56 protein-coding genes, 1 other RNA gene, 1 pseudogene and 2 riboswitches (1 of these 60 running past the window's edge) are annotated in these 57,671 nt (G+C 46.3%); of the genes and pseudogenes, 19 read left to right on the forward strand and 39 right to left on the reverse strand.

The genetic code is table 11. The features are described from left to right. Positions 1–346: 346 nt before the first annotated feature. From ASG85_RS18345 to rpoE, 16 genes are all read right to left on the reverse strand, one after another. Positions 347–568 carry a pro-sigmaK processing inhibitor BofA family protein gene (locus ASG85_RS18345; protein ID WP_057304511.1) on the reverse strand — a complete coding sequence of 74 codons (222 nt, stop codon included), beginning with the start codon at positions 566–568 and terminating at the stop codon, positions 347–349. 48 nt (positions 569–616) lie between these two features. Next, positions 617–904: a DUF2508 family protein gene (locus ASG85_RS18350; protein ID WP_235549288.1), complete on the reverse strand. Its 288-nt coding sequence runs from the start codon at positions 902–904 to the stop codon at positions 617–619. Between the two features lie 134 nt (positions 905–1,038). After that, positions 1,039–1,635, reverse strand: coding sequence for a recombination mediator RecR (gene recR / locus ASG85_RS18355; protein ID WP_057304457.1), 597 nt, complete (start codon positions 1,633–1,635; stop codon positions 1,039–1,041). 43 nt (positions 1,636–1,678) lie between these two features. Further along, the gene (locus tag ASG85_RS18360; RefSeq protein WP_057304513.1) at positions 1,679–1,990 is read right to left on the reverse strand and encodes a YbaB/EbfC family nucleoid-associated protein; all 312 of its coding nucleotides are present in this window, start codon (positions 1,988–1,990) and stop codon (positions 1,679–1,681) included. Between the two features lie 20 nt (positions 1,991–2,010). Further along, positions 2,011–3,762, reverse strand: coding sequence for a DNA polymerase III subunit gamma/tau (gene dnaX / locus ASG85_RS18365; protein ID WP_057304458.1), 1,752 nt, complete (start codon positions 3,760–3,762; stop codon positions 2,011–2,013). A 78-nt stretch (positions 3,763–3,840) separates the two neighbouring features. Next, positions 3,841–5,274, reverse strand: coding sequence for an ATP-binding protein (locus ASG85_RS18370; protein ID WP_082562266.1), 1,434 nt, complete (start codon positions 5,272–5,274; stop codon positions 3,841–3,843). A 184-nt stretch (positions 5,275–5,458) separates the two neighbouring features. Next, an RNA gene (ffs, locus tag ASG85_RS18375) (signal recognition particle sRNA large type) lies at positions 5,459–5,722 on the reverse strand. Between the two features lie 56 nt (positions 5,723–5,778). Continuing rightward, positions 5,779–6,192, reverse strand: coding sequence for a hypothetical protein (locus ASG85_RS18380; RefSeq protein ID WP_057304459.1), 414 nt, complete (start codon positions 6,190–6,192; stop codon positions 5,779–5,781). Between the two features lie 91 nt (positions 6,193–6,283). Next, positions 6,284–6,481 (reverse strand): 50S ribosomal protein L31, encoded by a 198-nt coding sequence (gene rpmE / locus ASG85_RS18385; protein WP_029197218.1) that lies wholly within the window; start codon positions 6,479–6,481, stop codon positions 6,284–6,286. Positions 6,482–6,601: 120 nt separating this feature from the next. After that, on the reverse strand, positions 6,602–7,876 hold the full coding sequence (locus ASG85_RS18390) for a radical SAM protein (RefSeq protein WP_057304460.1): 1,275 nt from the start codon (positions 7,874–7,876) through the stop codon (positions 6,602–6,604). A 101-nt stretch (positions 7,877–7,977) separates the two neighbouring features. Next, positions 7,978–9,273, reverse strand: a complete 1,296-nt coding sequence (rho, locus tag ASG85_RS18395; protein ID WP_060647390.1) for a transcription termination factor Rho — start codon at positions 9,271–9,273, stop codon at positions 7,978–7,980. Positions 9,274–9,335: 62 nt separating this feature from the next. Further along, on the reverse strand, positions 9,336–10,595 hold the full coding sequence (locus ASG85_RS18400; protein WP_057304515.1) for a UDP-N-acetylglucosamine 1-carboxyvinyltransferase: 1,260 nt from the start codon (positions 10,593–10,595) through the stop codon (positions 9,336–9,338). 351 nt (positions 10,596–10,946) lie between these two features. Next, positions 10,947–11,801, reverse strand: a complete 855-nt coding sequence (gene fba, locus ASG85_RS18405) for a class II fructose-1,6-bisphosphate aldolase (protein ID WP_056831204.1) — start codon at positions 11,799–11,801, stop codon at positions 10,947–10,949. 130 nt (positions 11,802–11,931) lie between these two features. Next, positions 11,932–12,324, reverse strand: coding sequence for a response regulator (locus tag ASG85_RS18410; RefSeq protein WP_057304461.1), 393 nt, complete (start codon positions 12,322–12,324; stop codon positions 11,932–11,934). A 156-nt stretch (positions 12,325–12,480) separates the two neighbouring features. Further along, entirely contained in the window at positions 12,481–14,082 is a 1,602-nt protein-coding gene (locus tag ASG85_RS18415; RefSeq protein WP_057304462.1) for a CTP synthase, read from the reverse strand. A gap of 285 nt (positions 14,083–14,367) precedes the next feature. Continuing rightward, a complete protein-coding gene (gene rpoE / locus ASG85_RS18420) occupies positions 14,368–14,949 on the reverse strand; it encodes a DNA-directed RNA polymerase subunit delta (RefSeq protein ID WP_057304463.1) in 582 nt (193 codons plus the stop codon). A 471-nt stretch (positions 14,950–15,420) separates the two neighbouring features. Here rpoE and ASG85_RS18425 point away from each other — a divergent pair, with 471 nt between their 5' ends. After that, positions 15,421–16,584, forward strand: a complete 1,164-nt coding sequence (locus tag ASG85_RS18425; protein WP_060647391.1) for a S8 family peptidase — start codon at positions 15,421–15,423, stop codon at positions 16,582–16,584. Between the two features lie 451 nt (positions 16,585–17,035). Here ASG85_RS18425 and argS read toward each other — a convergent pair whose 3' ends face one another. The 3 genes from argS to speE all read right to left on the reverse strand — a co-directional run bounded on the left by argS (position 17,036) and on the right by speE (position 20,254). Continuing rightward, positions 17,036–18,709, reverse strand: coding sequence for an arginine--tRNA ligase (gene argS, locus ASG85_RS18430; protein ID WP_060647392.1), 1,674 nt, complete (start codon positions 18,707–18,709; stop codon positions 17,036–17,038). Between the two features lie 5 nt (positions 18,710–18,714). Continuing rightward, entirely contained in the window at positions 18,715–19,125 is a 411-nt protein-coding gene (locus ASG85_RS18435) for a DUF1934 domain-containing protein (RefSeq protein WP_047682791.1), read from the reverse strand. 301 nt (positions 19,126–19,426) lie between these two features. Next, on the reverse strand, positions 19,427–20,254 hold the full coding sequence (speE, locus tag ASG85_RS18440) for a polyamine aminopropyltransferase (protein ID WP_029197206.1): 828 nt from the start codon (positions 20,252–20,254) through the stop codon (positions 19,427–19,429). A gap of 284 nt (positions 20,255–20,538) precedes the next feature. On the opposite strand from speE, the gene ASG85_RS18445 reads away from it, so the two are divergent. Further along, complete coding sequence (locus tag ASG85_RS18445) at positions 20,539–22,641, forward strand: transglycosylase domain-containing protein (protein WP_060647393.1); 2,103 nt, start codon at positions 20,539–20,541, stop codon at positions 22,639–22,641. Positions 22,642–22,813: 172 nt separating this feature from the next. On the opposite strand, the gene ASG85_RS18450 is transcribed toward ASG85_RS18445, so the two are convergent. Together ASG85_RS18450 and ASG85_RS18455 are read right to left on the reverse strand one after the other, a co-directional pair. Further along, complete coding sequence (locus tag ASG85_RS18450) at positions 22,814–23,305, reverse strand: YwhD family protein (RefSeq protein ID WP_060647394.1); 492 nt, start codon at positions 23,303–23,305, stop codon at positions 22,814–22,816. Positions 23,306–23,443: 138 nt separating this feature from the next. Continuing rightward, a complete protein-coding gene (locus tag ASG85_RS18455) occupies positions 23,444–23,971 on the reverse strand; it encodes a hypothetical protein (RefSeq protein WP_060647395.1) in 528 nt (175 codons plus the stop codon). A 146-nt stretch (positions 23,972–24,117) separates the two neighbouring features. Between ASG85_RS18455 and ASG85_RS18460 the strand changes: the two genes are divergently transcribed. The 4 genes and pseudogenes from ASG85_RS18460 (at position 24,118) to ASG85_RS18475 (ending at position 28,418) form a co-directional block, all read left to right on the forward strand. Next, positions 24,118–26,118, forward strand: a complete 2,001-nt coding sequence (locus tag ASG85_RS18460; protein ID WP_060647396.1) for a M1 family metallopeptidase — start codon at positions 24,118–24,120, stop codon at positions 26,116–26,118. A 66-nt stretch (positions 26,119–26,184) separates the two neighbouring features. Then, a complete protein-coding gene (locus tag ASG85_RS18465) occupies positions 26,185–27,003 on the forward strand; it encodes a hypothetical protein (protein ID WP_060647397.1) in 819 nt (272 codons plus the stop codon). Positions 27,004–27,168: 165 nt separating this feature from the next. After that, a riboswitch (cyclic di-AMP (ydaO/yuaA leader) is annotated at positions 27,169–27,307 on the forward strand. 3 nt (positions 27,308–27,310) lie between these two features. Beyond that, a complete protein-coding gene (locus ASG85_RS18470; protein WP_060647398.1) occupies positions 27,311–27,787 on the forward strand; it encodes a C40 family peptidase in 477 nt (158 codons plus the stop codon). Positions 27,788–27,910: 123 nt separating this feature from the next. After that, positions 27,911–28,013: riboswitch (guanidine-I (ykkC/yxkD leader) on the forward strand. Between the two features lie 89 nt (positions 28,014–28,102). Next, positions 28,103–28,418: pseudogene (locus ASG85_RS18475) on the forward strand (DMT family transporter). A gap of 29 nt (positions 28,419–28,447) precedes the next feature. Here the strand turns inward: ASG85_RS18475 and ASG85_RS18480 are convergent. Then, entirely contained in the window at positions 28,448–28,894 is a 447-nt protein-coding gene (locus tag ASG85_RS18480; protein ID WP_060647399.1) for a YdeI/OmpD-associated family protein, read from the reverse strand. Positions 28,895–29,118: 224 nt separating this feature from the next. Between ASG85_RS18480 and ASG85_RS18485 the strand changes: the two genes are divergently transcribed. After that, positions 29,119–29,352, forward strand: a complete 234-nt coding sequence (locus ASG85_RS18485; RefSeq protein ID WP_057304473.1) for a hypothetical protein — start codon at positions 29,119–29,121, stop codon at positions 29,350–29,352. 64 nt (positions 29,353–29,416) lie between these two features. Next, positions 29,417–29,602 carry a hypothetical protein gene (locus ASG85_RS18490; RefSeq protein WP_060647400.1) on the forward strand — a complete coding sequence of 62 codons (186 nt, stop codon included), beginning with the start codon at positions 29,417–29,419 and terminating at the stop codon, positions 29,600–29,602. A 129-nt stretch (positions 29,603–29,731) separates the two neighbouring features. On the opposite strand, the gene ASG85_RS18495 is transcribed toward ASG85_RS18490, so the two are convergent. Next, on the reverse strand, positions 29,732–30,625 hold the full coding sequence (locus tag ASG85_RS18495; protein WP_060647401.1) for a methyltransferase domain-containing protein: 894 nt from the start codon (positions 30,623–30,625) through the stop codon (positions 29,732–29,734). Positions 30,626–30,821: 196 nt separating this feature from the next. Between ASG85_RS18495 and ASG85_RS18500 the strand changes: the two genes are divergently transcribed. Next, entirely contained in the window at positions 30,822–31,400 is a 579-nt protein-coding gene (locus ASG85_RS18500; protein WP_060647402.1) for a hypothetical protein, read from the forward strand. 58 nt (positions 31,401–31,458) lie between these two features. On the opposite strand, the gene ASG85_RS18505 is transcribed toward ASG85_RS18500, so the two are convergent. The 3 genes from ASG85_RS18505 to ASG85_RS18515 form a co-directional block, all read right to left on the reverse strand. Further along, positions 31,459–32,415 carry a hypothetical protein gene (locus ASG85_RS18505; protein WP_060647403.1) on the reverse strand — a complete coding sequence of 319 codons (957 nt, stop codon included), beginning with the start codon at positions 32,413–32,415 and terminating at the stop codon, positions 31,459–31,461. Between the two features lie 2 nt (positions 32,416–32,417). Further along, positions 32,418–33,488, reverse strand: a complete 1,071-nt coding sequence (locus ASG85_RS18510; protein ID WP_060647404.1) for an ABC transporter permease subunit — start codon at positions 33,486–33,488, stop codon at positions 32,418–32,420. A 144-nt stretch (positions 33,489–33,632) separates the two neighbouring features. Next, positions 33,633–35,348, reverse strand: a complete 1,716-nt coding sequence (locus ASG85_RS18515) for an ABC transporter ATP-binding protein (protein ID WP_060647405.1) — start codon at positions 35,346–35,348, stop codon at positions 33,633–33,635. 149 nt (positions 35,349–35,497) lie between these two features. Between ASG85_RS18515 and ASG85_RS18520 the strand changes: the two genes are divergently transcribed. The 3 genes from ASG85_RS18520 to ASG85_RS18535 all read left to right on the forward strand — a co-directional run bounded on the left by ASG85_RS18520 (position 35,498) and on the right by ASG85_RS18535 (position 39,086). Further along, positions 35,498–36,280, forward strand: a complete 783-nt coding sequence (locus ASG85_RS18520; RefSeq protein WP_060647406.1) for a lipase family protein — start codon at positions 35,498–35,500, stop codon at positions 36,278–36,280. 646 nt (positions 36,281–36,926) lie between these two features. Next, on the forward strand, positions 36,927–37,433 hold the full coding sequence (locus tag ASG85_RS18530) for a hypothetical protein (protein WP_057304482.1): 507 nt from the start codon (positions 36,927–36,929) through the stop codon (positions 37,431–37,433). Positions 37,434–37,550: 117 nt separating this feature from the next. Continuing rightward, complete coding sequence (locus tag ASG85_RS18535; protein WP_060647408.1) at positions 37,551–39,086, forward strand: MDR family MFS transporter; 1,536 nt, start codon at positions 37,551–37,553, stop codon at positions 39,084–39,086. 77 nt (positions 39,087–39,163) lie between these two features. On the opposite strand, the gene cysK is transcribed toward ASG85_RS18535, so the two are convergent. Then, a complete protein-coding gene (gene cysK / locus ASG85_RS18540) occupies positions 39,164–40,096 on the reverse strand; it encodes a cysteine synthase A (RefSeq protein WP_060647409.1) in 933 nt (310 codons plus the stop codon). A gap of 221 nt (positions 40,097–40,317) precedes the next feature. Here cysK and ASG85_RS18545 point away from each other — a divergent pair, with 221 nt between their 5' ends. The 3 genes from ASG85_RS18545 (at position 40,318) to ASG85_RS18555 (ending at position 43,119) form a co-directional block, all read left to right on the forward strand. Next, a complete protein-coding gene (locus tag ASG85_RS18545) occupies positions 40,318–40,806 on the forward strand; it encodes a hypothetical protein (RefSeq protein ID WP_321166600.1) in 489 nt (162 codons plus the stop codon). Positions 40,807–41,982: 1,176 nt separating this feature from the next. Beyond that, on the forward strand, positions 41,983–42,741 hold the full coding sequence (locus ASG85_RS18550) for an exodeoxyribonuclease III (protein WP_060647410.1): 759 nt from the start codon (positions 41,983–41,985) through the stop codon (positions 42,739–42,741). 66 nt (positions 42,742–42,807) lie between these two features. Continuing rightward, positions 42,808–43,119, forward strand: coding sequence for a DUF3817 domain-containing protein (locus tag ASG85_RS18555; protein WP_060647411.1), 312 nt, complete (start codon positions 42,808–42,810; stop codon positions 43,117–43,119). Positions 43,120–43,554: 435 nt separating this feature from the next. Here the strand turns inward: ASG85_RS18555 and ASG85_RS37995 are convergent, their stop codons facing one another. From ASG85_RS37995 to ASG85_RS18565, 3 genes are all read right to left on the reverse strand, one after another. Then, on the reverse strand, positions 43,555–43,713 hold the full coding sequence (locus ASG85_RS37995) for a hypothetical protein (RefSeq protein ID WP_156396674.1): 159 nt from the start codon (positions 43,711–43,713) through the stop codon (positions 43,555–43,557). Positions 43,714–43,890: 177 nt separating this feature from the next. Further along, positions 43,891–44,400: a DUF4188 domain-containing protein gene (locus tag ASG85_RS18560; RefSeq protein WP_060647412.1), complete on the reverse strand. Its 510-nt coding sequence runs from the start codon at positions 44,398–44,400 to the stop codon at positions 43,891–43,893. A 16-nt stretch (positions 44,401–44,416) separates the two neighbouring features. Then, positions 44,417–45,052, reverse strand: coding sequence for a TetR/AcrR family transcriptional regulator (locus ASG85_RS18565; RefSeq protein ID WP_060647413.1), 636 nt, complete (start codon positions 45,050–45,052; stop codon positions 44,417–44,419). A gap of 228 nt (positions 45,053–45,280) precedes the next feature. Between ASG85_RS18565 and ASG85_RS18570 the strand changes: the two genes are divergently transcribed. Further along, positions 45,281–45,937 carry a DUF2306 domain-containing protein gene (locus ASG85_RS18570; protein ID WP_060647414.1) on the forward strand — a complete coding sequence of 219 codons (657 nt, stop codon included), beginning with the start codon at positions 45,281–45,283 and terminating at the stop codon, positions 45,935–45,937. Between the two features lie 842 nt (positions 45,938–46,779). Here ASG85_RS18570 and ASG85_RS18575 read toward each other — a convergent pair. The 6 genes from ASG85_RS18575 to ASG85_RS18600 all read right to left on the reverse strand — a co-directional run bounded on the left by ASG85_RS18575 (position 46,780) and on the right by ASG85_RS18600 (position 52,834). Beyond that, positions 46,780–48,351 (reverse strand): ABC-F family ATP-binding cassette domain-containing protein, encoded by a 1,572-nt coding sequence (locus ASG85_RS18575; protein WP_060647415.1) that lies wholly within the window; start codon positions 48,349–48,351, stop codon positions 46,780–46,782. A gap of 49 nt (positions 48,352–48,400) precedes the next feature. Continuing rightward, positions 48,401–49,708, reverse strand: a complete 1,308-nt coding sequence (locus ASG85_RS18580) for an MFS transporter (protein WP_060647416.1) — start codon at positions 49,706–49,708, stop codon at positions 48,401–48,403. Then, positions 49,684–50,358 (reverse strand): ArsR/SmtB family transcription factor, encoded by a 675-nt coding sequence (locus ASG85_RS18585; RefSeq protein WP_060647417.1) that lies wholly within the window; start codon positions 50,356–50,358, stop codon positions 49,684–49,686. The genes ASG85_RS18580 and ASG85_RS18585 overlap by 25 nt, the downstream gene beginning before the upstream one ends. 394 nt (positions 50,359–50,752) lie before the next feature. Beyond that, positions 50,753–51,589 (reverse strand): sulfurtransferase, encoded by an 837-nt coding sequence (locus ASG85_RS18590; protein WP_060647418.1) that lies wholly within the window; start codon positions 51,587–51,589, stop codon positions 50,753–50,755. Between the two features lie 30 nt (positions 51,590–51,619). Beyond that, complete coding sequence (locus ASG85_RS18595) at positions 51,620–52,093, reverse strand: GNAT family N-acetyltransferase (RefSeq protein ID WP_057304495.1); 474 nt, start codon at positions 52,091–52,093, stop codon at positions 51,620–51,622. Between the two features lie 81 nt (positions 52,094–52,174). Then, positions 52,175–52,834, reverse strand: a complete 660-nt coding sequence (locus ASG85_RS18600; protein ID WP_156390065.1) for a hypothetical protein — start codon at positions 52,832–52,834, stop codon at positions 52,175–52,177. A 45-nt stretch (positions 52,835–52,879) separates the two neighbouring features. Between ASG85_RS18600 and ASG85_RS18605 the strand changes: the two genes are divergently transcribed. After that, positions 52,880–53,386 carry a GNAT family N-acetyltransferase gene (locus ASG85_RS18605; protein WP_414858759.1) on the forward strand — a complete coding sequence of 169 codons (507 nt, stop codon included), beginning with the start codon at positions 52,880–52,882 and terminating at the stop codon, positions 53,384–53,386. Here the strand turns inward: ASG85_RS18605 and ASG85_RS18610 are convergent. Genes ASG85_RS18610 through ASG85_RS18620 form a run of 3 tightly spaced genes read right to left on the reverse strand, consistent with a single transcriptional unit; the run spans position 53,375 to position 55,848 of the window. Next, positions 53,375–53,686, reverse strand: a complete 312-nt coding sequence (locus ASG85_RS18610) for a 4a-hydroxytetrahydrobiopterin dehydratase (protein WP_060647419.1) — start codon at positions 53,684–53,686, stop codon at positions 53,375–53,377. The genes ASG85_RS18605 and ASG85_RS18610 overlap by 12 nt on opposite strands. Before the next feature lie 20 nt (positions 53,687–53,706). Next, on the reverse strand, positions 53,707–55,515 hold the full coding sequence (gene recQ / locus ASG85_RS18615; protein ID WP_060647420.1) for a DNA helicase RecQ: 1,809 nt from the start codon (positions 55,513–55,515) through the stop codon (positions 53,707–53,709). 39 nt (positions 55,516–55,554) lie between these two features. Further along, positions 55,555–55,848 carry a hypothetical protein gene (locus tag ASG85_RS18620; RefSeq protein ID WP_057304499.1) on the reverse strand — a complete coding sequence of 98 codons (294 nt, stop codon included), beginning with the start codon at positions 55,846–55,848 and terminating at the stop codon, positions 55,555–55,557. Positions 55,849–56,061: 213 nt separating this feature from the next. Between ASG85_RS18620 and ASG85_RS18625 the strand changes: the two genes are divergently transcribed. Then, positions 56,062–57,660, forward strand: coding sequence for an SWIM zinc finger family protein (locus ASG85_RS18625; protein WP_060647439.1), 1,599 nt, complete (start codon positions 56,062–56,064; stop codon positions 57,658–57,660). Next, positions 57,648–57,671, forward strand: the 5' portion of a protein-coding gene (locus ASG85_RS18630; protein WP_200961690.1) for a DEAD/DEAH box helicase. It continues 2,853 nt past the right edge of the window; only the first 24 of its 2,877 coding nucleotides appear in the window; the start codon lies at positions 57,648–57,650; the stop codon falls past the right edge of the window. Before ASG85_RS18625 ends, ASG85_RS18630 begins: the two co-directional genes overlap by 13 nt.

Consider the following 57,671-nt stretch of genomic DNA (forward strand, 5'->3'; position numbering starts at 1 on the left):
ACGCCGCCAGCGTTCGTCCTGAGCCAGGATCAAACTCTCCATAATAGTAAAACTATTTGAAAGCTTAATTGCTCATTTGCGTTGCTAGCGAGATTTTGCAATCTCTTCTTTGAACGATTTCTCGTTCGTGCTTACTCACTCGTTGTTCAGTTTTCAAAGATCAATGTACTGTTCGTCCTACTTTCTTTCGAAAGCCGGAAGATCAATATAACACACTAACAATTCATTTGCAACTTGTTTTTCTCAAGTTACTTCTTTATCCCCGCATGTCTCAGCGGCAACTTTTATAAGATACCACAGATGCTGCGACCGAGTCAACACATGATTTACTTGAATGATTTTCCATCTAGATCAAAGTCAGTTTTAAGCCTACTAGAAGTAAAACCCCGGGAATCCCTAGTATAGTAACCGTCCCTAGAGTGACTGTATTTATAGGAAGTTCAAATTGTGTATACGTACTTAATAAGTTCAACGTATATAAGAGAAATGCTGCAACAACAACATTCAACCCCAATGCGGATAATACCCTCCCTCCGCCGCGACTGCGAAATATCAGGAAGACTAGCATAAGAGATGAGAGTATGAGTACCCCCCATATGACATATTTAAGATACACCTACTTCACCTCCATTAACCGGTCGCTGTCAATTAGACTTACACCTAGCTTTTTCGCTTGTTTGATAAGCATTTCAAATCTCTTTTCTGCAGCTTCCATCGCATAGATGGCATAATCAATTTGATCCTTGTCCAAAGCAAACTCAAAGTGTGCTTGAGCAGCCACCCAAGTCTCATGAGCTGTACGTATCTCTTGGATCAGCATCTGCTTGTCCTTTTTCAGTTCTTCTTGAGCGCTTTTCGTATTTGGGCTCTTCATCCCGTACTTTCCTAATAAAGCTGGTCGCACAAGCAAACCTCCATTCCTCATCTAACCGGATTGATTTATCCATATGGGAGAAAAGGAGATTTTAGAACTTCAAGATGCTTTTTTGGGCAGCAAAAAAGAGAGCTTTGCAGCTCCCTGATTATGATGCAGCTTATTTATAATTCCCTGCGCCCTTCCATGGCTTTGGTCAGAGTTACCTCATCGGCATACTCCAAATCTCCGCCCACTGGCAGCCCATGCGCGATACGCGTAACTCGGAGACCGAATGGCTTGATTAATCTGGACAAGTACATAGCTGTAGCTTCTCCCTCAATATTGGGATTGGTGGCCAAAATCAATTCCTGCACCGTTTCATCACCCAAACGCTTGAGTAATTCAGCAATATGAATTTGATCCGGTCCAATCCCTTCCATCGGTGAAATCGCACCATGCAGCACGTGATAATACCCTTCGAATTCTTTGGTACGTTCTAAAGCGACCAAATCCTTAGGCTCTTGTACGACACAAATGATGGAACTGTCCCTACTCTTATCTTGACAGATGCGACAGGGATCAACGTCGGTAATGTTACAACAAACAGAGCAGTAGTGAAGGTTCCGCTTCACATTGACGAGTGCTTTCGCGAAGTCAATCACTTCTTCTTCTTTCATGCGTAGGACATGAAAAGCCAGGCGGCCTGCCGTTTTGGGACCTACCCCAGGCAGACGTGAGAAAGCATCGATTAACTTGGCTATCGGTTCGGGGTAATACAAAGGAAGACTCCTTTATTTTTCAGAATCGTTACACTTGGTTGTCTTAGAACAATCCAGGGATATTCATACCGCCTGTGAATTTGCCCATATCTTTGTTAGCAATTTCTTCTGCTTTGGACATTGCATCATTTACTGCCGTAAGCACGAGATCTTGCAGCATTTCAACATCTTCAGGATCAACAGCTTCAGGCTTAATTGTAATGCTTTGCACTTTTTTGTGTCCGTTAATAATAACAGTAACGACACCGCCGCCTGCTGTACCTTCGATCATTTTGGTACCTAGTTCTTCTTGGGCTTTCATCATTTGTTCTTGCATTTTCTTTACTTGTTTCATCATTTGGTTCATGTTATTCATCGTAGTTAGCTCCTTCATATTTAGTCTTCTTTAATTGTCACTAGCTCTTCGCCAAATAATTGGATCGCTTCCGAAATCCATTCTTCTTTGACAGCAGTTCCGTTGCCTTCGCCATCAGCGACAAGCTCCATTACTTCTGGAGCGCTGCTAGCCGCATCATTCTTAGCGTCGTCCCATTCTTTGCGCATAATCGTAAGTAAACGCATAGGTTTGCCAAGCACCGAAGTAAGCACTTGCTCGATAATGACTTTGTTTTCTGGCTTTTCCGTTGTATTGCGATGCATCTCATTCTTGAAAGCAACGAGTACAACATCATCAAGCATAGACACCAAATCACCATTAACGAACCAAGCATGTACGGTAATCTTCTTTTCTTTGACATCGCCTAGTACTTGACTCCACTTTAGGAGAGCAGCTTTGGTTTCTGGACTCTCCGCGGCTTTCAAGTAACCATCCAGCTTGATGCCCGACTTCTTCGAAGGAGCTGAGGCCACCGGCACTTTGGCCGAGGCGGCTTGCCTCGCATTGGGATCGGCTGCTGCACCCGTTACTCCCGATTTTACCAGTGAAGCTATCTGTTCTTCAAGTTGTTGAAGTTTCTGGGTCATTTGGGCAAAAAGATCACCTTGAGGCATACGCCCTCCAGCATCTGCCGCGATATTGACAGTCGAACTGCTCTCTGCTCCTCTGTGACCACCGCTAATTTTCATAATCGCTATTTCTAACAGAGTCTGAGGCTGTACAGAGTATTTCATTTCGCTTTGGTAATGATTCAACGTCTCAATCATAGCCATCATTTCACTCGGTGAGAAGTGATTCGCTACTTCCCTTAGTTCACCCATATCAAAAACACGTTCACTAATCACAGGTGAATTAGGTACCATGCGAACCATGAGTAAATCACGGAAGTAATTAATCAAATTCTCAATACATTTGTCAGCGCTCTTGCCTTCCTGCATGAAAGTATCGATGAGCTCGAGCGCGGCTCCAAGATTCTTTTCTTTGATGTAAAGAACGAGCTTCTTGAATTGATCGGAAGCTACGCCGCCGGTGATAGACAAAATGTCTGAGAGCTGAACTTCACCAGTCGAAAAGGAAGCGGCCTGATCCAGCAGGCTGAGCGCATCCCGCATCCCTCCATCCGATAGTCTCGCTATATAATGGAGAGCTTCCTCGCTAACCGAGATCTGCTCCTGATCACAAATATACTGCAGCCGCTGAACCTGATCTTCCATCGAAACTCTCCGAAAATCAAAGCGTTGACAGCGGGAAATAATCGTCGCCGGTATTTTATGCGGTTCCGTTGTTGCCAAAATAAACATGACATGCGCCGGAGGCTCCTCTAGTGTCTTCAAAAGGGCATTAAAAGCTTCGGTCGTGAGCATGTGCACTTCATCGATGATGTACACCTTCTGCCTTACTTCTGTAGGGGCATACTTCACTTTATCACGAATATCCCGAATTTCTTCTACACCGCGATTGGAGGCAGCATCGATTTCGACAACGTCCATGACAGCACCTTCGGTGATTCGTTCACATGCTGAACAAGCGTTACACGGCTCTTCTGACGGACCGTTTAAGCAGTTGATTGCCTTGGCTAATATTTTGGCCGTACTAGTCTTACCTGTTCCCCGAGGTCCGTTGAACAAATAAGCATGAGTAAGGCGATTTTCTCGCAAAGAATTCTGCAGCGTCTGCGTGATATGTTTCTGACCGACAACTTCACGAAACGTCTGAGACCTCCACGTTCGGTACAGAGCGATATGTGCCATAGTGTTCCTCTCCAATAATCCCTGCATGGAATGACTGAATCCATTATACTATAACGCACCTAGGGATGAAATAGATGATCAAGTATAAGGAATCGATATTGTAAACGTCGTTCCAAAGCCCTTTGAAGAAACACGTATCGTCCCCCCCATATCGTGAATGATTCGTTGGCACACCGAAAGACCTAATCCGGTACCCGTGTCCTTGGTTGTGAAGAATGGATCGAAAATTTTGTCAATCACGAACATCGGTATGCCAGAACCTGTATCATGAATGTCAATGCAGACATTTCGTTCCACCGTGTCTACTTTCTCTGAAATCGTTAAAACCCCTCCATCCGACATAGCTTCGATGCCATTTTTACAAACATTTAAGAATACCTGTTTGAGCAGCTCTTTATCAGCAATCACTTCCGGTAAATGATACGAGGCCTCATATTGGAGATTCACATCGTAAAGAATAGCTTCATTATTGATAATAGGCAAAATCCCTCGCAGCACTTCAGTCACATCGATCCTCTCATAAGAAACATGCTTTGGCTTACTCAGCAGCAAAAATTCATTTACCAACTCGTTGATTCGATTGATTTCCTCCAGCATGACTACCGTGAAACTCTGTTCTCTCTCCATCCCTTTCACTTCAAAAGTGCGCCGAAGCACCTGAAGAAATCCTTTGATTGAAGTTAGCGGATTCCGAATTTCATGAGCTGTGCCAGCAGCAATTTGCCCGATCATTGCGAGTCTGTCACTTCTTTGAACCATTTCTTCCAACGAGCGCATATTCGTGACATCTTTGAAGATGACATAAGCCCCAACAATATTACCTTGATTATCTTTGAGCACATTCGAATCCAACAGCAGCTCAAACCGCTCTTCATTGTTCGTCCATGAAACCGCATGATTGCGGACTACAGCACCATTCAAAATCGTTCGTTGGACAAGCTTATGCTGGCTGGGAATGGTAGCAAAAATCTCATCTAACGACTTATTAAGAATATGCTCCCGATCCATTCCTAGAATCTGACATGCTCGATCACTGACGTCAACAAGCGTAAAATTCACACTAATCAATAAAACACCCAAATTAATATCTTTCAAAAAAGCGTCCGAGAACCTCTGCAGCAAGCTTAACTGCGAGCTATCCTGATGCTTCATGGTCAAGAGATACATATACTTCTCGCCGCGCATAAGCTTCAGCATCGAGAACTGATAAAACATCGTTTCACCATTCTTGCCTACTAAGAATCCATGGGGCCACTCCCCTGGACTGGAATCGTTCTTAAAGTAAAATTCGTACAGCTCACGCAAAGATGCCCTCACTTTAAAAAGTTGAGGGAATGAGATATGCGTAACTTCCTCAGCTGAATAGCCCGAGTATTTCAAAACTTGATCTGTTGCTAAAATGATCTTGCCATCCTCATCCACAACGAGCATCCCCGTTTGTATGCTATGGTTGAATAGCTTCCTCATTTCATCGATGGATACCATGTAATCTTGAGGGTCATGAATGGACATTTCAGCAACACCTTCACTTTCTCTCTATTCAATCGCAAAATGCGCAAACGTTTACATGAATCTACATGTTATAACCATTCTCTCTAGAGTAAGATTTTTCCTTCCCTTGAAAAAAAGAAAAAACGCCATAGATACTGGCGTTTTGTTAGGTGTAATTATGAAAGTTCACATTTAATTATTAAAACCGTGCACCTGTTATTGATAAAGTGATACAAGCGAACTCTTACCGTTGGCTCAAATCAGGCAACCCCTCGGCACATGAAACATCTCACTTACGGCTGCTTCCTTCCAGACCTGACCGGGTTCATGAGCATTCATTGCGAAGGACCCGACTCTCAACACCACGTGTAAAAGCCAGACCTCACATCACAGTACCGCTAACAGGAATTCAACCTCGCTACAGCGGATTGCGAGTTACAGGGCACCGCTACCTCCCCATCTAGCACGGTAAAATTAGTATAGCTGATTCAATTACAAATAGCAACCGAGGGCAAAATCTACCTGTTAAGGAACCATTTTTACGATTACATTGTAGCGCGGCATGTTGGTGTTCAGCGCCATTTGAGCTTGTGAGCGAAGCTCCTCCACTTGCGCAGCCGTCAAAGATGGTCTTGGTTTTATTTTCACCTTGGCGGTCGGTCCGTTAATGGAGATATTGGTTTTCTCAATACCTTGCAGCTGTGAAAGCACGGCCTTCATTAAGTTCGAATCATCTTCGTAGTGATGATACGTAGGATTAAGCGGGTCGTTCGGATTGACACTCGTAATTCCCAAGTAACCGTCTTGCTTGTAATGCTGGGCTTTATAATTTGCATCATTGGTCTGAGGCGGGTTCTTATTACCAGAATTAATGCCACAGCCGATTAAACTCATGATGAGCATAATAGCTCCCGCAAACTTAAGCAGACCCCTAAACATAAAAACACCTCCCATTGGACTCTAAGCCTAAGCTTAGGATGACCAAGGGAGGTTGTCTTATGCTGATTGGCAGCAAAGTAATTGATGCCAATTAGATTCCGTATTTCTTTTTGAACTTGTCGACACGGCCGCCTACATCGATAAACTTTTGTTTACCTGTGTAGAAAGGATGGCAATTAGAGCAAATCTCAACGCGAAGATTTTGCTTAATAGAACCCGTTTCGAACACGTTACCACAAGCGCAAGTCACTGTGGTTGCATGATAAGTAGGATGAATACCTGCTTTCATGATGGTTCACCTCTTTCCGCCCTGAATCATTTGCTGAAACAGAGTTAATGGACGTACCTATGGATTATATCATATTCGGAAGTCTTGATGCAATGGAAAAAGACTGTGGATGACTTCCTTTTAGAGCACCGTAGTTACCGTTCGATCACTCGTATAGAACTTCGGTGTATGCGAGTAGGAACCCAGCACCACATCGGGAAGTTCTTGTTCGAAAATCTCAATCATTTGCTTCATCCCAAGCAGTTCACCTCTTGCTTTGGGGATTATGCCAAGGTAACTCTCGGGATCAATATTCAGGTTGCGCAATTGAATCAATTTTAGTCCTGTTCTTCGCACGAATTCGATCATCGCTTCGATCTCTTCTTCTCGATCGGTTACACCTGGAAATACGAGATAGTTGATCGAAGTTATAACTCCTTTATCCGTGGCGTAGCGGAGAGACTTCTCAACATTCTTGAGCGTGTAAGCTCTTGGCTTATAGTAGGCGTTGTAATGATCATCCAGTGCGCTAATCGTACTAACCCGCATGAGATCAAGCCCCGCATCAACAATGCCGCGGATATGATCCGTGAGCCCTGCATTGGTGTTGATGTTAATATAGCCCATCTTCGTTTGCTCACGTACTTGCTTGATGGCATCGATTATAATCACAGCCTGCGTGCTAGGTTCCCCTTCACAGCCCTGTCCGAAGGAGATAATACTCTCAGGCGTCCGCAGATGCTCAAGCATGATCTGAGTGATCTCTTCGACCTTAGGCTTGAAGTTCATACGAGTCTGAGGCGCTACGAAGCCACTCTCATCCGGTTGCTCCGAAATACAGCCGAAGCATCCTGCGTTGCAGGAATAGGAGACCGGAACGGCACCCTCCCAACGTTGAAGGAACGTATTCGAGGCTGTCAAACATTCATAACCCAGTGCACAGTTGGACAAATGCGCATATAACCGATTGTCCGGGTACTTAGCAACCAATCGTTTGACCTCTACCTCGAGCTCAGTTGGGTCACAATGAACCGGATTCCAATAATAAGGATTATCTGTCAATCGAGCGGCAACATAGAAACCGTCATCCTTCCACACGACAGCCGTATATCCGAACAAGGGCAGCGCCTTAGACTTGTCTGATTTCACATAGCCAGGGAGCAGAAGTCTAGTAAAGCCTTGCGGCAGTAAGGCTCCAACAGCGTGATAATCTCCCTCAACCAGCTTCATATCACCTGTTGCGGCATCAATGCCTACCGGACGTGTAAACGGAAGACTGACTAATGTTGATCCCTCAGGTAGAGGAATCAACTCTTCTTCCAAAATTTCTGTTATCATTTCAGCGTTTCGACCAAGTGCTAAGAAATCAGGATGATCAAAAACGTTTCCTTGTGAATCTGAATAAACCAAGTTCATAACGGTACTCCTCTTTGTTCGTCACGGATAAACGACATAAGTCGTCCTTAAGGACGACCGTGTTTGTCATGATTGATGCGAAGCAGATTATTATTTGAAGCTTAGGAAGCTGAATTTTTGACTTTACCTTTGTTAACACCTGTAGATCCCGCTGAAGGGGAAGCCAAAGAGTCCAAAAACTCTTGATTAGTCTTCGTATCGGCAAGCTTCTTAATGAAGGATTCTGTATATTCATGCGAATCATTCATCCCTCTGCGAAGCGCCCAAACCTTCTCGAGTTCATCTTTACCCAGAAGTGCTTCTTCGCGGCGAGTGCCTGACTTACGAATATCAATCGCAGGGAAGATACGGCGTTCAGCCATTTTACGATCTAGATGAAGCTCTAGATTACCTGTACCTTTAAACTCTTCATAAATGACGTCATCCATACGCGAGCCAGTTTCTACGAGTGCAGTAGCAAGAATTGTTAAGCTGCCGCCTTCTTCAATATTACGGGCAGCCCCGAAGAAACGTTTAGGCCGATGAAAGGCAGCAGGATCTATACCACCCGTTAACGTCCGGCCAGAAGCAGGAACCACAAGGTTATAGGCTCTAGCCAACCGGGTAATACTGTCCATGAGAATAACAACATCTTTCTTATGTTCAACTAGACGCATCGCACGCTCTAGAACTAGCTCAGCAACTTTAATATGATTTTCTGGAAGCTCATCGAAGGTAGAAGCAACTACTTCGCCTTTGACGGAACGCTGCATATCGGTAACTTCCTCCGGACGCTCATCGATAAGCAGAACGAAAAGTTCAATTTCTGGATAATTCGTGGAAATGCTGTTCGCAATTTCTTTCAGCAGCAATGTTTTCCCAGCTTTAGGAGGTGCTACAATCAGACCGCGTTGGCCTAATCCAACAGGAGCAAGTAAATCCATAATACGCATGGAAATCTTGTTAGGCTCTGTTTCGAGTGTAATCCGCGTGTCTGGATAAAGAGGCGTCAATGCAGGGAAATGAAGTCGTTCCGCTGCCGTTTCCGGCTTCTCTCCATTCACCGCTTCAACTTGAAGAAGCCCGAAATAGCGCTCATTCTCTTTAGGCGGGCGGCATTTGCCCGATACAATGTCCCCAGACCGCAAATCAAATTTGCGAATCTGGGAAGCGGAAATATAAATGTCCTCTGAGCTTGGAAGGTAATTAATTGGACGCAAGAATCCAAAGCCCTCCTGAAGGATCTCGAGAACACCCTGCATGAACATTAGACCACTCTCAGCAGCTTGTGCACGTAAAATGGCAAAGATGAGTTCTTTTTTCTTCAGCGTACCGTAGTATTGGATCTGATGTTTCTTAGCTAGTTTATATAATTCAGTAAGCTTGAGTACTTCAAGCTCAGCAAGCTGCATGCTCATGTTTCAACCACCAAACTATTAAATTTTCAATTGGATTCTAGCATTGCCTGTTACTTGGTACTTTATTCCTCACTCTCGCGCCAAACCTCGGCACCCAGTGAAGATAAGTTGAATACCAAGTTCTCATAACCACGATCAATAAACTCAACCCCGGATACTTCTGTGATGCCACCTGTTCTTACGCTTAGGCCCGCAAGCACAAGAGAAGCTCCTGCTCTCAAATCCGTTGCTCTCACTTTGGCAGAACTGAGCTGTGAGCCCTCAATAATGGCTGAGCGTCCTTCGACCTTCATCTTTGCTCCCATACGCACTAGCTCAGGAATATGCTTGAAACGATTACTATAAACGTGGTCCGTTAATATACTAACTCCTTTAGCTTGGCAAAGTAAGCTTGCCATTGGAGACTGTAGATCCGTCGCAAACCCTGGGTAAATTAAAGCTTTCACATCAACACTTTCGTATTCAGGCTGACCGACAACACGAATGGACTCATCCATTTCGTAGATATGTACGCCCATTTCCTGAAGCTTTGCCGTCAGAGCCTCCATATGTTTAGGAATGACATTGTCGACGGTTACATCGCCGCGTGTAGCCGCTGCAGCAATCATGTACGTACCTGCTTGAATACGGTCAGGAATAATGGAATGGCGGCAACCATGCATCTCAGTTACGCCCTCGATACGAATAGTCTCTGTTCCAGCGCCCTTAATTTTGGCACCCATTGAGTTTAAAAGTGTTGCCACATCTATGATTTCAGGCTCTTTGGCCGCATTTTCGATAATCGTAACGCCTTTAGCGCGAGAGGCAGCCAGCATGATGTTAATCGTCGCTCCAACACTCGCCATATCTAAGTATATTTTGGCACCGCGCAGTTCTTTGGCGCGTATCTTTAAGGCGCCATTCTCATTGCTAACCTCAGCACCTAAAGCTTCAAAACCTTTAATATGCAAATCAATCGGACGTGGTTCGAAGTTACAGCCACCCGGCAGACCAATCGTCGCCTCTCCAAATCTTCCGAGCAGAGCTCCCATTAAATAGTAGGATGCTCTAAGCTTCTTTACTTTGCCATTCGGCATAGGAAGTGATTTCATCCGACTTGGGTCGATCGTCATCCGATCTTCGTTCCAGTCAATGGTAGCCCCTAAATCCGTCAAAATTTCTGTATATATAGCCACATCACTCAGATGAGGCAGATTATCCAAAGTAACCGATGTTTCAGCAAGTACAGCGGCTGGAATGAGTGCAACCGCACTATTCTTAGCCCCACTAATTTGAACTGTTCCCCGTAGTGGACGTCCCCCGACCACCATTAATTTTTCCAACATGATTCTCCCCCTAAACCAGGTGCCTACTTACTAAGTAGTAAATCAAAGCAACCAAATACAACCTAAGACGCACACAAACTTTACCAAAGATATTCGACTCCACCTCGCCCTTTAAGACTAGCGATCGTCAAAAATCAAGTGAACGAGCGTATAAAATTAATAATTACTTATAAATCCATACAAAAAAGCGACCATTTACAAACTAAAACAGCCACGGTTCTCTCGGAGAACATAAGCACAAAAAAATAGAAGAAGGAAACGCTCGTAATGACACAGACGGACGACATTCTTTCGTCTATCCTCCGTCTGTGCCTTACTGCATTTCCTACCCTGTCTATACAATTGGAATTAAGCTTGGTTGCTGCTTCCGAACAATTGAATTTTGGATTTTACTACTTCGATCATTGCATTACGAGCCGGGGTGAGATATTTACGAGGATCATAAATTTTAGCATCTTTGTTCAGAGCCGCGCGGATGTTTTCTGTGCATGCCACTTGATTCTCTGTGTTAACGTTGATTTTACCAACGCCTGCCGCGATAGATTTACGAATCATTTCGTCAGGAACGCCGGATCCACCGTGTAGAACCACAGGGACTGGAATCGCTTTGGAAACTGCTTCGATAATATCAAAGTGAATGTTAGGCTCGCCTGCGTACATACCATGTGCAGTACCTACAGCGATAGCCAGACAGTCAACACCTGTTTCTTCGTAGAAACGGATAGCTTCTTCAGGTTTTGCAAGGTTAGCGTGCTCTTCATCAACAGAGATGTCGTCCTCAACGCCGCCAATTGTTCCAAGCTCACCCTCAACGGATACGCCCATTGCACGAGCTGCTTTTACGACTTCTTTCGTCAAACGAATGTTTTCTTCGAAAGAATAGTGGGAACCATCGAACATAACGGAGCTGAATCCCGCACGGATACATTTCATTGCTACTTCAAAGGAACTGCCATGATCTAAGTGTAGAGCAATCGGCAGACCGGATTTTTTAGCTGCAGCTTCAGCAATTGCCACTGTAAACTCAATACCCATATATTTTAGTGCGCCTTCGCTAACACCATAAATGAACGGGGATTTTAATTCGATTGCAGCTTCCACAATCGCTTGAGCGAATTCAAGGTTGTTCATATTAAATTGACCCACCGCGAATTTGTTCGCTTTTGCTTTAGGTAAAAATTCATTCATTGAAACCAATGCCATGTTTCTCTTCCTCCTAGAACCTATAGTAGATGCGTATACCGCTCTTTGTCATACCTGAGTTATTATAGCACATAACTTTTCAAATGATAACCAAGCCCTCGTTTTTTCAGAAACAAAAAAGACCCTATGACTAGGATCCCACTGCAAAACCGCTGCTTGATTCATTATTAAGCTGCATATTGACCGCCATACGCAATTCATCAATATCAAAAGGCTTCGTAAAGTGCATAATCGCACCCAAATCCGTTGCTTCTTTAATCATATCGAGCTCGCCATAAGCTGTCATCATAATGACTTTGATCGATACATCAATGGCTTTAACATGTTTTAAAATATCCAGACCGTCCATACCAGGAATTTTCATATCCAGTAGTATAAGATCAGGCGAAGAATTTTTCACGATTTCCAAGGCCAATTTGCCATTCGAAGCCTGATAGGTATCGTACCCTTCGTTACTGAATACCTCCATGAGTAGTACACGAATTCCATTTTGATCGTCGACAATCAATACCTTTTTCTTCATCAGCCTATTTCCCTCCCGAAAACGAATAACAAACTCCCTCTTTATGTTTATAAAGTTATTCGCTATTCATTTTCGATTTCCTTCTGAGGGAAAAAACTAATTGAAAAGTTTTACAGATAAGTTGGTTATCTGGAGGGACAACCGTTAAAGCAAGAATTAACGCGCGATGAACTGAGCGGCTTTCACGAATTCACGGAAAAGCGGCTGTGGACGATTCGGACGCGATGTAAATTCCGGATGGAATTGAACAGCAAGGAACCAAGGGTGACCTGGAAGCTCGACCATCTCAACCAACCGGCCGTCCGGTGACGTACCGGAAATGCGCAAACCAGCAGATTCAATCAATTCGCGGTATTCATTATTAAATTCATACCGGTGACGATGTCTCTCATAGATAAGCTCATCATTGTAACACTGCTCAGCAAGAGAGCCCGGAACAACCTTGCAAGGATATAAGCCCAGACGCATTGTACCGCCTAAATTCTCTATATCCTTCTGCTCTGGCAGTAGATCGATGACTGGATAAGCCGTTGTAGGATTAATCTCAGAGCTGTTCGCGCCATCCAAGCCTGTAACAGAACGCGCATACTCAATAACAGCAACCTGCATACCCAAGCAAATCCCAAAGAATGGAATCTCCTTTTCGCGGGCATATCGGATCGCTTCCACTTTACCTTCAATACCGCGATCACCGAATCCACCAGGTACAAGAATACCTTGAACACCGGAAAGAAGCTGATGGACGTTATGCTCAAAAATATCTTCTGCATTCACCCAACGGATATCAATTTCGGAGTCATTATCGATGCCGGCATGACCTAGTGCTTCAACAATACTTAGGTAAGCGTCATGCAGTGCAACGTATTTCCCCACGATCGCAATTTCGGTCTTCTTCGTCAATGATTTAACTTTACGAACAAGGCTTTCCCATTCCTTCATGTCTGGCTCGTTCGTACGTAGTTTCAGGTGATTAACAACATAATCGTCAAGCCCTTGCTCGCGAAGCATCATCGGAACTTCGTACAAGGTTTCCGCATCCTTACATTCGATGACAGCTGCAGGATCGATATCACAGAATAAAGCTAACTTACGCTTCATATCTTCGGTTAGAGAATGTTCCGTACGGCAAACGATAACGTGAGGTTGAATGCCCAGCCCGCGTAGTTCTTTTACACTGTGCTGTGTAGGTTTCGTCTTCACTTCACCAGCTGCTTTAATATAAGGAATCAGCGTAACGTGAATATACATGACATTCTCGCGGCCGATATCATTTTTCATTTGACGTATAGCTTCCAGGAACGGCAAGCTTTCGATATCTCCTACCGTACCACCAATTTCGGTAATTACGACATCGGACCCAGCTTCACGACCAGCGCGAATCACACGTTCTTTGATTTCATTCGTAATGTGCGGGATTACTTGTACCGTGCCGCCCAGATATTCGCCTCTGCGCTCTTTGGTAATGACGGAGGAGTATACTTTACCTGAGGTTACGTTTGAACTTTTGGAAAGGTTAATATCAATAAAACGCTCATAATGACCTAAGTCCAAATCCGTTTCTGCCCCATCGTCGGTTACGAACACTTCACCGTGCTGGTAAGGACTCATAGTTCCCGGATCCACGTTAATGTACGGGTCAAACTTTTGAATAGTAACTTTCAAACCTCTGTTTTTGAGCAATCTCCCTAAGGACGCTGCTGTAATTCCTTTGCCAAGGGATGAAACTACGCCTCCCGTAACGAAAATGTATTTTGTCACTATGTACGCCTCCTAGAGTTTAGTATGGTTTTGAAATATAAGAAACTTACGCCGTAAGGCATAAGCTTATCTTTTGCCAGAAGAATGACTTTGTAAGCATTAGCTTCTGCTAAATGGGGGTTTTCATGAAAATAAAGTGAAAAAACACAAAAAAAACACTAAAAAAACAAAAAAAGTGACACCCGTAGTGACGGGGCACTTTTTGAACGCTTGAGCGAAATGTTAAGATTCTTTTAAAGCCCATGCAATAGTTTACTCTGAACAGATAGGGGCTGTCAAGACAAGTTATTTGCCGTCTTCAGCCTCTTCATCCAAATCGTCTTCCTCGTCTTCCTCATCGGAATCCTCATCTAAATCATCTTCACTATCTTCGTCTGTTTCTTCAATACCCGCTTCGCCAAGATCCTCTTCGATCTCTTCATCTTCGAAGAATTCAGTATCCTCTTCCGCTTCTTCCTCTTCGGTTTCGGTACCAAATGTATCGTACTCATCTTCTTCTGCGTATGTATCTTCTTCTTCAGCGTAGATGTCTTCATCCAGATCGTCATCTTCGTCGTTAATGATTCTTGGACGCTTCGCGTTACCAACCGCATCGTCTGATTTCTCGACAGGATACCAGCGTTTCAAACCCCATAGGTTCGTACCCACGCAAGCAAAACGTCCATCGATGTTGATTTCCGTATATAGTTGGGCAATCACTTGCATAACATGCTGCTCAGACAGCCCTTTTATTTTAGCAATTTCAGCCATCAGGTCACGATAGTAAAACGGCGTATTCGCCGACTTCAGTAATTCAAACGCCAAATCCACCATGGGCATTTCGCGTGCTTGCTCTGTGGTGATTTTGAGTGTGTATTCGCTACTCATCTAAGGCACATCCTTTTCGATCGTGATCGTCATCTTCAGTTCTTCTATCTACCTTATCCAATATCTTCATTAAGTAAAACCTATTTTTTCTAAAAATGCAACTATCCCTAAAATAAACGGCTACGCCGTCCTGTAAGGACGAGTGAGTTTATCAAAAAATATAGCCGACTTATTGTGTGAAACATATAAATTCTTAAGAAAGCGTTCCCCCTAAAATGAATACAAGCGAAGGTCCCCCTCCGCTTGCGACTGTATCCTAAGGAAGCGGTGTGATTGAATCACGGCCGTTTCCACTACCTGAGAAAGAGACACTCCTGCCCGCGCCTCTCTATTTATCCTATGTAAAACCTACGCATCTGACACGGCTTCGCACCCATTTATTTCTATAAAGGCGAGAACACGGTCATACGGGGTGACCTGTACATAAGATAGGGGAGATTCGATTCTAAGCTGTCATGGGGGGATGGCACGATGGATATAGCCACCTTTCTTCATTTGCTTCATGAGGAAATCGGTCTCACCAAGCATTCTGGCAAGAAGCATATCATCCATTTCTCATCGGCTAAGGACTACTACGCATGCAAATCAGAATTGAAACGAATGAAGTCTCAGTTCGTAAACCTCTCCAAGGTCCGCGATCTAAGTATCATTCACGCCTTCTCCTGCACGCTTCGTCCCGATACTAAGCTCAGAGGTATCTCCGGTGTGCCGAACATCGTAGAGGATACCAAAATAACCGTTCACCACGCGATGGGCAACAAAATTACCTCCAAACGATCAAGCAATTTATCGGGCTCTCACACGATACCATGGGGCATCGATCAAGTAGGCGCGCCTGAGGTCTGGAACAAATCGGTAGGTCAGAATATTCGGATCGGGGTCATCGATACCGGAATCGACTACAATCATCCTGACTTACGCAATTCGATATCACGGGGCATCAATTTATTAAACCGCAGCATGCTGCCCTATGATGACAATGGACATGGCACGCATATCGCTGGAACCATCGCGGCAGCTGGCCGCCATTCAGGGATTGTCGGTGTAGCTCCTAGAGCCATTGTTCATCCGGTAAAAGCATTTGACCACGCTGGAAGCGCCTATGTCTCAGACATTATTGCAGGCATCGATTGGTGTGTTCATAACGACCTCGATATTATCAATATGAGCTTCGGTATGAAATCATACAACCGTTCTCTCGAGCAAGCTGTCATGAACGCGTTTTATAGAGGTAAAGTCATCGTGGCTTCATCCGGCAATGACGGCAAAAAGAAATCGGTCGATTACCCCGCCCGTTTCCCCCAGGTCGTCTCCGTTGGAGCCACAACTCGGTTAGGCAAAATCGCTCCCTTCAGCAACCGCGGGAAGCAAATTGATATCTACGCACCAGGCGAGCGGGTCTACTCGTCCTGGCTTAACGGCAAATACAACGAGCTAAGCGGCACTTCGATGGCCACTGCCCATGTCAGCGGCGTCATCGCCTTGATGTTATCGATCAAGCCGATGTCGCCGCCGCAGATTAAAACCGCGCTGCGGCGCTGCGCGATTGGTCTTAACAAGCGAGAAAGCACCACGCGATGGAAGCCCGGGCATTTGAACGCTCGGCGCGCGATCCGGGCGGCGCGGCAGGGCTGATGCAGATTGATGTAAAAGTTGTACAAAATACAACTTTAGTCATTTTAATCTGCTGTATTCACGCGAATATTGCACAAAATACAACATTTTCGTCCAAAAATGGCCACTTTGGATGAAATGCAGGCTATTTTGTTGCACGGAATACAACATTTGATAGCTTGGTGCGAAATACAAGGGAAATTGTTGTACGTTTTACAACAATGCCACTCGCATGCCAGGAATAAGGGTCCTAACAAATTAGAAAAAATGCACTAGGGTTGAATTCGCTATAAATTGCTCACACTTTAAAATGGCACGATAACCATCTTCGTGGTGCGAAACGTTTGTCAAAGTAGATGCACCACAAGTTAAATCCACCATGACTTATACTTCTGGTATTAACAAAAAAAAGGGACGATCACTCATGTCTGAGTAGACATGGGGATCGTCCCTTCGGTTTGTGGAGCAGATGCTACATCCGCTCTGGGGCGGATACGCCAACTACGCGAAGCGTGTTGGCTAAGGTAATGCGAAGCGCGCCGAGCAAGGCGAGGCGTGCCTGGGTCAAGGCCGCGTCATCCGTGATGACATAGTGGCCTCTGTAATAGCTATGGAACTGGCTTGCCAGTTCATAGACATAGCGGATGAGCCGATGCGGCGCATATTGATCAGCCGCAATGGCGATTTCCTCCGGAAGCTCGCCCATCTTGCGCAGCAAGTCGAACTCAGCTTCCGATGTAAGCTGGGAAAGGTCTACCTGCTCCAGCGGCAGCACCTGAATGTTCTGCTCTTCCGCCTGACGGAAGATGCTGCAAATCCGCGCATGTGCGTACTGCACATAGAATACAGGATTCTCATTAGACTGAGAAACCGCCAAGTCCATGTCAAAGTCCAAATGCGAGTCCATGCTGCGCATCGCGAAGAAATAACGAATCGGGTCTACGCCGACTTCGTCCATAAGATCCTCCATCGTGACTGCTTTGCCAGTCCGTTTGGACATTTTTACCTTTTCCCCATTTTGGAAAAGGCTCACCATTTGGGCAATCAGCACAACGAGGCGGTCCGATTCAAAACCAAGCGCCGTCATAGCCGCTTTCATCCGTGGAATGTAGCCATGATGATCCGCGCCCCAAATATTAATCAAACGCTCAAAGCCGCGCCCAAATTTATTGCGGTGGTAGGCAATATCCGGTGTAAGGTAAGTAAAGGAACCGTCATTCTTAATAAGTACGCGATTCTTGTCGTCACCCAGTGGTGTTGTGTTCAACCAAGTCGCGCCCTCTTCTTCATATATGTGTCCATTATCCCGCAGCTCTTGGAGAACGGGTGGAATGAGGTTATCTTCATAAATCGACGTCTCGGAGAACCAATTGTCGAAATGAACACCAAAGCGACCCAAATCGCGTTTGATTTTGTCGAGTTCTTTTTTGAGCCCATAGGTACGGAAATAAGCACGACGCTCCTCTTCTGGCAAGCCGAGAAGGCGATCCCCTTCTTCCGCAGCAAGATCCGCGGCAAAGCCTTTGATATCTTCACCGAAGTAACCGTCTTCCGGCATCTCCGCTTCTTGTCCGAGCGCCTGCAGATAGCGGGCTTCGATTGATTTGGCCAAATTGACCACTTGGTTGCCGGCATCATTGATGTAGTACTCTCGGGATACGTCGTATCCAGCCAGATCGAGTACGTTGCACAGTACGTCCCCGACTGCCGCTCCACGAGCATGTCCCAAATGCAGGGAACCTGTTGGATTGGCACTAACGAACTCCACTTGCACTTTAAGCCCTTGACCGACGTTCGTTGCACCGAAGCGATCACCCATTTTTTGAACATTTTCAATAACCGGGTAAAGATACACTTTGTTCATTTTAAAATTAATAAAACCCGGCCCCGCAATTTCCGCTTCTGCGATATTGGCTTTATCCTTTTGCAGGTTAGCGATAATTTGCTCGGCAATTTGTCTTGGGTTCTGCTTAGCAATTCGGGTCAACTGCATCGCGACATTTGTTGCGAAATCCCCGTGTGTCTTCTCTTTCGGGACCTCTAGAATAATCTCCGGTATTTGCCCCGCGTCCACGATACCTGCAGCTGTAACTGCTTCTATAATGGCTTGTTTAACTATGGCTTTAACTTCATTTATTACATCCATTCGTCTTACTCCTCCTGAATTAACAACTTGATCCTGTATGTTCCCGCATGAGTGCCTGATGCATATAAATCATAGCTCCACCTCGTGATACCGATGCCATGCACGGCCTCCGAAGTAAGCTCATGAGTCTCAATCTCGAGTTCCAATCTACCCTGAGGCGTTTGATAAAAGCCGATCCTCTTCTCGCCGGGCAGAAATGTTTGCTCTGCTTGCACGTCCCCTTGGCGGACGATTCGTATCTGATTGTCTTCCAGCTTAATGAGCGTCACTGTTCGTCCAAGCTCGTTCGGCTCTTCTTCATAGCGGATGTACGTGTGATTGCCTTTACGATAAAGATCCCCTCGCGCTTTCTGCACGGTAGTCTCGCTCCCGCTTCGACTTTCAATTCGGATCCGCACGCGCTGCTTAGCCGTCATGGTCCGTCATTCTCCTATTCTGCAGTACCTGTTTGCACCTTATGTCAGATAAGGCAAGTTAGCTATTAGTTTATATGAAAGGTTCGCTAAATTCAATGTATTACGGGAGATCAGCCTACATAGCTGGGTTATCGTCGAGTGGCAGGGGCGGAGAGCAGAGAGGGATCGTTGGGAATTCAGACAACGGGTTATCGACATTTGACAGTTGACAGTGAAGGAGGACGCGTCATTAAGAGTATCCAAAACAAAAACCGCCAGCGTCCCCGTGACAAGCACAGAAACAACCGGCGGTTCAGTTTCATTATTTAATCAAATCTTCAACAAATTTAGGCAGTACGAAAGCCGCTCTATGCAGGCGCGGTGTGTAGTACTTCGTTGGGAATTCTGGGATTGCAGCTTCCTCAACTTGCAGTGGATCATGCTTTTTACTGCCCATTGTGAAGGTCCAGAGACCGCTCGGGTACGTAGGAATGTTCGCGCTGTACACACGTACGATTGGGAAGATCTCTTTGACATCCCGGTTAACCGTTTGGATCAGGTCTGCTTTGAACCAAGGGTTATCTGTTTGTGCAACGAAGATCCCGTCTTCTTTTAGCGCATCAAAGATACCTTGGTAGAAGCCCTTGGAGAACAGCTCAACTGCTGGACCAACAGGTTCAGTGGAATCGACCATGATAACGTCGTATGTGTTTTTGTGATCGTGAATGTGCATGTAGCCATCGTTAACGATAACTTCTACTCGTGGGTTGTCCAGCTCGCCGGCAATGGTTGGCAGGTACTTTTTGGAGTATTCGATCACTTTACCGTCGATATCAACAAGAACAGCCTTTTTCACTTTCGGGTGCTTCATGATTTCTCGAATTACTCCGCCGTCGCCGCCGCCTACTACAAGCACGTACTCTGGGTTCGGGTGGGTAACAAGCGCAGGGTGCGCAACCATTTCATGATAGACGAATTCGTCTCTGACTGTTGTCATAACCATACCGTCCAGGGTAAGCATCGTTCCCCATTCTTCGGTTTCGATCATCGAAAGGTCTTGGAAGTCCGTTTGTTCTCTCACGTATGTCTCTTTTACTTTTGCTGTAATACCGAAGCTATCTGTTTGTTTCTCTGTGTACCACAGTTCCATGTTTATACCTTCTTTCGCTGCTATATTGGGATGAATAAATCCTGACATTCATTGTCTCTAACAGTGTTCCACCAGTTGGAAAAGTCATGCGAAGCGGTACTGTAATTTCCAATCCGTCCATACGCACAAATTGTATTATAGTTCATTACCCCCAAAATGCAATATTTTCCTAGGGTTTTTGGACATTTAATAAAAAATATTTACAATTCGTTGAATACGGACTGCCATGCTTTTCCATACTGGATAGTAATGCCTTAGAGCATGAAGAAAGGAGGTAAGAAGAGATGTCCGAGAACGAGAACCATCGTCAGCCATCCACAGGCTCACCACAAGCACCTAGGGATAAAGAGGTACCTGCGTCTATGCGCTGGATGCGTCGTATCAAGAAAATGTTCTCATTCCTTTTCACTTCCTGCGTTCTGCTCCTTATCGTGGCCGCTGGCTGTCTCGTCTATTTGCGTGCTCAAACATTGCCCGTCACCAAAATGCTGCAAACCTCCCAAATGTACGATACACATGGCGAACTGATCGACACCTTTTATTCCGGGCAAAATCGGCAGGTCGTCTCACTGAGCGAAATATCGCCTTATCTCATTAAAGCTACGCTCGCTGTGGAGGATCAGCATTTCTATGATCATTTCGGCGTAGATGTGAAGGCAGTAGCAAGAGCAGCTGTTGTCAATATACAAGCCATGGCTAAGGTGCAAGGCGCAGGAACGATCACTCAGCAATTAGCTCGGAATTTATATTTAAATCATGATCGGACTTGGTCGCGTAAAATCAAAGAAACTGTGTTCGCTGTGCAAATGGAAATGCAGCTGACGAAGGATGAAATTCTAGCGAATTATTTGAATCAGATTTATTACGGTCATTCAACGTATGGGATTGAAACGGCTTCTGAGCTTTTCTTCGGCAAGCATGCCAGTGAATTAACGTTGGCGGAAAGCGCGATGATCGCTGGGGTCCCTAAAGGGCCACGCTACTACTCACCGTATTATGATCTGAAGAATGCGATGGATCGGCAAAAAGTGGTGCTGCAGACGATGGTGCGCAGTGGCTTCATTACACAAAGTGCCGCTGACGCCGCAGGCAAAGAGCAGTTGACGATTCAACCGCTTACGAAGAAGAAGCCAGCAGCAGCCCCCTACTTCCGTGATTATGTGCGAGCACTGGCAACGGATAAGCTGGGCATACCGGAAGATCAATTCGATGAAGGCGGCATTCGCATTTACACGACGCTCGATAAAAATGCGCAGCAAATCGCTGAGAGTGTGATCACCAAGCAGCTCACGGGTAAAACAGACCTTCAAGCCGCTCTGGTGGCAATCGACCCTAGAACGGGAGAAATCAAAGCGATGGTCGGCGGTCGCGATTATTCCGAGAATCAGTTCAACCGTGCACTGTCGAATACACGACAGCCGGGGTCCTCTTTTAAACCCATTGTTTATATGGTCGCTCTGCAAAATGGCTATACACCTGTAACGCAGGTAAAAAGCGAACCGACGGTGTTCACCTACGATGAAGGCCGTCAACGATACACACCCAGAAACTTCAACGATCAGTATGCCAATGCAAATATTGATATGCGGCAGGCGATCTCGAAGTCGGATAACATTTATGCGGTGCATACGATTCTGGATGTCGGTCCTGCGAAGGTAATCGATCTGGCCCGCAAGCTGGGCATTGCATCTCCGATGAAGCCGCTGCCGTCGCTGGCACTGGGGTCCTTCCCAGTAAGCCCTCTCGAAATGGCGTCAGCGTTCGGTACGATTGCGAATCAAGGCGTTCATCAGGAGACGACAGCGATCGTGCGTATAGAGGATGCGAACGGTCAAATTTTATATGAAGCGGCACCGAAAGCGGAGCCCGTGCTTGATCCGGCTGTCGCTTATGTGATGACGAATCTGATGGAGAGCGTGTTCGAAGAGGGCGGCACCGGCAACCGCGTAGCCAGTACGATTAAGCGACCGATAGCCGGCAAAACCGGTACAACCGACACCGATGCATGGCTGGTCGGCTTCACACCAGAGCTCGCAACCGCCGTATGGGTTGGCTATGACAAGAGTAGGGACATTTCCACGGTAGAGTCTCATTTGGCTTCTCCCATTTTTGCGGAATTCACGGAACAAACCTTAGAGGCGATACCGCCGAAGCTGTTCCCGATTCCCGAAGGGGTAACCAGTGTCTATATTGATCCGGTGAGCGGCAAGCTGTCCAATGAGGACTGTCCGAACTCACACATGGAGGCTTTCCTGGTTGGCACGGAGCCGACAACATTCTGCACAGGCAAACCCGCGAAGCCAGCTTCGAATGATGATCCAAAGAGCACCCCTAAAGGTCAAAACGGCTCTTGGTGGAATGATATTAAACGCTGGTGGAACGACTGATCCGCCTGTTTTCGGGGAACACAAAAAGGCAGAACTAAGCGCGTCTTAGTCTGCCTTTTTGCTGTCCTAGTATATGAGGTAACATACACTAGGGTCTAGTATACTCGGTTCACCCAAACGTAACAATGGATGACACATAATGTTCATAATCTCGATTTGCACGTTTGATCGCTTAGGAAAGCGCATCTTTCAATGATTGATCCGAGCGATTCCACCATTCCTCATTGTGCGCGATCAGCTGATTTTTGAGCAGCGCCCGCTCCTTGTCATCCAAGCCGTCGAAGATGAATTTACGCTTCATTGCAGCATCCATCTTGTTCACGTGCTCGGCTAGAATTTTCCACCCTCTGCGAGCTTCTGTGTCAATCAACATTTCACAAGCTGTCATTCCAGCGTAGTAGGCTCCTTCTTCGGTACGGTCTACTGCCACCCAAATAATCCAAGCTTTACGGCCGTTCGGCACATCTTCTTTGTTCGTTGAGAATTTGATACCTTTTTCGATCTTGCTTTTGGCATGAAGTGTACCTTCGTCCAGGTAGGCTTCATCCCCGTCAATAATGACACCAGAAACGTTGCTTAGGTCGATTGCTCCGGCACCGAATCCTTTATGGTTCACTTTGGAACTTACTATATTTAAGGCCAGCTTCTTTTTATCCGCTTCCATGAGGGCACCTTCCAGTCTTCTTAATGTTAAAATGACGCTTTGCTTTCATTGTAGCTAAAGTCATCCTCCAGAACAAGGGCTGGTTGCATCCGGTGTCACCGTTGGTGTGGAAGGGTGCTTACTCGTTGCCGTCTTTTACTACTTCACTTCCACCGTGATACTGCCGACAGCTCTTTCATCTATAAAAGCATTCAAACGCCAAACCCCCGCGTCATCGAACCTCATCAGTGCGGGGAACCCCGCATCCGCTCCATTTATCGGTACCGTTCCCGGCCAATTCATTTCCCTGACTAGAGCATTATCCTGCAGTAGAACCTGCCGTTTCTCTCCAGTCTCGACACTTACTGCTTCAACGCGGAATTTCTTCCCTTGCAAAGGCTCGCCTTGCTTCCATATGTGCCACATATACTTGTTAGGCGTATTGACCTTATAACCGCCTGGGCTCAGGAGGCCGATCTTTCCTTTCTCACCTTGCAAATGATAGCTGCCACTTTGAAAAAGCGGGCTTACCTTGGCCTTATCAAGCTCCGCTACCGACGTAAGCTGTTCCGGAGACTGTACCTTAACCGCTTTAGGAAACCAGGAAAATTGAGAAAGCACAGTCATGAGAACAATCAACCCGACGAAACAGCCCAAAACAACGATCACTTTTCTGAATTTAATCATCGATTCCACACCCCTTATACCTATAGACTCATTGATGAGCCGCTTCGTTCCCCCTCTTTCTAACAATTCTTTTCCAAGCTCAGAAATATTCCCTAGGTTGTCTACATATACATGCTGTAGATGCTTGTTTAGGCGGGGTGGATATCATGAGTGTTCTATTCAAAAACCGCAAGGTTCAATGGTTCGTTGTCATGCTCCTTGCAGCAGGCGCTGTCCTGCTGTCTGAAAATTTGCTCCCATCTGCAAGTAAATTAGCCGTTCCAGTCGTCTCTAAGGATGAAAAGTCTGCTCCGGCGCCGGACATGCAGCCTGCAGATAGCGGTAAGTCATCAGAGAAGCAAGCGCCAACAGCGCTTAGCTATCGTATTGCGGAGTATCACATGAGCGTTGCTTACACGCCCGAAACGAGGCAGCTCAATGGGCAGCAAACGTTGACTTGGGAAAATCCAGGAACCGTTCCTGTGCAAGAGCTTTACCTCCATCTGTATCCCAATGCCTTTGACTCAAAGAAATCGACGTTTATGCGTGAATCAGGCGGTAAGCTGCGAGAAGATGAAGCCAAGGCAGACAGCAGCGGCAGCATGAAGTTGCTTTCTGTGAAAACGGTTGACGGAGAGGATCTCAGTATGCGTATGGCGTTCGTGCAGCCCGATGACGGCAATAAGGACGATCATACGCTGCTCAAAATTCCGCTGCCAAAACCAGTTGGGGCCGGGGAGCAAGTCACAATCAAGACGGAATTTCTCGTCAAGCTGCCTGCCGCCTTCGCAAGAATGGGCTATGTGGATGACTTCGTCATGGCGGGTCAATGGTTCCCTAAAGTTGCTGCCTATGAGCGAGTTGGTACAAGAGGACGTACAGAGCCGGGGTGGAATCTCCACCAGTACCATGGAAATTCAGAATTTTATGCCGATTTCGGGATGTATGACGTGAAAATTCAGGTGCCGGCGAACTACACCGTAGCAGCTACCGGTTTCCCGGTTAAGCCCGCTGTGACAGACAACGGGATGAAGACGTACCAATTTTATGCGGATGATGTGCATGACTTCGCTTGGTCGGCATCGCCTCACTTCGTTTATGTGGAAGAACCTTACTCAACCGCACAAATACCCGGGGTCAAGATTAAGCTCTACCTCGATCCCAATCATCAGGACTTGAAGGACCGCTATATGTATGCCGCCAAAAAGGCACTTTCCCGCTACAGCCAATGGTACGGACCGTACCCTTACTCGACCCTTTCGATTGTCGTACCTCCCCCAGGAGGCAACGGTGTGGGCGGTATGGAATATCCGACTTTGGTAACCTCGTGGGATGCCAGCGACAAGAAACCTGATCTTGAGCTAGAACGTGTCGTTGTTCATGAGATTGGACATCAGTTCTTCTATGGAATGGTAGCTAGCAATGAATTCGAAGAAGCTTGGCTAGATGAGGGCTTTACCTCCTATGCGGAGGATAAGGTCATGGAAGCGGAGTATGGGGTGTCCCCTAATTTACCTGTCGAATCAAGCTTTATTACATCTCCACATACCCTGAATCAGAACTCGTGGGCTTATGCGGGACATGATCAATATGCAGAGAATGTGTACACACGAGGCAAGCTCGTGCTTAAAGCCATTGAGAAGCAAGTTGGCACCAAAACGATGGACCGCATTATGCGCACTTATTTCCTACGTTGGGAATTTAAACACCCTTCTACGAAGGACTTCCAGAACGTTGTCGAAGAAGTGACCAAAACGAAGTGGGATGAATTCTTCAACCAGTATGTATACGGCGCCATGATGATGGATTACACCGTGGAGAGCATTCGCGTCAAATCCGTGGGCAGCAAAGGGGCAGAGTCCTACGAAAGTGCCGTTCTCATCTCCAAACGAGGCGGCAATTCACCCGAAGTGCCCATCCAATTCCATTTCTCTGACGGCACAGTGCTGGATAAAACATGGGATGGTAAAGAAAGCAGTATCGAATTCAAATTAACCCACAAGACTCCTGTAGACTGGGTTCGAATTGATCCTAATTACTCGCTCGTGCTGGAAAATAAACACATTAATAATTTTATGCAAACGCAAGTGGATACGAAGTGGAAAATCCGTTGGAATCTCGGTCTCATTCAATTCCTGCAAGCCATTTTCGGTTGGGTCGCCTGGTAAGCGGCTAGGCTTATCCAATGCTTTCAAAGTAAGTTTTCCTACGGAAAACTCTTAGGAGGGACAACTGTGGCAACTTATATCAAGTCTGGCTTCAGGGCGGCTTTACGGCAACCTTTCGCCACGATCGTCTTGTTCCTGTATCAGATGGGCTGGGGCATCCTGCTGTATAAGCTTGTACAGGGTGTTCTCGTCCCTCTCATGCACCGCTATCCAGGTGGCGAGCAGCCGAAGCAAGCGCTGCAGCTATTTCTAGCTGAAGGACAGTTCCAACTGGTCAAAACCGATCTTAGCCATTCCTACCTTTGGTGGCTGGCTGCTCTACTTGTTATTCGTATGCTGCTCACCCCAATGATGAATAGCGGCGTCTACTATTCGCTGACCCATTCGCAGCAAAATGCCGGCTATCGCTTCTTCCGAGGCATCAAGGAGCTCATGCTCCCATTCCTAATTGCATATGTCGTTCGAATCTCGCTCTCCTTGCTGCCGCTCATATGGCTGTTTCCAAAAGTGCAGAGGCAATTCGCACATACCACTTCGTATGAGCAAGCAGCTCTCCAATTGCTGCCTTGGTTGCTGGGCATGCTCGTCTATGGCTTTCTCATACATCTTCTTTTTATGTACGTGCAATTCGCGATTGCTGCCAAACTTGGCATTTTGTCCACTGTCATCACATTCGTTCGCAGTTTGCTTCCTATTATCGGGCTTGCGCTTATCCTCCTGCTCGCCTCGGGACTATTGGCAGGGGTCACTGTCACAGCAACTTACATATGGGCAGGTCTGGTAGCGCTAATCATTTATCAGCTCTTTCCGCTTTTCCACATTTTCTTTCAAATGTGGGCCATAACTTCCCAATATCAGCTTCTATCTGCCAAAATGGACGGTTAAAAACAATAAAATAAGCTGAAATTAGCTCATCTTGTTTCATCCCCTTGCAAAAGGGGCTTTTTTTTGCGTTTTCCGAAATATTTTACATATTTTTAAGGCAAATCGCATAGAAAAGGAGGAATTTCGATGTTTATGACGAATTACAAGGACTAGCATCAAAAAACCAAATATTTCATGCCGAATTCCTCATTTCTTGGGGAAACGGGGGAACCACACCGGGTGAATTGATCTTGCCAGACAGGGATCATAGGGAACCTTCAACCGAACCCTCCAGCTAACCTCGTAGGCACCGGAAGGAGACAAGCAGTTGAGAAAGATTGTTGCTCTTGTTTTTAGTCTTGTTTTATTTTTGAGTATCGGTTTAGGAAGCGTGTCAGCGGCACAATCCACTTTGGATGAAACGGTTGACGGATTGCTAGGAATTCCGTACAGAACGGCGGGAACGACCACAAAGGGCTTTGATTGCTCTGGTTTCACCGCATACGTTTTCGACAAATTCGGCATTGATCTTCCTCATAGCTCATCATCTCAAAATAACGAAGGCTACTGGATTGACAAAAAAGATCTTCGTAAAGGTGATCTTGTGTTCTTTGACACAAGCGGCGGCAAAGGTATTTCTCACGTGGGTATCTACCTTGGAGACGGTGAATTCATTCACTCTGCATCCGATGAAGGTATAGTGAAAAGCAAACTTAGCCAATCTTATTATGCGAAGCGGTATGTATCAGCCCGACGTGTTCTGTGGGATGATATCTATAACCAATTAACTGCTGAATCCAAGTAAATTCTTGCACGATTCATGAATAAAGCCCGGACAAGCCCCGCTCGAAAGAGCAGCTTTCAGGGCTTTTATTCATTTACTAATCCTGTAACTTGACATCGTATGTTAGCCGTTCTATAATAGCGGCATATTGTTTTCTAGGGTTCCGTGGCGTTCATCGCCAGACTGGTCCGAGGGGAAACACGCAGCGAATACGCTGTGGTCACGGAGGGGAAAAAGCCCGGGAGTCATATCGCTTAAGCGATATAACTTCCAGGCTTTTTCCTTTTTTTGCGACTAAATAGGAACGTAGAACAAATTCAAGAGGAGTGATTCATCATGGCATGGTTATATCTCGTTATTGCAGGTGTATTTGAGGTAGTATGGGCGATCTCATTAAAATTTTCTAATGGTTTTACACGGTTAGTTCCTTCCAGCGTCACGATCGCAGGGATGATTGTAAGTTTCTATTTTCTAGCGGCAGCAACGAAAACTCTCCCCATCGGCACAGCATACGCGGCTTGGACTGGAATTGGCGCTGTTGGTGCAATTATAATCGGCACCCTTTTTCTTGATGAACCCATTACTAAGGATCTTATTCATGATTCTGATCTTAGTTGGCGTTCTCGGCCTTAAATTTACTTCTGGGCATTAAGGGGTCCGAAAAACTACGTCATGTCATGCTCAATTGCTCAATTTGGTGACGATTCCTGAGATTCGACGATGCCTGGTATCTTGCGTTTTGGCATCGTCCACCTGCCGGACAAATTCTTTCCGCTTCGAGAATGCCAACGCTTCAAAGGCCTCGATTGCACCGTCCTGAGAAGACAATACCTCCCTAAGGTCATCAGGAATCTCAACGGTTCGAGGCTCAAGATCAAGGTTGAGTATAACTTCCACCTGGTCGCCAGCCTTCAAACCAGACGCTTCCCGGTGGGCTGCACTCAATGGAAGGAGGAACTCATTCCCCATAACTGCTACAGTGCTGCGATAGGTGTAACCGTTAAGGCTCACGGTGACACTCGGCTTCTTATGTCCACCCAACTCAGCTATAACCTCGGCTGGAATGGAAATTCCAGTGGCGTTTTTTCCCTGTGCTTGCATAACGGAAGCGGTGAATGTTACCCCCATTTTGCTTGTTCCCCCTTTGAACAAATAAGGTTCCATCGTTCTCACTCTTTTAGATGACAATTCACGGGAAATTATACCATACTTTTCTGAATAAATCGGACCCTATCAATGCAGATTAATCCATACAAGGATGGAGAGGCGGTATGATGTAAGGTTCAGATTTGATCTAACGTAACTGCTGAGTCAGATCAACAGGATAAGAATGTTTAGGAGGGAAATTCAACATGAATACATCGGATGATATCAATCGGAAACAGAATCGTAATAACGGGCTTCTCGGAGAGGAGCTAGAAGTTGACTCCGATGTTAACGAGGATCGTAACCGAGAGCAGCAATTGGACGATTCGTTTCAGTACTGGTACCGTAACGTCGGTTACTGGGTGCAGCAAAAGGAAGATATAACTCAGGTGCCGAAGGCGAACGTCTTCGATGCCGCCGCTGATATGGACGCTGAGTAGAAGTTAAACGGGATTATGGAAAACGACGAGATCAATAGGTAATCTATCATTGGAGGTATGAACGATGTCTGACAATACAAATAACGTTGATCAAAACAAAACGAGTATCTTTAAAAACGGGGTACAATCCGCAACGAATTATGTACAGAACGCCATTGAAAACGTAACTGCATCCACGCAAGATGCAACTCAAAATTTAGTGAATAACGTAATGAAAAGACGACAAAATGAAACCGAAAGTAATAAATAATTAGATTGGCGATGTTGAATTTCAAATGGAAAAAACTTAGTCAGAAAGCAGCCGCGGGCCATGACTAAGCTTTTTTTGTTGGTCTAATGGATATCGTGATTAATTGCTGCCGATAAACTATCTACACTCTTAAGCAACTGTGTAGCTGACATACCAGAAGCTGCTTCCCACAAATATTCGCAAATGCTGAGATAAAGGCTTAAAAATGTCATTCAGTTCATCATACGAGTAGTAGTTTTTGATAATTTCATGCATGGATCCGTCAGCCAGCTCGCGTCTTTTGTAGGTATCCTCGCTATGTTCATTCGTTATCAGCTCTCCGCCTCTTCCGGGTACGTAAACATTATCAGCGATAAAGATGCGGGCCCCTGTGCCAAGACGTTGGTGGAAACTCTGCAGAAATGACTCGATCCGATTCTTCGGAATATGCGAAAACCAGAAGTTGGCAAGACCAAAATCGAAAACCCCTGTCACTTCGGAGAGCTGGTACGCATCTCCCTGAACAAATGCTGCATTGGAAGCTGGCCAAGGCTTTGACTTAGCAATTTGCAGCACTTCAGGACGAATATCCACACCTACGATGTGATTAGCTTTACTCGCAGCAATTTCGGTCCAATACCCCGTACCACAGGCTACCTCAAGAACGTTGCAACCCTCCACTTGCTTCTTCACCATTTCGCTCAAAAGACTAAGCTCTTGTTGGAACTGCGCGTCCTCTCGGTGATAAATCCGTTCATACTCCTCTGCTCGGGCGCCGTAGTATTCTTGCATTTTTACTTTATCTTCGTTTAAAAGCTGATGCTTATCCTTCACTTCGTGGAGAATTCGTTGTCTGGCTGCCAATAAATCAGCGAAAATAGCGCCACCCTGTGCGGAGTAGTTAGCTAGCAAGCCATGCGTGGCCATCACAATTAGCTGTGTCATCGACAAACCTGTTTCATCGGCCATTTTCTCCAGATCCGACTTTACTTTCTCCGGTAAGTAAACAGAGAGTCTTTTAGTTTTATCATTTTTGTCATCCACGGTAGGTATCCCCCTGAAGATTTTTCATAATTTTAACACATATTATATGTTATAGTAACATTTAATTTACGTTTTACGGCAAGTGGAAATTAGGGCTACTTTTTTAGGACTCTATCAGCTAGCAACCCACGCAAATCTCTCTATCAAACATAGAATACTTCGTAAGTATATTCATAACTTGATAGGAGATGGTTAAATGATTAAGAAACAACGTATCGCAGGCAGACCAACCAAAATTGTTAGACTACCTAGATGTTCAGGCTTACCAAAAACGAAAGCCCTGCTGATGTACCATGCTCAATTGAAGAAACACAACAGATTGGGGGCAGGCCGCTTCCTCAGCCAGCGTACAATCTCGATCGGAACCGATAACTCCTGGTTCAACGCCCAGATCATTCCTCGTAATCCAGCATGGATACCGGTGACTAACGCCAACTATGTGTGGTACTCCGGCAATCTTAGTGCTGAGAATGCCGTCATTTCGACACGATTCTCGCTCTCGCAGCGGAGATCCATTCTCGCCGCATCCCTCTTCCTATCGGTCGACAATTACGCTGTTGTGATCATTAATGGTGTGCCAGTGGTCTATGATGCACCACAGAATACCCCTTCATTCTACAACACTGGTCGCACCTTCAACGTACGTCGCTTCTTGAGACAGGGTCGTAATGACATCGTCATCATCGCTTTTAACTTCGGTGGACCTCGTAGTGATGCTGCGCCTGCAGGCGTAGCAGCTAGATTGGACATCCAACTCAGCTCATTAAGACGATAATTCAATGGAAAAAGGTCGGATCCCATCCTCAGGATGGAACCTCGACCTTTTTTTTACTTCACATAAATTGACGTTCACTGCCGTAGCGGCGTTTGAGCTGATTCAAGAAAAACTGCAGTGCCAGGAATAGCCCTGCGAAGCTGGTTCCTGCACTCAGAATAATCCATGGATGCAGTCTAATGTACCTTGAGCCGTAGGCGATTAGCGATAACCATTCACCTGATGTTGTGATGGCGATGGAATACCCAGCATCACTATCACCAATTGACTCAATACCGCCAAGTACAATGTTAAAAACAGCCAACTGCCCTAACAAGAAGAGCACCTGCATGAATTCGCTAAGGAAGATGAACAACATTTCATTTCTCATACAGGGAACCAAATGTCGCATCGTTCGATGGTAGACAGAACCGCCCATTAAACGTGATGCTTCAATAAATAGTCGTTCATTATAATAACGTGCCCGATCTGCCACCTGATGGGCTAATGGAAATATCCCAATGAATGTGACTAGACTAATAAAAGTAACCGTGAACAGCAGCTGGTAATGCGGGTCCGCCTTCAGCCCCTGATCAAGCCGCAGCCCAAAGTACATGCCGGCTAAAGGCGGGAACAAGAATACAAACGCAGGCATTGAGGAAACAACCCACTGCATAGAGCGAAGAATGCCCCATCCTTTGCCCGTGGTCCCGCTCCACAATCCCCATGGGAGGGCAAAAACAAAGCGAAACAAGGTTAACGCTAGCGCCGTGCCCAGTGTATATTTCAACCCATTCAGCAATAAACTCAGCACATCAAAGCCCCTATGATCAGTGCCCAGCAGGAAGGTACTGTTAGGTGCGTATGGCGGAATACTGTATCTCGTTTTACCGTCCTCTTGATATTGGAGCATATTAATCTTGTCATCCGGTGAAATCCCATGGGGCATCAGCCAAGTGCCGAATATCATCACAAGCAGGATGAGCACGATGAGTGCAATCGAACAGTAGTAAGCCGTTGATGAGCGTTTCAACATCGTCAAACCACCTCCCCTGTCCGAACGATAAACTTTTTGCGCAGCAATGCATAGAACACATGAAAAGCCATAGCAACTAGCGCAAGTGCCATACAGATAGCCGACATGGAGGAGACACTCTGTAAAGCTGGGGAGACGATAAAGCCTCCCAAACCGGAGATTCCGCAGATGGCCTCCGCAACAGCCATACTGGCGAGTGCCAGTGTGGTCGCTTTGGGTAAGATCGCCAGCAAATCAGCCATTACATTTCGCATTACATGAGAGACGAGCACCTCTCTGCGAGTTAACCCTTTGGCTAGCGCGGTGACGACATAATCCTGTCCAAGCTCACGCGCGATCGCGATGCGAAGGGTGCCGTAGATGGTGACTGAGGGAATCAGTGCGATCGTGAGAAACGGGATGAGGAACGGCGTCTTATCACCGACTTGAACAATAAGCAGCACAAAGTGCCCCAAATATTTCGTCGCATAGACCGCCCCCAATTGTATGAGAACGATTAAGAAAAAATCAGGTAAGCCAACAAGCAAAGCATGTGTACCATCCATCAAGGCACCTAATCGGCGGAACATGGATGCTGTCATCGCAAATAGCACACTAAGCGCAATCGCGAGCAGTAAACCAGGAATGAAATAAGTACATGTGCGAAGAAGCATGTTGGGGAGCTCCCCAAGAACAGCCACCTCTTTCCTATTGAAAGGACTGCGGAATTTACCAAAATCACCTTGAGCGAAACCTTTGACTTGCTCTTTTAACGAATAGCCGTAATAACGCCAGGAAATAATGGGATGCTCTAGAGGCACAGTGTTCGCACGAAATATGCCTTTGATCGATAAAGTCTTTCCGATATAGTCCCATGACTTCCCATAAGGAACAGACAATAAGCCTGTCTTTTCATTTAGAACTTGACTGCCAGGCAGCTGCTCACTTATTTTCTGGATGCTCGTATCTGGACCTATGGCGACCCGAATCTGATCCGGCTGCGTAGATAAAAAAGCGTTCCGGATATTGCTTAGAAAGAAGATGCACACGAGTGTAAATAACCCAAGCAATATCCACCGAAATATCGAACTCAACTATCATCACCTCGTTCTATTATTCACCGTTGGTAGATAACTATTTTCATAGTTTATCACGATTCATTTGGAAGTTCTATCCTATCTTTGGGAATAAAAAGAGGCTGCAGCAAGCTATCTTAAGCTAGCTTGCTGCAACCCTGTTTAAGAACTATACTGCGCTTGGTGCAGGCGACTATACACACCGCCTACAGCGATGAGTTCCTCGTGTCCGCCCTGCTCGGTAATGCCTTGCTCCGTCACGACGACAATGCGGTCAGCATTCTTAATCGTCGCCAGCCGGTGGGCAATGACTAGCGTCGTGCGGCCACGCGACAACTCAGCCAGCGACTGCTGAATCGCCGCCTCTGTCTCCGTGTCGAGTGCCGACGTCGCCTCATCGAGGATAAGAATCGGCGGATTCTTCAAGAACATCCGCGCGATCGCGAGGCGCTGCTTCTGACCGCCAGAGAGCTTGACGCCGCGCTCACCTACTACCGTATCCAGCCCCTTCGGCTGCGACTGGATATAACCCGTCAGCTGCGCGCGCCGCGCAGCTTCCCAGATCTCGTCGTCCGTCGCGCCTAGCTTGCCGTACGCGATGTTCTCCCGCAAGGTGCCGGAGAACAGGAACACATCCTGCTGCACGATGCCGATCTGACGGCGCAGCGACTCCAGCTGGATGCTGCGAATATCGTGGCCATCAATGGAAATGCTGCCCGCGCTCACATCGTAGAATCGAGGCAGCAAGCTGCAGATCGTGGTCTTCCCGGCACCGGATGGACCTACGAAAGCAACGGTTTCCCCAGCTCGAATAGATAAGCTGATATCATTCAATACTCGGGCTTCATCCCCGTAGCCGAATGACACCGAGTCGAAGGTAATTTGACCATCTAGATGACTAACCTTCACTGCATTCGGCAGATCAGCTACCTCAGGCTCCGTATCAATGACTTCAACATACCGTTTAAAGCCGGCAATTCCCTTCGGATAGCTTTCAATGACATTATTAATTTTCTGAATGGGACCCAGAAAAACGTTCGTTAAGAGAACGAAAGCAATAAACTCCCCATAGGAAATCTGCTTGTCTATCACGAACCATGTGCCGCAAATAAGGACAAAAACCGTTACCAGACGCATTAAAATGTAACTCAGCGAAACGTTCCACGCCATAATTTTATAGGAAAGCAGCTTCGTCAACCGGAACCGTCCATTGTTATCCTCAAACAGCTTCTTCTCGTAGGACTCATTCGCAAAAGCTTGAACGACACGAATCCCACCGATATTGTCTTCGACTCTTGCATTAATATCGGCAAGGTCGCCCATCATTCGACGGAACGTCTTCGTCATTTTTTGATTAAAATACACCGCAATCCATAGCAAGAATGGGACGATAACGAAGGTTAAGAGCGCTAACTTCATATTAATATGAAGCATAAGCAGGAGTGCACCGATCAGCGTCATTACCGCAATGAACAAGTCCTCTGGACCATGATGCGCAACTTCACCAATCTCAAGCAGATCGTTTGCCATACGGGACATTAATTGGCCCGTTTTGTTATTGTCATAGAACCGAAATGAGAGCTTCTGCAGATGATCGAACATCTTTTTCCGCATATCTGTCTCGATATTAATCCCCAACTTATGCCCCCAATACGTGACTATGAAATTTAGCACTGTGTTGAGTCCATAGACAGCAAGCAAACCCGCGCAAGCCCAAAGAATCCATTTCCAATTCCCGGCAGGAAGCAATTTATCGACGACCTGATTAACAGCAAGCGGGAAACCCAATTCTAGGAGCCCAGCCACGACCGCACAGGTAAAATCCAAAATAAATAAGTGCTTATAGGGCCGATAATACGAAAAAAAGCGTTTTAACACGTGTATCCCCACCTTCCTTCGCCTATTATACCTGATAGGATCAGCCTGCTGAAAGCCTCCTAGAAAATAGGCGATTGTCGGAGGACAGATGTCCACTATTTTCATATATATAGGAGAACGGCATCCTGTGTGTACGGAGGAATGGACTTATGCTCAGCAATTCATTAGATACACGGACGGCTATCTTTCTAGCAGCTATGTGCAGCCAAAGCTATATCCAATTTGAAAATGGTTCCGAAAGCGTTATTATGCCGCACAACTACCGGATGGTTTCTTCCTTCAAGGCGACTTCGATCCTGAGTGAAAAAGAGTTGTTCGGCTTTATTGCCGAATCCGACGGACAAATTGTCATCGTATTTCGAGGAACGCATACGACATCCGATTGGATTTCAGATGCTATTGCCAGGCAAATCCAGTTTCCTTACACAAAAGAGCAGTGCCTCGTACACCAAGGATTTCTCGACATCTACCGTTCAGCCCGCAAATCGATTGTGACTGCTCTAAACAAACTTTCCACGGAGAAAACGCTGTACATTACAGGGCATAGTTTGGGAGGAGCCCTCGCTGCTTTATGCGCCGCCGATATTTCCACAAACACGAAATTTAAAAATCCCTCCGTGTATACTTATGCTTCACCGCGTGTTGGAAATCAGGCATTCGCTAGTCTTTTCAATCGCCGGACCGGGCCTCACTACCGTATTTATAATACCAATGACCTCGTCCCGTTGCTTCCGCCCTTCATCTATAAATCTCCTCGAACGGATAAGGTTTACCACTATATCCATGTGAAAAAGGGGGTTGAATTAACTTATCAAGGAGGCTCCGTCTCCGCTAACCACACGATTAGCAATTATTTTGCTGAACTTGCCAAGCTGGATCCCCGCTTCACACAGCAGTTATACGAGCAGACTCCGGGATTTTGTCCGAACTGAACAAGATTGCCAACCACCTGACCAGAAAGGCCGGGTAGGAGGCAATCTTTATTTTGCTTAGATCAGCTGCCCTTCTAAAGAGGAAGGTTTAAACAACTCAATAAAGGTAAAAATAGGAGTCGATACTTATTTGCATCTACTTACGCTATTCGATTATTTTGTAGCAAAGGAGCCTTGCCTTGATTCTAGTCATTTGCTTGTTTTTTGTTTGGTTTAGTATCTTTATATTTGCCTTTCTGCCCACTAAGTTGTCTGTCATTACGAACGTGCTGCTTTACATGTTCTTAGCTGTCGTGGACATTAACAAATTAACGATCTTAAGTGACACTATAGGCGTTTTCCAACTCAGCAAAAAGGTTCCTGAATTCCTTTCGATGATTATACATAGGGATTTCACCTTTTCATTAACACTCATTACTTTTGCTAATGTCTACCTGACCACATTGAAACGCAGTACAAAAATAGGCATTTCTTTGTATACATTTTCTTTTCTCTTGGGCACAAGTCAATTCCTAAGATTCCATGGCGTATTAACCTATAAGAGATGGAATATCTTCTATGAATGTCTACTACTCATCTCACTAATGATTATAACTTATTGGTTCGGCCGCTTATTAATTCATCTAATGCAAAGGGAGAGGACTCTATGAACGACATAACCATTTACGATAATCGATTTAACGGAAATGAATGGTTCGTCATTGCGATGATTGTCGTAGGGACCCTTGCGATTTGGATATTGCCAAAAAAGTTCAACTTAACTCAGAGCTTGTTTAATTTATTGATTGGGGTCGTTTTTGGTCTCATGTTTGATCACACCATCGCTGTCCCGCCCTTTGATTTGTACGATGTAGGTGACGAATCCCGTTATCAGCTGTTTGATATTTTCTCCTATACGATGTATGCACCATTTGGATATATATTTATTTATTTTTACAAAAAATGGGGTGTACGTGGTTTTTACACGATACCCTACATCTTACTCTGGACATCAATGGGCATAGGTGTCGAGTGGCTTAGTGTACTTGTTGGTATTTTTCATTACAAACATGGGTATCAACTCGTTTATTCGATACCGATTTATTTATTTTTGCAATCTATTCACTTATTACTTTATCAAACGTTTTTTCCGGAGCGTAAGACGATTTCATAAACAGCTTCTAGAGAACATTCTTTTCCTCACACGTTTCAACCCTGACAGACTCTTGTCAGGGTTGTTTGTTTATAATCGGTTTATACAAATCAATGATTGAAGAAGGGAAATGATCACATGACGAAATCAACGAATCAAACTGGCATTGTTTTAGCCGGATTACTACTAGCCATTCTAATGGCCTCGATGGACAATACCATCGTTGCGACCGCTATGGGCTCCATTATCGCAGACCTCGGAGGACTCGATAAATTCGTTTGGGTCACTTCGGCTTACATGGTCGCTGAAATGGCAGGGATGCCGATTTTCGGTAAATTATCGGATATGTATGGGCGCAAACGCTTTTTCATCTTTGGTATCTTGGTGTTTATGCTTGGATCCGCTCTTTGTGGAACAGCCACCTCAATCGTCCAGTTAAGCTTGTACCGGGCCATACAAGGTATTGGCGGCGGTGCTTTGGTACCCATCGCTTTCACAATCATGTTCGATGCGGTTAAGCCGGAAAGCAGAGGCAAGCTAATGGGATTGTTTGGAGCCGTGTTCGGTATGTCCAGCATCTTCGGGCCGCTCCTTGGCGCTTATATGACCGACTATATTAAATGGGAATGGATTTTCTATATTAACTTACCACTTGGACTGATCGCCTTCCTGATGATTGCAATCTTCTACAAGGAATCCCTCCAGCATGCTAAACAACGTATCGACTGGGCTGGCGCATTCTCGCTTGTAGGTGCCATCGTCTGCCTAATGTTCGCCATGGAGCTTGGCGGCAAACAATTTGCGTGGAACTCCGCTCAGATCATTGGCTTATTTACCGGATTTGCTGTTCTTACGGTTAGTTTCCTCTATGTGGAGACGCGGGCAGAGGAACCGATTATCTCCTTTCGGATGTTCCGGGATCGCCTCTATTCGGCAAGTAATGCGATCGCGATGTTAAGCGGAGCCGCCTTCATTACGGCATCTGTCTATATTCCGATCTTCATTCAAGGTGTTCTCGGAGGAAGTGCAACGAACTCAGGCCTCGTACTTCTGCCTATGATGCTCGGCACTGTAGTTACAGCTACGGCTGGGGGCTTCCTCATTAGTAAATTTTCATATCGAGCCATCCTGATCTCCACCCTCATTCTGCTTGTGGCAGGTATGGCACTGTTAATTACGTTGACACCAGATTCATCGCGTTTGCTTATCACTATCTACATGATATTAGTAGGCTTGGGGATTGGCGCTTCATTTTCTGTGCTAAGTAACGCTGCTATACATTCCGTACCTGTCAGTCAACGCGGGGCAGCGAGCTCTACACTGAATTTCCTTCGCTCACTCGGCATGACGATCGGAATCACCATTTTCGGCATTATTCAAAGCCATTCGTTAACCCGGCATTTATCGGATGCCTTTACAGGGAGTGGTCAATCCGCGATGCCGCAGGGTCTAGACTTTAAGGACCCGCATGCCCTGCTTGACCCAGCGACTCGCACTCAAATTCCGGAGCAAGTGCTTGGGAAAATATCTGAAGGACTCTCCTCCTCCATCGTGGCTACATTTGCGTGGGGACTTATCCCTGCAGTACTAGCTTTAGCTGCCGCTTTTGCTATGAGTAAAGAGAAACTCGTGATAGAAACAGATAAAGAAACGTTCGTTGCCGCAACGCATTAAGAGCAGTTTCCGAGTGTAGCACAGAAAGACCAGAGATCCGTCGCGGATTTCTGGTCTTTCTGTTTGAGTTTTAAATATCACTCATCAAATAGATTCGTAGACAAGTACCGCTCACCGGTATCTGGTAGGATAATAACGATGGTCTTCCCTTTATTCTCAGGTCGTTTAGCAATTTCTCTTGCTGCGTAAGCTGCCGCTCCGGAAGAGATGCCGACCAGCAGACCTTCCGTTTTGGCCAATTCACGGGCCGTCGTTACAGCGTCCTCATTGGTCACTGTAAATATTTCATTTACAACTGAACTTTTAAAATTATCTGGAACAAACCCAGCACCGATTCCCTGAATATGATGCACACCACGACTGCCACCTGACAAGACGGGTGAATCGGCTGGCTCGACGGCTATCACTTGGACGGATGGATTTCTCTGTTTCAGTACCTCACCAACACCTGTGATCGTCCCTCCCGTACCAACTCCCGCGATGAAGATATCGACTTTACCGTCTGTATCATTCCATATTTCTTCGGCAGTGGTATTTCTATGAATTTCCGGATTGGCCGGATTGCTAAATTGCTGCGGTATAAATGAGTTTGGCATCTTTGCAGCTAATTCCTCTGCTTTTTTAATTGCGCCTAACATGCCTTCAGAGGCTGGCGTGAGAACGAGTTCTGCACCCAGGGCCTTTAATAATTTCCTACGTTCAATACTAAAAGAATCCGGCAATATTATGATTAACCGATACCCTAGTGCAGCTGCCGCAAAAGCAAGAGCGATTCCTGTATTTCCGCTGGTAGGCTCAATAATGACAGTTTCTTTATTGATCTTACCGGATTTTTCAGCCTCTTTAATCATAGCGAATCCGATACGATCTTTTACACTGCCAGCCGGATTAAAATACTCCAACTTCGCGACAACTTTGGCATCAAGTCCATGCCGATTATTATAATTCCATAGCTCGAGCAGCGGCGTATTACCGATTAACTCTGTCAAATTGCTATAAATTTTCGTCATAAGAAAACCTCGCCTTCCATTTATATATTAAACCTATGAACTTAATCGGATAAATACAGTATATCACGCAGGCGAGTGAAAAAATAAATCAATAATGCTGATAGATAGGTACGCTATTTTCTTATATTAAGCTTATTTGGTATAATAACCGTAGACGAAGAACGTCCTTTAGCCTTTTGGCGAAGGGCGTTTTTTATTTTTTTCAGGGGAGGTACTCGCTATTGAATTTTGAATTTATGCATCAAACGTTCGTTGACTATCATGCTGCTCTCCGTAGCGGAGAAAGAAAGGGACGTTTAATAAGGGGACATTTATACGCCGAAAAGCTTTTTCTCCAGAATGTCTGGTTTCCTCTGTTTGGTCATCTCGACCACTTGCATCCGGAGTATGAAATTTATGATTGGAATCGCAAATCCCAATTTATCGATTTCGCCTATATAACGCCCTTTGGTCGTTTCGGTATTGAATGTGACGGTTTCCAGAGTCATGTCAAAGATATGGATCGCGAGAAGTTTGGCTACTCGCTAAATCGAGAAACGTTTCTAACCGCTATGGGGTGGAAAATGATGCATTTCTCCTTCGATAAAATACAGAATCGTCCCGAAGTATGCCGGATGCTCCTGCAAATGGTTATCGGACCTTGCATGATCCGAAATGGAACAACGAATTCGGCTGCTAGTATGGAGAAAGAAGTGCTGCGGTTAGCTTAGAGGCTAAACAGGTGGATTCGCCCTAAGGATGTCATCGACCATATGGACGTCGACTTTCGAACAGCGCGCAAGTGGTTGCGCTCCCTGGTGGAGAAGGGATGTCTATCTCCTATCGCTAGAGGGAAGGACATTCGTTTTTATGAATTGCAAGAGGGCTCGTTGGAGCACATATAGGAAGGGTGACTTGGAAATGCATGGCCCTCCTTCTCTCCCGTTCCTTGACCTTCATTCCTCAACTCCTCATTCTTCATCATAAACCTCATTCCCGTTGGATTAAATACAGTGTTTTTCCAAAATTGAGAGTGGGATAGGCTGTTGCATTGGATGATTTCCAATGGAAACGTCTGAATTTGACTTAAATCCTCGATATCTGAGCATTTGAGTGGATTTCGTCCAATCAAATGACTATTTCCGTGTAGAGACCAGATATCTGTTGTATTTAATCCAATGGCGGATGTGGAGGAGCGAATGAAGGGAGATGCGGGAGATGAATTGACTTAGCAAGAGTTGTAAGTCATTCCTCACTTACATACATAGCTTCATTCCAGTCCTCACTTCCACATGCATAACTTCATTCCAGGCCTCACTCCTCAACTTCCTCAACTCCTCATTCTTCATCACAAACCTCTTTCCCATTGGATTAAATACAGTGTTTCTTGAAGATTGAGAGTGGGATGGGCTGTTGCATTGGATGATTTCCAATGGAAACATCTGCACTTGGCTTAAATCCTCGATTTCTGAACATTTGAGTGGATTTCGTCCAATCAAATGACTATTTCCGTGTTAAGACCAGATATCTGTTGTATTTAATCCAATGGTGGATGTGGAGGAGCGAATGAAAGGAAATGTAGGAGATGAATTGAGATAATAAGGGTTGTAAGTAAAAATAGTAAGTAAGAGTGAGTAGGTATGGGTATGGGTATGGGTATGGTTATGGGTATGCGAATGGGTATGAATTGTGAGCATGAGTAGTCAGTATGAGTTGTGAGTAAGAGTTGTGAGTAAGAGTTGTGAGTAAGAGTAATGAGTATCGGTAGCGAGTAAGAGTTGTGAGTAAGAGTTGTGAGTAAGAGTAGTGAGAGTAAGTTCCCCTGAACTTCATACTTCGCAGACAAGGATGAACTTATGGTACACTGAACTATATATGACTGTAAGCAGCAAGGGGAAATGATGAACATGAAACTAGTATCCTGGAACGTTAATGGGTTGAGAGCATGTGTTAATAAAGGGTTTATTGATTATTTCGGGCAAAAAGAGGCAGATATATTCTGTCTTCAAGAGACGAAGCTGCAGGAAGGGCAAATTAATCTAGAACTGGGCGAAGCCTATACACAATATTGGAATTATGCGGTTAAAAAAGGGTATTCCGGCACCGCCGTTTTCACAAGAATGCAACCGCTCTCGGTGAGATATGGTATGGAGGAGAACGAAGAGCCGGAAGGTCGGATACTTACGTTGGAATTCGACAATTTCTACCTCGTGACCGTCTATACACCTAATGCAAAACGTGATCTCTCTAGGCTTGATTATCGTGTGGAGTGGGAAGATCGCTTTCGCAGCTACCTCTTGCAATTAGACGCCCAAAAGCCTGTTGTCGTTTGCGGCGATTTGAATGTTGCCCATCATGAAATTGACATCAAGAATGCGAAAGGGAATCTCAATAATTCAGGCTTTACCCCCCAGGAACGCGGCAAAATGACGGAATTGTTGGATGCAGGGTTTATTGATACGTTCCGCCATCTCTACCCAGATCGGGCTGATGTCTATTCGTGGTGGTCTAATATGCCTGGCGTAAGAGCACGGAATGTGGGATGGAGAATCGACTATTTCCTTGCTTCTACGAGACTTGGTCCTAAAATCATTGATGCACAAATTGACTGCGATATATTGGGCAGCGATCATTGTCCTGTCGTATTGGAGCTCGATTTGACCTGATAAATTAATTCAAACGTTGAAAACGAGATTGGAGCGATTATTATACTAACCTCTTCCTTAGGGCGTTTGCGTCTAACAAGCTATATTGAAGGTATTTCTTATCTTTTTCTACTGTTTATAGCCATGCCGTTTAAATACTTCTTGGACCAGCCTCAACTCGTTTCTGTCGGCGGTATGTTTCACGGCGTAATGTTCGTGCTTTACATCTTTACGGCGATGCACGCTTTTGTGCAAAGACGTTGGAACTTGAACCGAGCCCTCCTAATTATTGGCTGTATCTTCATCCCGTTCCTCTTCATCAAGCAAGATCGAATGATCCATAATGAGGAGTTAGAGCTAAAGAAGGGCCATCCAATTGGCCCGAAAAAGAAAGCTTAGACGATGCTCAAGCTGCTTAATAGCACTTCTTCGAACCCCTCTTATGGGGTTCTTTTGCTATTCAGCAAGTCTTGAAATTCAAGACTTTTATAAAACAAAAAGGCTGCAGCAGCCTACCCAAAGGCAAACTGTCACAGCCCGTAAACCCGTGCGCCATAAAGGCTAGCGGTCTTTTCTCATCACGATTCGCAACCGATTATCCTTGTACGAAAGCCACTTATACATATAGATGTAAACTAATAATCATATGTTCTACGATGTGAATTTCGACTTCGAATATAAGATCTGACGGATTTATAGCCATATATACTTAGCAGGAGAAGCTCGAGAACCCAAATAATGATGGTCGAAATATTGCTTAGCTCGTATTGCAAATAATTAAATTCCGCGAATTGCTTGCGCTCGAACTTATCAGCCACCATTTGAGCGACATGATCACATGGTGCGGAAATAGTAATCTATGCCGATCACACCACCGAATAAGATCACAGCGATAATTGTGACACCTACAAACCGTCCCCACCTTCGGCCCATCAAAAGCTCTATAGCGAATCCGAGAATCAGAACAAGAAAGAACGCTGCCCAATAAACCATTTGCTACCTCAACTTCACTTCATTATCTTTGCCTGTTTAATAAGCATCGGTCGTTCGATCGGACGTAATGATGAACTTTTCTGCATCCATCGTTCGAAAATGGAAAATAGCATTCATAACGATATTTTCCAACCTATTTGGAGAGATCGCGGCCTCCACTTATCCAACTGCAATCACTTATGCCGGATTAGAAGGCGTTGGAACGGCAGGCTCTCCATCCCTCCCAAGCCTTCTGCTTGCCGTTTCTCGCTTACCGACAGCGGGGACGTGACGTCCAGCCTTTGCAAGTCCAGATATAGGCATGTTGTTATACACACATTCGTAATTTCCTTCAGGAATCAGATAGGTTTCATGGTAGATCCCGACAGCGCCGTCCGTTCCAACCTTTTTATTAAAATTACGCCACGCTTCTAAATGGGTTGCACCATGTCTAGCATAGTGTTCTAATTGCTCAAACGATTTCCAATACTGGATAAGGGTCACGCCTCGCCAAGAGAGATGAAAACTGGCATCTACAAAACCTAATTCAGGGTTGCGATACAATTCTTGAAGCATCGGATTCATTGCCTTAGCCACAGGGAGCCACTTATGTAGAGCCCATAATTTGTTCACTCTCATCCCAATGATAAAAACAACGAAAGAACCATCCATCTGCGCCGTAAATCTGCCTGGAATCACTTTACTCATGAATTCATCGCTCCTTTTACCTATTTTCAAGCAATTGTAGATGGGTGTTATAAAAGCCCTTAATATCCTTGGAACCATATAGTTGAGCGGTCAAAAATGCCCCGTAAAACACCGTAAACAAAACCTTAACCGCTGTTTCTACCGTAAAATCTTTTCTTAACTTTCCTTCAGCCTCCGCCTCATTCATGCAACGATGAAATAGTTTATACATATCAGGTGTCTGAGCACCAACTTCCTCATGACCAGGGAACAGCAAATGAACCTCCGCTTCACTCAATTCCGGCATACAAGGATGCATGTTCATTTCTGCCAGAAAAGATATCAAGCTTGGCATCAATCCCGCTCTTTCCTGGGCCTCTTCCGCCACTTTATGGAGCACATGCTGGATAACCGAGAATCCGCGTTTACCCTCCGATTCAATCTCAATGATACGTTCCGTTAACCAAACACGCATGAAATAAACGAGCAAATCTTCCTTTTTCTGAAAAAACTTAAAGAACGTAACGCGGGATATTTCCGCTTTTCGGCAAACATCGTCAAGCATCATGTCTCGAAACATCTCGTCTCCGATTAGTGACAAACTGGCTTCATACAATGCCACTTTGGTTCTAGCCTTTTTTAATTCCCTTAGAGAAATAGCTGACCGATCCATGAGTAATCTCCTGTAATTATAATTAACTTTAGTAAATAAGTTAACATGAGTTAAGTTATTTTGTCAAGGTAAAGCAATTTATACAAGCCCCCTAAGAAAGGCTTCACGGAAGCTCCATCCCCGACTTTGGGTGGGGTCTTCACTCCGTCTTAAGCCGCTTTAGAAGGTGATCACCTTGATGATAGAATCAACTCAATGATAAAAAAGACCGAATGCGAGGGATGAATAATGGGAGTACGACGAAGTACGATTCGCGCTTGGGCATTTGGACTATTGGCTTTTTTGGCTTTGGCAATTGGAGCTTATGCTTTGGTCATGTACGGAACACCAGACCACCTCCATAAGCAGCCGTTCGTAACGGGAAAAGGCAATTTGCCCGATTTGTGGTACAACATCCTCTGGGCTCATGCCATCTCAGCTGGAGTAGCACTTGCAATTGGCTGGCTTCAATTTATCAAGAAGCTTCGCCACCATGCTCCGAACATTCACCGTTTGATCGGCTATATGTACGCCACAATGATTACAATCGCAGGCCTAACCGGCTTGTACTTAGCTTTCTATGCAAATGGCGGTTGGTTTGCGAAACTTGGCTTCGGATCGCTGTCAGTCCTATGGCTTTACACACTTATCCGCAGTCTAAAGAGCATCATCGTCGATCGTGACAAGGCCGATCATGGCCGCTGGATGGTACGCAATTATGCGCTCAGTTGCGCGGCAATCACACTCCGGATATATACCCCTCTGGCTGCAGTATTTCTAGGATTGACCGATACAAACGATACTTTCATCATTATCGCCTGGATTGCCTGGATACCTAATTTGTTGCTAGCAGAGCTTATCATTGGTGAAAAGAAACGTACGAACAGCAGGACGTTTGTACGGTAGTTATGAACGGTCATCAAAAAGGGCCAACCCATCAGATTTGTTTGCAAAGAAACTAAAAAAACCTAGCGGCAGATTGATCACCGCTAGGTCCTTTGTTGTGCTATGCGATACGTTTTGATCATTGGGAGGGAATTGGACATGGGGTTCCAACCGTTCCTTGAAATCGTGCTTCTTTGAATTTATTTAGCGGTTATAACACGATTTCAAATACGGCCGCTATCGCTTTACCACTCCATTTCCATTCCCTTTTCTGTTCTACTTTATGCTTCCTTCCACTTCTCTATTCCCTATTCGGCTTTCAATTCGGTATTCATATCCGTAAATGCCCTTGTAATATTCCGAGTACATTTCCCCTCCACAAGCTTCGCAGGAACTGCGGTTGCACTTTGAAAGGGTATCCATTAACGCTTTAGTTCTGTAAAAAACTTAAACATTCTTATATGTTAAGAAAACCCTGGCCATTAGCTAGGTCCTTCGATTAACAGCCCCTCCCAGCTACTAGGACATCTGGAACGATGCAAAACATCATTACAAGCCACATACAGCGCAGGTGTCAGCGCTGTTTTCATCTGCAACGATGAAAATCATCGTTCTAGCGCGCTACTGCCACGACTGATACATCTGCACCGATGTAAAACATCGTTAAAAACCATACACAGCGCGGATATCAGGCCGTATATCACCTGTAAGACAGGGGGAACCTCTCGGTCACCCAAAACTTCTTATCTTACCAAAAAGGGCCATAGCAGGCTACTCATCGTAACCTGCTACAACCCTTAAACCCGCGTCCGACGCAGTCTCTCTTCTCATCACGACCCAGCTCCAATTGAGAAGCCTCTTTCCTATAAATTCTGCTCGCTTATCCCCATTTCCGGGTCGAAGGTTAGCATTTTCGTCCCGATTTTATCAATAAAGAACCGATCATGGCTTACCGTAATGACGGCGCCAGGAAAATGGATCAACGCTTGCTCCATGACCTGAATGCTCGTTAAATCCAGATGGTTAGTTGGCTCATCTAATATGATGACTGCGGCACCGGAGAGAAGGCATTTCGCTAGCGCGACCCGAGCCTTCTGTCCGCCGGATAGGTTGCCAATGAACTTGCTTAGATCCATCTCCGAAAATTGCAGCATGGATAGAAATTTGTTCACCTTTTTCCGCGGGGCATCCAATCCCAAACCGTACGTATTCACCGCGTGGCTAACGGTATCCTTAGGATTAAGCTCCTCCCACATCCGGTTGAAGTAAGCGTAGCTGACGCCTTTCTCCCAGATCACCTCGCCGGATTCGGGCTTCTCCTGACCCGTTAGCACCTTAATGAGCGTGGACTTCCCGCTTCCGTTGGGACCCACAATGACTAAGCGGTCTTCCTTCTGAATGTCGAAGCTGACGTTCTGAAAGATCGGCCGATCATCGTAGGTCTGCCCGATTTTCTTGACTTCGCATAGCTTATCCGGAAATCGCAGTCTCTCATAAATATCAGTGATAAGAACATTTACGGGGTGCGGCTCTATCCGCTTTTTGTTATCTGCCAGCTGGCGGGAGAGACGGTCCTTTGAAGACTTCTTGCTAGCACGGCTGTCGATGGCTTCCGACTCCATGAGCAGAAGCTCTTCCTCCCACTCGAACTGGCGGTCCAACTCCTTCTTGCGCATCTTCTTTTTGCGAATGTAGTCGGTGTAATTCCCTTCGTATTCCTGAAAATGATAGTTCTCAATCTCGATCGTTCGCGTGACTACTTTGTCAATAAATTGCCGGTCATGTGACACCAGAATCATGGCGCCTTTAAAGCGATACAACCACTGCTCCAACCACGCTATACCTTCTATATCCAAGTAATTCGTCGGTTCATCGAGCAAGACGACATCAGGCAGCTCGATTAGCATCTTGGCGAGCGCGGCACGGTTTCTCCACCCTCCGGACAATTCATCGATAGGTTGATGGCGCGATCTCTCGTTGAACCCCAGCTTCGTAAGAACTGTGTTAATCTCGACAGATACGTTCCAGCCATCCAAATGATCCATTTGTTCAAATAGCTCAGCCTGCCTCGTCAGCAGCCTATCCATTTCACCGTCCTCGGTGACTAAACCCAGCTTTTCTCCAACTTCCTGTAGTTCCCTTTCGATAAGTACAACCTGCTCGAAGCACATTTCAAGCTCTTGCTGAACGGACAGGCTTCCGCGCATTTCCGAGAATTGGGAGAAGTACCCTACTTTAACCTGCGGATCTATTTCCACTCTTCCGGACGTTGGCTCTTCTTTACCCATAATCAGCTTAAAAACCGTCGACTTACCAGCACCGTTCCGCCCGATTAGGCCGATACGCTCTCCTTGCGTTACGCGAAAATAGATATCGCGAAAGATCAGGGACTCTTCATATTTCTTAGTGACGTTCTCCAAACGAATTACACTCATGTCTATCACCCTTCTAACTCCGTCAGTCTAGCGTGATTATATCACTAGATCATTGTGCTAATCTCTTTTCGTTTTGATCTATCGACCGATCCCTGCGTAACCAGATCATAACCGGGATTAGCAGCAGAGAAAGGAACCCGCCCGCCAGAGAGAGGACGGCGAAGCTGGAATTGGCGACGACCATGCCCGACAATGCTCCGCCAGATGCACCCGCCAATGATACCAGGACATCCACGGTTCCTTGTGTCTTGGCACGTGTGGCCGGGGATGTCGCATCGATAATCTGCGCGGTGCCGCTGATCAGGCCGAAGTTCCAGCCGAGCCCAAGCAGTGCCAGCGCGACGATGAGCCAGATCATCGAATCAGCCGGCGCCCATGCGGCAAGCAGTCCCGCCAACAACAGCGTGAACCCTGCTGCGCAGGACATGAACGTACGCCCGACCTTGTCCACGAGAATTCCCGTTACCAAGGAAGGCAGAAACATCGCCGCAACATGAATGCCAATCACCATGCCGACCGCGCTCAACCCATGTCCGTGGTGCTTCATATGGATCGGCGTCATCGTCATGATGGCGACCATCACGACCTGTGTCAAAACCATTACGGTCGTCCCGATGATGATTCCCCGGTTACGGATGGCTGGCGCCATGTGATTCGCATTATCCGTCGCTTTGGATGGATTCGCTTCTTGCGCTTCGGCGATCGCTCTAGCAACGAGATACGGATCTGGATGGAGCAAAGCCCACATCACCAGACCCGCAAGAATAAAAGCAGCAGCCGCGAGCATAAACGGGCCCGACAGAGCAGGGGCGCCGACAGAAGTCGCGAATCGTCCCATGACCCCCACCAGGTTCGGCCCCGTAACTGCACCAAACGTCGTGAATACCATGGCTAAACTGACGGCTCTCGCACGCTGCTTAGGCTGAGCTAAGTCAGTTCCCGCATAACGCGCCTGCAAGTTAGTCGACGTGCCGGCGCCATAGATCAGCATTGAAGCGAACAAAAGCGGAAGGTTATCAGCGATAGCTGCGAATACGACCCCAATCGCGCCGATCCCCCCAGCAAGAAAACCCGCGGTTAGGCCTACCCGTCGGCCCAGGCTTTGAGACAGCCTACCGACAAACAGAGACGACGAGGCCGCGCCCAGCGTCAATAGCGCCGAAGGAACCCCTGCTAAGCTATCCGTCCCGAGCATTTCCTGAGCAAGCAGCGCTCCGACCGTGACCCCTGCCGCGAGTCCCGCTCCGCCGAATAGTTGGGCGATGATCACGATCATAAGCGATCTCCGATAGAGCTGCTGCTGTCTCTCAGGAGAATGAATGTACTCTCTAATCAATTCACTTCTTCCTTCAGCCATTCATGCTCTCCCCCCTCCAGCTTGTATGCCGTGATCCCCTCCCGCTGCAACTTGGCAACGGCCTGTGTCGAACTGATGCAGTAGGGGCCTCTGCAATAGACCACAACTTCAACGGGCCTAGGCAGATTTTGAAGATACGACTCCAACTCCTCCATCGGTATGGAGATGGCCCCTACGAGATGACCGGCCTCAAATTCGTCTCTCGGTCTTACATCGAGTAGGATAATCGCTCCGGCTTCCACTTTCGTCCTTGCTTCCTCCAAAGATAGCGTCCGAATATCCTCATACTCGTGTAAAAATTCCTGTTTAATCCGCGCGACGTCCGCAAGTTGACTCTCGCCAATGCTCCACAAAGCAAACAAAAACGCGCCAATTGTTGGGTCAGCCAGCGAATAAATGACATATGTACCTTTCTTGCTGAACTTCACTAGCCTGGCATCGAGCAAAACTTGCAGATGGCGGGATACGTTGGCCACGCTCATCTCCGTGACTTGGGCCAGCTTTTCTACCGACTTAGGCCCCTGAGCAAGCAAGCTCAAGACTTCAAGCCGCTTGTCGCTAGATAGACATTTCCCCACCCGGGCTAATTGCTGAAACAGTTCATTCTTAAACTCTTTTGCATAAGTGATTTCCTCGGGTACTGATTCCATAATTGTTCGTCCTTTCATATTCAATTCATTAATTGAATATTAGATTGGAAGTAGGTTGTTCGTCAAGAAATAATCATCCTAAAAGGTTCAATGAGCCGAAGCTCGTCGACAGTGGCTGAGAGGTCGGAAATCGACTTCTCAGCTGACCGTCCTGCGCATCCGTACTGTGTAAGCGCGGTAAACGCGCTTAATCGCATAGCCTCGAACGAATAAGCGCGAAAAATGCGCCTACAGCGGGAATTCCGCGATAACCACTATCCCCAACTTTAGGCACATCTTATCCATAGACTGAGAAAATCATAATTTCCCATACAACGAAAAAAGGCCGCAACAGCCCACCTCTCGGCAACCTGTCACAGCCCTCAAACCCGCGGAAAACGCGGCTTCTCAGTTTTTACTCTTCACCCTTCGCAATCGGATTATCCTCATATGAAATCCAATCGCTCCAGCTTCCGCTATAGAGCTTCACGTTATCAAACCCTGCTTCGCTAAGGCCCAGCACGTTCGGGCACGCCGTCACGCCGGAGCCGCAATAGACGATGATTTCATCGGCATCGCGCAGCGCGGCAAAGTGCTTCTCCTGCTCCGCGGCTGACAACCAGGCGCCGTTCTCACCGAGAACGCCTTTCCAGAAGAAGCTGCGAGCGCCCGGGATGTGGCCGGCCACCGCATCGATTGGCTCTTCCAAGCCGAGGTAGCGGCGCTCCTCGCGCGAGTCAACGAGCACGGTGCCTGGACGGCCGAGCTTGTCCTTGACCTCGTCCATGCTGGCCAGCATGGCGCGATGCACCTTTGGTGAGAAGGTCCGGGGGAACACCGTGGACACTTCATCGGTAACCGGGTAGCCAGCAGCTTTCCAAGCTGTATACCCTTGGTCTAGTACGTATACCTCGGAGTGACCGAGGAATTTCAGCATCCACCATAGCCGCGAAGCCATGGCTCCGCCTTGATCGTCGTAAGCCACGACGGTCTTCGTACCATCGATCCCGAGGTTGCCCACGAGGATGGAGAAGGCTCCTAGATCAGGGAGCGGATGCCGGCCTCCATGCGCCATTTTGGCACCGGAGAGGTCTTTCTCCAAGTCTACATAGACAGCTCCTGTTATATGGTCTTTCTCATAATTCTGTCTGCCTGATTCTGGTTGTCCTAGCGCAAAGCGGCAATCCGCAATCACGATGTTGGCATCGCCAAGCTGTCCTAGCAGCCACGTCTGACTTACGATATTTTCCACAGTTTCATGCCACCATCTTTCGTCATTCGATTAATCGCCCATTCCACTCGTCGGATTAGCGGAGTACGTCTGCCAATCACTGCGATCTCCACCCATTTTATCGTAAAATGCTTGGGCGCGGAAGTTATCTTTGGCTGTTGTCCAAGTTAAATTGGCATAACCATTTCTCGCGGCATATCCTTTGCAAGCAGCAAATAGTTTCGCTGCCGCACCCTGACCACGTTCAGCCTCAATGACGAATAAGTCGTTCATAATTGCTATTTTGGAAGCACGCAAAGTGCTGAAGGTAAAATATAAGGTCGCAAAGCCGACCAGCGTCCCCTCTTCAGTCTCCGCTACGAATTGAATACCTTCCTTCTGCTCAAGCAGTAGGTGGATCAATCCGTTCAACTTCTCATCCTCGGGTTGCCGATACTGGTAGAAGTCCACAATATAAGCGAGCATTAACGTTTTCAACTGCGGAATATCTTGCATTACCGCTTCACGAATCGTAACTTGGGTCATTTAGGGTGACCTCCTATTCCTAATAAGTCTATATACTCATTGTACCCCAAATCTTGGCTTTATGATGAAAGGTACCCTTGGTTAAATGTCTTCCATTTCTTTCCGATACAGGAGATAAATGATCCACCCTAATAGTAGGCATAAGCCCGCTGCGAAATAGAATATGGACGTTATCTTCAACGTAACCCCATAGTAAGTCAACGAGAATAGTACAAATGCAAAGAGAAACACATGAAGAAGGACATTTTTCTGTGGAAGCCAAGCACTTTTCGAGCTTAACTCGATTCGAACGGTAAACCCTAACCGTTTTTTAACCAGAACCAAAGCCGTAAGGTACGAAAGCGATGCGGCCACGATTTTCAAAGCACGATATGAGGAATCAAGCCCCTTAAAATAGGTATCCAGAGAAATATGGGTAATGAGCGGCATGATAAATAGAACAATGGCCAAATAAATCGTATAGCCAAGCGAGCCAAGAAACGCCACCAAGAGCGCATGCAGCTTTCGCACACGAAATATATAGTGAATAAAGACCGCTTCCATTACAATAATGAGCATAGGTTGCAAGCTTTCCGCCCACTGCTGGGATAAAAGTAATCTAAACAAACAAGCAATAACGAAGGAAACAAGCAGCACAAGCGGCCATTTTGTTTTCACCGAGATCCGGAATAGGGTAAGTCCCAACACGAGCATAGAAAATAGAGTTATTGTGCCAATTGGAATATGACCATACCAATCCATTTGAACCTCCAACCAATAGATGAAAGGATGATAACTACGAACAATATGATGCATGAAAGCCTACCATGGCGCGTCGTTCCCCTTACTGAGGCGAATTGCCTTGAACTTTGCACTTGGAAGTATTCGCCTCCATACGATTTATACAATTGGTCTCCATGGGAGACTATGCTTCGTGAACAAGCTGAATTCGCCGACCCGCAAATTCGAGAAGAGCAATATCGAGCTGTCGTGGATGAAAACGGAATATTGTCTGGGTTCGTTCAATTCTTCCCCATTGTTGGGGTGACACGTTTAGGTCTAGGACTTCGACCGGATCTTTGCGGGAAAGCGAGTGGAATCGGTACCCAATTCGTCCATCTTCTTGTTCAAGAGGCCCAGCGCCGGACGCCCCAGCAGGAGATTGATCTAGAAGTTCTCGTCTGGAACGAACGTGCGATCCAGACGTACGAGAGAGCTGGTTTTACGATTACAGACACGTATGAAAGGTCTACTCCCACAGGGCTAGCTGCCTTTCACTGCATGGTATATAACGGATCGAGCTTAATCAAGTGATCCACTGCCAGTAGTAATGTCAGCAAAAGCCTGATCAAATTTAGCAGCGGTTTCGAAATCCAAATCGGTTAAGCCGCCTGCATGCCAGGACGTAAGTCGCAGCGTGACCATCTTATAATCGATGGCGATCATAGGGTGATGGTTTTCGGCTTCTGCTATGCTGGCGACTTCATTCACGAAGTTTATGGCCTGCATAAATGCCGTAAATCGATATTTACGCACAATCCATTTGTGATCGTCTGTCGTCCAGCCAGTCACCTCCGCAAGCTTCTGATCAATGTCAGTGCTCCCAAGCTTCACCTGTCACCACTCCTCTGATTTCAATCAAAATCATAGGCGACCGCGCCCAATTCGCCCTCTCCTGCATACGTGCGAAGGAGGTCTAGGAACGGCTTCCCGTAGTTTCGGTATTTCACCTCGCCGACACCTTTAATTCGCAGCATAGCGGCTTCCGATGTCGGACAAATTTCACTCATTTCACGCAGCGTGCTGTCCGAGAAAATAATATACGGCGGCACCTTCTCACGTGCGGCAATTTCCCGGCGAAGCAGGCGAAGCTGCTCGAACAAGGTGTTATCGATAGCGGCAGCCTTAACCTGCTGCTTACGCACCTTCTGGTACACTTGCAGCTTCCCTTGAAGCACTTCTGCTGCGGGCTGCAGCAGCTTCACAACCGGATATTGACCATCCGATAGCTGCAAATACCCTTCTGAAATCAGCACGTTGATCAGATCAGAAATTTCCTTCTCCGGCAGATCTCGCATAATGCCATGGGTTGGAAGACGATCGAAGCGATAGTCGAGAATCTTCTTCGCCTTTGAGCCTTTGAGCACGGAGGCGACCATCGAGATGCCGAAGCGTTCACCCATCCTGCGGATGCAGGAGAAAATCTTCTGCGCTTCGACGGTGATATCCACCGTATCACGATCATCTTTGCACGAGCTGCAATTGCCGCAAGTATCTTTAATATTCGTTTCATCAAAATAGTGCAGAATGACGTTGCGCAAGCATCGTGGCGAATAGCAAAAGTCGATCATTGTCTGAAGCTTCTTGTACTCGTTCGCTTTACGCTCCGGTGAGAGCTGATTCTGCTCGATCAAAAACTTCTGCGTCATAATATCCTGCGCGCTAAAAAGCAGAATGCACTCACTAGGCTCTCCATCACGCCCCGCGCGACCGGCTTCCTGGTAATAAGCCTCCATATTTTTCGGCATATTGTAGTGAATGACATAACGGACATTGGACTTATCAATGCCCATTCCAAAAGCGTTCGTCGCGATCATCACCCGAATATCATCATACAGAAACGCCTCCTGCATGTAGGAGCGTTCCTCATCGGTTAGACCGGCGTGGTACTTCCCTGCTGCGAAGCCTTTTTTGCGTAACGTTTCATACAACTCTTCAACATCCTTACGCGTAGCGGCATAAATAATACCAGGCTGATGCGTATGTTCTTTCACGTAATTCTGAATGTAATCCCGCTTATTCTCACCGCGCAGAATCGTTAATTCCAGATTATCCCGTGAAAAACCATTGACGAATATGCCCGCTTGATCCAAGTCAAGCAGTCTCGCAATATCGGCTGTGACCTCGGCAGTAGCCGTAGCTGTGAAGGCTGCGACAATCGGGCGATTAGGCAGCTCGCGAATGAACGGAGCAATCGACACGTAGCTCGGGCGAAAATCATGCCCCCATTGCGACACGCAGTGCGCTTCATCAATAGCCACAAGCGGAAGATTCAGCGCAGACATTCGAGCACGAAATCGTTCCGATTCCAGACGCTCGGGCGCGATATACAGCAGTTTATATTTGCCCTGCATGGCGCCTTGCATCCTCTGTTCTACTTCTTTAGCCTCCAGCGTACTGTTAATGAAAGTTGCCGGAACACCAAGCACACTTAACGCATCCACTTGATCCTTCATCAAGGAGATTAGCGGGGAAATAACCAGCGTCACTCCCTCCATAAGCAAGGCAGGAACTTGATAACAGATCGATTTACCTCCGCCCGTCGGCATAATGCCTAGCGTATCCCGACCTTCAAGCAGATTCGTAATAATATTCTTCTGGCCCTCGCGAAATTCCGGGTATCCATAAACTTGTTGTAAGACCTTCCTTGCTCCATCCAGCATAACTTCCATACACCTTTCTATATCACACTTCTGCCTTATTTAGACCAAATAGATGACGGAAACCAACTTCTCCCCGTCATGAACCTTCAGCACGTGATTATTCGGATCATGGCGGACGGATCCCGCTCCTACATGCATCACAGGCGCGTTTCCTAATCCATAAAAAATATCGTCAGCCAGCGTACGCAAGCACTCTTCCTGTTCATCCTTTTCAAGCTCCTGCCAGTCGTCCGCATTCATTTCCAACAGTTCATAAAATCCATCAACCATCTCAATGCCACGCACGAAATCAGTGACGATATCCTTATATTCTCTGCCAAATTTAATACCCACTCGCGCAGTCTCCCTTCAAAAGCATTTCGTATAGCTTCACTTTATCATATTATAGGCAGGAATGCAGGGTTAAGCCCTTTTAACCCGACGAGAACTTATTTTCTGATGTGTAAAAAAAACCCCTTTGGCATAAACTGTGGAAATGGGCAATTTCGGGAAAAATCTGTTACTATGGAAGAAGGAATGTACCGCTCGGAGGGTAGGAAAGCACACATGCTGAAACTGCAGATTCCCAAAAATCGAATGAACTACCTAATCAAGCAAATCCCGCTTCATTTCGACGCCGTCGTTCTGGAGCAGGGCTGGGAGTATTACCATAAAGGTCGTGTGACCGAAGTCGATCTGAAAGGCATGAACGTTCAGGCGACCGTCGCAGGCAAAAAAATACTGAGCACGATGGTTAATTTAGAAAATTTCGCCACTAGTGAGTGCAGCTGCTCCTATGAAGGCTTTTGTAAACATATTGGTGCCACTTTCTTCAGCTTGTATGCGCCATATGGACGTCCGGAACTGCTGCTTCAACAGTTAAAACAACAAATACACACACGGAAAAAACCAGCACGCGGGGCAACTTTAATACAGGAACGCAAAGCTGCTGCGGCTGCACAAGCCAACGTGCCTCTTGAAGAGGCTATGCCCGCAGATTGGCATCGCTTTTTTGAAGGGAAATTCCATGGATTCTCCATTTCTCATCAGCACTCGATCGAAACCTTCTACGACTCAGCACTGGAGTCCTTGCCCGGCTATGCGGCAAATTGGAGAAGCTCGACCCGCGAGCTCTACATGTTCCATATCGTGCTGTTCATGATGCGGAAAATCGAACAATTTTATCAAGAAACGAAAAGTTCCTACTTGTCCTATTATCACGAGAACGGCTGCAAAATTGCCGCAAAAAATTGTGAGGATAAGCTGGTTGAATTCGTGGAACGAACAGATGTGAATACCTCATTCGAGGCGGAACCCAAACACTGGCTATCCACCATGAAAATGCTCGGAGAATTCGCTCTGCAGGGCAAGGATAGCCCGATTGATTGGCTGTTTGTGTACCGCATCATTTGGTGGAAACTGACGAATCATTCAGCAGCACAGAAAGAGGAAATTCAGCGTCTCGACGTACTTCTCACGAAGAAGGACCTCTTAGCTCGGAAGAAGGATACGCTTCTGGCGGCAAGAGCGCATTTTGATATTATGCAGGGGGATACGGCAAGCGCCTTTGAGCGTCTAGGACAGCTCACACATCCCAATGCGAAGGATTACTTCCTTTACCTGAACTATTATTACAACGATAAGCAGTGGAACAACATGCTTATTTGGCTTCGCTGGCTGTTCAAGTCGATTGCGAATGCAAACCACGATGATTTCCGGACCTTTTGCCAATATTGGCTCGATACAACCAAACATCTGGAGTCCGATAGCGAATGGGTACAGGTGATGGAGTCCCTGCTGCCTCGTTCCTATTACTATTACACGGCATATTTATTGCAAACGAAACGGTATCGGCAGTGGGTTGACTTGCAATTAGCAAACCGAATATCACCGCTGAGCTTATATGGTATGGAGCTTAAAGCGATTGAAGAGCATGATTCGGCTTTACTCCTCCCCCTCTATCACCAAGCGGCCGAACGGGCTGTTCTGGAGAAAAATAGGGCTTCCTATAAGACGGCTGTTCGACTGCTTAAGAAACTGCACGGTATTTATAAACAATTAGGCCAGGACGACCGCTGGGAGCACTACGTATATCGATTAGCGGATAAGTTCTCACGCTTGCGTGCTTTCCAAGAAGAGCTCAAGAAAGGAAAATGGATTCGATGATCGAAACCAGC

It is taken from the genome of Paenibacillus sp. Soil724D2 (assembly GCF_001427935.1).
In the GTDB taxonomy this organism is placed as follows: domain Bacteria; phylum Bacillota; class Bacilli; order Paenibacillales; family NBRC-103111; genus Paenibacillus_E.

Bases quoted from the DNA above. Each gene is read 5' to 3' on its own strand.
- ASG85_RS18605 (WP_414858759.1), top strand. From the start codon at position 52,880: ATGATGCATGAAAGCCTACCATGGCGCGTCGTTCCCCTTACTGAGGCG.
- ASG85_RS18450 (WP_060647394.1), bottom strand. From the start codon at position 23,305: ATGGAAGCGGATAAAAAGAAGCTGGCCTTAAATATAGTAAGTTCCAAA.
- ASG85_RS18625 (WP_060647439.1), top strand. From the start codon at position 56,062: ATGCTGAAACTGCAGATTCCCAAAAATCGAATGAACTACCTAATCAAG.
- ASG85_RS18380 (WP_057304459.1), bottom strand. From the start codon at position 6,192: ATGTTTAGGGGTCTGCTTAAGTTTGCGGGAGCTATTATGCTCATCATG.
- ASG85_RS18460 (WP_060647396.1), top strand. From the start codon at position 24,118: ATGAGTGTTCTATTCAAAAACCGCAAGGTTCAATGGTTCGTTGTCATG.
- recQ (WP_060647420.1), bottom strand. From the start codon at position 55,515: ATGCTGGATGGAGCAAGGAAGGTCTTACAACAAGTTTATGGATACCCG.
- speE (WP_029197206.1), bottom strand. From the start codon at position 20,254: ATGGAACTGTGGTACACAGAGAAACAAACAGATAGCTTCGGTATTACA.
- ASG85_RS18445 (WP_060647393.1), top strand. From the start codon at position 20,539: ATGTCCGAGAACGAGAACCATCGTCAGCCATCCACAGGCTCACCACAA.
- ASG85_RS18535 (WP_060647408.1), top strand. From the start codon at position 37,551: ATGACGAAATCAACGAATCAAACTGGCATTGTTTTAGCCGGATTACTA.
- ASG85_RS18560 (WP_060647412.1), bottom strand. From the start codon at position 44,400: ATGAGTAAAGTGATTCCAGGCAGATTTACGGCGCAGATGGATGGTTCT.
- ASG85_RS18550 (WP_060647410.1), top strand. From the start codon at position 41,983: ATGAAACTAGTATCCTGGAACGTTAATGGGTTGAGAGCATGTGTTAAT.
- ASG85_RS18480 (WP_060647399.1), bottom strand. From the start codon at position 28,894: ATGGGGGTAACATTCACCGCTTCCGTTATGCAAGCACAGGGAAAAAAC.
- cysK (WP_060647409.1), bottom strand. From the start codon at position 40,096: ATGACGAAAATTTATAGCAATTTGACAGAGTTAATCGGTAATACGCCG.
- ASG85_RS18390 (WP_057304460.1), bottom strand. From the start codon at position 7,876: ATGAACTTGGTTTATTCAGATTCACAAGGAAACGTTTTTGATCATCCT.
- ASG85_RS18505 (WP_060647403.1), bottom strand. From the start codon at position 32,415: ATGTTGAAACGCTCATCAACGGCTTACTACTGTTCGATTGCACTCATC.
- fba (WP_056831204.1), bottom strand. From the start codon at position 11,801: ATGGCATTGGTTTCAATGAATGAATTTTTACCTAAAGCAAAAGCGAAC.
- ASG85_RS18575 (WP_060647415.1), bottom strand. From the start codon at position 48,351: ATGAGTGTAATTCGTTTGGAGAACGTCACTAAGAAATATGAAGAGTCC.
- ASG85_RS18435 (WP_047682791.1), bottom strand. From the start codon at position 19,125: ATGACGGCTAAGCAGCGCGTGCGGATCCGAATTGAAAGTCGAAGCGGG.
- ASG85_RS18565 (WP_060647413.1), bottom strand. From the start codon at position 45,052: ATGGATCGGTCAGCTATTTCTCTAAGGGAATTAAAAAAGGCTAGAACC.
- ASG85_RS18360 (WP_057304513.1), bottom strand. From the start codon at position 1,990: ATGAATAACATGAACCAAATGATGAAACAAGTAAAGAAAATGCAAGAA.
- rho (WP_060647390.1), bottom strand. From the start codon at position 9,273: ATGAGCATGCAGCTTGCTGAGCTTGAAGTACTCAAGCTTACTGAATTA.
- ASG85_RS18370 (WP_082562266.1), bottom strand. From the start codon at position 5,274: ATGTCCATTCATGACCCTCAAGATTACATGGTATCCATCGATGAAATG.
- ASG85_RS18580 (WP_060647416.1), bottom strand. From the start codon at position 49,708: ATGGCTGAAGGAAGAAGTGAATTGATTAGAGAGTACATTCATTCTCCT.
- ASG85_RS18410 (WP_057304461.1), bottom strand. From the start codon at position 12,324: ATGAAGAAAAAGGTATTGATTGTCGACGATCAAAATGGAATTCGTGTA.
- dnaX (WP_057304458.1), bottom strand. From the start codon at position 3,762: ATGGCACATATCGCTCTGTACCGAACGTGGAGGTCTCAGACGTTTCGT.
- ASG85_RS18520 (WP_060647406.1), top strand. From the start codon at position 35,498: ATGCTCAGCAATTCATTAGATACACGGACGGCTATCTTTCTAGCAGCT.
- ASG85_RS18595 (WP_057304495.1), bottom strand. From the start codon at position 52,093: ATGACCCAAGTTACGATTCGTGAAGCGGTAATGCAAGATATTCCGCAG.
- ASG85_RS18570 (WP_060647414.1), top strand. From the start codon at position 45,281: ATGGGAGTACGACGAAGTACGATTCGCGCTTGGGCATTTGGACTATTG.
- ASG85_RS18455 (WP_060647395.1), bottom strand. From the start codon at position 23,971: ATGATTAAATTCAGAAAAGTGATCGTTGTTTTGGGCTGTTTCGTCGGG.
- ASG85_RS18425 (WP_060647391.1), top strand. From the start codon at position 15,421: ATGGATATAGCCACCTTTCTTCATTTGCTTCATGAGGAAATCGGTCTC.
- ASG85_RS18530 (WP_057304482.1), top strand. From the start codon at position 36,927: ATGAACGACATAACCATTTACGATAATCGATTTAACGGAAATGAATGG.
- ASG85_RS18345 (WP_057304511.1), bottom strand. From the start codon at position 568: ATGCTAGTCTTCCTGATATTTCGCAGTCGCGGCGGAGGGAGGGTATTA.
- ASG85_RS18500 (WP_060647402.1), top strand. From the start codon at position 30,822: ATGATTAAGAAACAACGTATCGCAGGCAGACCAACCAAAATTGTTAGA.
- ASG85_RS18600 (WP_156390065.1), bottom strand. From the start codon at position 52,834: ATGGATTGGTATGGTCATATTCCAATTGGCACAATAACTCTATTTTCT.
- ASG85_RS18485 (WP_057304473.1), top strand. From the start codon at position 29,119: ATGAATACATCGGATGATATCAATCGGAAACAGAATCGTAATAACGGG.
- argS (WP_060647392.1), bottom strand. From the start codon at position 18,709: ATGGATGTAATAAATGAAGTTAAAGCCATAGTTAAACAAGCCATTATA.
- ASG85_RS37995 (WP_156396674.1), bottom strand. From the start codon at position 43,713: ATGGTTTATTGGGCAGCGTTCTTTCTTGTTCTGATTCTCGGATTCGCT.
- ASG85_RS18490 (WP_060647400.1), top strand. From the start codon at position 29,417: ATGTCTGACAATACAAATAACGTTGATCAAAACAAAACGAGTATCTTT.
- ASG85_RS18585 (WP_060647417.1), bottom strand. From the start codon at position 50,358: ATGGAATCAGTACCCGAGGAAATCACTTATGCAAAAGAGTTTAAGAAT.
- rpmE (WP_029197218.1), bottom strand. From the start codon at position 6,481: ATGAAAGCAGGTATTCATCCTACTTATCATGCAACCACAGTGACTTGC.
- rpoE (WP_057304463.1), bottom strand. From the start codon at position 14,949: ATGAGTAGCGAATACACACTCAAAATCACCACAGAGCAAGCACGCGAA.